Genomic DNA, 57,316 nt, shown 5'->3' with positions numbered 1-57,316 from the left:
AGCGACCTACGGCATGGAGGGACGGGTGATTATCGAGGTGATCGAATCTGAATCGATCGACTACCAGGATGAGGTTTTGCAGGTACTGCAGCGCTGCAAGCAGGCAGGCATCCGCATCGCCATCGACGACTTCGGCAGCGGTTACTCCAACTTCGACCAGATGCTGAAGATTGAGGCGGACTACTTGAAGATCGACGGCGAACTGGTGCGCCGCCTGCATTCCAGCAGCAAGGCGCAGGCACTGGTGGCGGCGGTGATCAGCTTCGCCCACGGCCTCAACATTCCGATGATCGCGGAGTTCGTCGAGGACCGGCAAACGCTGGAGAAGCTGAAGGCGTTTGGTGTTCAGTATGTCCAGGGTTACGGCGTTGGCCGACCGGCACCGGCCAATCAACTGGAGATCGAATAGCCGGTGCTTACAGCTCACTACTTGCTTTTCAGAAACTGCCGGGGGCACACTGCAGGCAGGTCAACCCCAGCTCTCGCCAGCGCGCGACCACTGCATCGCGATCGTCGATCACCAACCAGGGCTGAAAACCATCAGCGCGAATCTGCGCCAGCAGATCCTGCTTCACCGCCTCATCATCGACAGCATCATCGCCCTGAGCACGCAGATACACTCCGTCGTACGGAATCTCGTGGCGATCAAGCCAAGCCAGGGTGTGATGCCGGTGGGAATCCGGTCGACCGCTGCAGATCACAATACGCTGCTGCTGCGCCTTGAGTATCCGCACCAGAGCACGGATCGGCTCGACCACCGGCGCCTCACTCATATGGGCAAAAAACGGTTCCCAATCCTTCTCTTTCTTGAGTACCCACTGGTGCACCTCGGACGGCTCGAACTGAGCCAGGGTGCCATCCACATCGACAATTACGGTATCAGCGTTGTTCAATCCAGTTCTCCTTGATCTCATTCATCGTCCAGCCGTCAGCGACCGGCTCGATCAGTACCGGCTGGGCGTTTGCTATGCGTGGGCCATGCGGCGTGCCGGTCTGCAATGCACGGATCACCCGGTATACACCGGAGTGCGCGACAATCAGCGGCAATTCATGGCGCGCCAGTATGCGGTTCATCGCCTCTAGCACCCGCCGACAGAACGCCGGCCACGACTCACCCTCAGGCGGTGTCACTTCGTAAGGCGTCTGTTCATCCAAAGGCCTGAGCTCCAGCGCCCCCCAGTCCCTTTCGTTCAAGCCGTTAAACGGCTGAGCACTCTGGTTGGGCAGTGCCAGCTGCGCCGTGTGCTGCGCCCGACGTAGCCCACTGCAGGCCACCAGACTCCACCGCTTGCGTTGAAGCCATTCAGCGCTTTTGGCCTGGGCTTCACCTAACGCACTCAGTGGCACATCGGTAACGCCGCAGATCAGGCCCTGCGCGTTCATCGGGGTTTCCCCGTGACGCATGAACACAAAGGGGCGGCGTAACAGTGTTAAATCCGAATCGCTCATGACGATCTGTTCAGTCCAATGCAATAACCGCATCCTGCGGTCGATAGAGTCGCGGCCCGAGCACACCACGCCATGCACAGGCGTCCTCGAGCGAGGTAAATAGCGGCACCACCTGCTCGGCATTAACCGCCTCGGCCAGAGAGCAAAGATCGGACGCGCGCGGGTGCACATTCCAGCGCAGCCACTGTGCCCTGCCCGATTGCACATCGCCCCTAGCCTTGGGCGGCAGGTAGCCTGTGTAGATCAGCTGGCGATCGCCGCGGGCGATCAATGGCTCGATCACAGGCCCTATCCCTTCAGGGCTGCCCACCAGTACGACCTGCGCCGAGGCCAGATCGGTGGATACCGCCAACCGGGCAAGGCGTGATCGCGCACCGGGCTGAAAGCAGCCATCGGGCAGCGTCAGCAGGCGATCCAGCTGCTCGGCACAGCGCTGATCCATGGCCCAGCTGATGCCGAGGTCATCAAGCCAGAGCGCCATCTCCAATGCCCGCCCCGAGGCTGGAACCGGCAACAGCGTCGGCCTGATCAGACACCGCTCAAGGGCCTTGCGACACTCATCCTGTGCGCGGTCGTAGAGACCGTAGGAGGCATCGAGCAGTGCCAAGGCAGCAGGCGGTGGCGGGTCGAACCGAAACAGGGTGGACTCCAGCGAAAAATCACCGCTGTATAAAACGCCACCGCCAATCTCAAAATGCAGCCAGACGCCACCCAGCGAATGTCCTGCCTGCCCACAACGCAGTGTCACACCGGCAAGATCGATCTGCCCCTGTAGCGGCAAGCGCCGCCGGTCCAGCCGTAGGGGCAATGATGCCGCCACTGGCTCGGTCGCATAGACCGGCATTCCCGCAGTCAGCAGGTCAACGGCCCCCATATGATCCACGTGGTCGTGACTGATCACCACCGCATCAACAGGACGATCATCGGGCAGATCCCAGCCTCGCGGCAGGCCCGGTTCCAGTGGCCCGCCCAATTCGATCAGCAGGCGGGCGTCCGGCGTATCCAGCAGCATCGCCGCCGGAGCCTTGTCGCCCAGTCCACTGAGGATCTGCAGCTGGCTCACCGGCTCGCCTCCAGCGCCCAGCCGCGGGTAACCTGAATCGCTGTGCGCTGCCCCGGCTGCAGCGGCCGGTTATGGTAGGCCATCAACTGGGCACCGCTGTCCAGCAGCAGCTTCAGCTCATAACGCTCGCCACGGTAGATCGACTCCGCCACAGCAGCAGGTACGCCATGATCCACCACCTGCACATCCTGAGGGCGGATCAGCACCGGTGTGGCGGCACCGCTACCGGTCATTGATAATCCCCGCGAGAGCGACTCGCCGCCTACCTCGCATCCGGCGGACACGCCCTGCACCGGCGCGACTCCACCCTGCCCGATGAACCCTGCAACCCACTCGCTGCGCGGGTAGTCGTACAGCGCCTGCGGCGTGCTCCACTGCTCCAGCCTGCCACGGTTCATCACCGCGATACGGCTGGCCAGCGACATCGCTTCGGCCTGATCGTGCGTGACATAGATCAGCGTGGCGCCGGTACGACGGTGGAACTCGCGAAACGCGTCTTCCATGGAGGCGCGCAGATGGCGGTCCAGATTGGCCAGCGGCTCATCAAGCAGGACCACATCCGGTTCGGTGACCAGACAGCGTGCCAGCGCAACACGCTGACGCTGTCCGCCGCTGAGATCCCGCGGTGCCCGGTCAGCCAGATGGCTCAGCTGCACCGCCTCAAGCGCTTCGCCAACACGCTGTTTGCGCTGCGCTTCGCGAAGCTTCTGCATCTTCAGCGGATAGCCCACGTTTTCCGCCACGCTCATGTGCGGCCAGAGCGCATAGGACTGAAACACCATTCCCATCTGGCGCTGCTCCGGCGGCAGGTGAACAAGCTCATCGGCCAGCACCTTGTCACCCAGACGGATACAACCGGCCGAGAGGGCTTCAAAACCGGCCAGCATTCTCAGTACGGTGGTTTTGCCACAGCCACTGGGCCCAAGCAGGGCAACGAACTCGCCGGGCTCGATATTCAGGTCAAGACCTTCCACTGCCGGTTGGTCATCGAAGCGTTTACAGACATTTTCAAGAATCAGGTGCGCCAAGGTATCACTCCTTTGGGTAGCCAACGCCCGACCAGGCTGAGCAACAGCATCAGGGCCACCACCATCGTTACGATCACCACCGAAACCGCGGCGGCGAGCACGCTGTCGCCGCCCTCATCCAGGTTGAACACCAGCACGCCCAGCGTCTCGTTACCGGCACTCCAGAGCAGCGCCGAGACAGTCAATTCATTTACCGCGGTCAAGAACACCAGCAGACCGCCGGCGAACAGCGCTGGCGCCACCAGCGGCAGCACGATCTGCACCAGTCGGCGTATGGGGCCTGCGCCTGCGAGCTGCGCCGCCTCCTCCAGCGAGCGGTCCAGCTGCCCGGCACTGGCCATTACCGGCTTCAAGGCGATGCTCATGAACCTGGCCAGATACGCGATGAATATGATGCCCAGCGAGCCGTACAGGCTGACCTCGATAACCGGCAAGGGTCGCGCGAACAGCAGAATGCAGGCGATCGCCAGCACCACGCCCGGAATCGCATAGGGGATCTCAACCAGACTGTTAACCGCAGTCTGCAACGGGCCTGACATGCGTTGCAGTAGCCAGGCCAGCGGCAGGCTCAACAGCATCAGACAGAGTGCAGCGCTGCCGGCCAGCCACAGACTGTTGCTGAATGCCCGTGCGGTCACACCCTGACGGGAGAGCATCTCAACATAAGCCTCAAGCGTCAGCGTCTCGGCACTCAACGACACACCCAGCGCCGGGACCAGAGAACTCACCATCAGCGCCAGCAACGGTGCCACCAAAATCAGTGCCAGCACCGCCCACAGTGATGTTTGAAGTAACCGGCGATGCACGGGCCGCAGCACAAAGGCCTGGGCCCGGCCGGAGTGGCCGACCAGCTCGTAACGGGCCCGGCGCGAGAAGTGCTGCTGCAACAGTACACCCGCCAACGCCAGCACACCGATCAGCATCGACAGCACCGCCACCTCGCTGAGCACGCTTTGACCAAAGCCCGCCATGTGTTGATAGATCAGTGTCGGCAGCACGTAGTACGAGGCGGGGATACCCAGCATCGCCGGAATACCGAAGTTGCCCAGCGCCGAGACGAATGCGATGGCCGACGCGGCGATCAGGCCGCTGCGACACAACGGCAGTATCACCTGACACCAGACCTGACGCTGACCGGCGCCACTGATGCGCGCCGCCTCTATCAGCTCGGCGGGCAGGTTGATCAGGCTGCTGCGCAGGGTCAAAAACACCAGCGGTGCATGCTGAATCCCCATCAGCAGTGCGATCCCCTCAGCGGAGTAAAGCGGCTGCGGCGAGCCCAGCGCGGGCGCCAGCCCCAGAGAATTGAGTAACGGACTGCTCGGTCCGGAGAGCTGCAACCAGCTCAGTGCCGTCACCTGAGGCGGTATCATCATCGGCAGCATGAAGCAGAACACCAGCCACTGCCGCCCGCGTACATTGGTGAGCGACAGCGCACAGGCAAACAACGAACCCAGAAACAGCGCGATCAGTGTTGCCAGTGACGAGGTGTAAAAGCTGTTGAACAGCGCCTGCCAGGTAGCGCCATCGCGCAGCACCCTCGCCAGCGGTGATTCGCTGCCCAGTTCAAGATGGCTGATCGCCTCCAGCAGCAACCGCACACTGGGTGTCAGGCTCAGCAGAACAATCAGCGTCAGGATCAGGGTAACCAGCCATCGCGGCTGGTCCCCCGATAGTGCGCGTACACTCATTATCAACCGCCGAAGAGTTCGCTAAAGCGCGTCTTGTTGGCGTCGGCATTTTTCAGCGCATCCACAGCATCGAACGCCATCAGACGGATTTCGCTGCGCGGCGGGAAGCCTTCGGGCGGCGCAACCTGATCGCTGGCCGGCAGATAACCCTGACTGCGCACCAACTCCTGCCCCTGTTTGGAGAGCACGAAGTCGACGAACTTGTGCGCGGCATCGACATTCTTGGCGTCCTTCATGATCGCCACAGGCTCGGTCACCATGCTGCCACCCTCTTTCGGGAAGACAAACTCAATGGGTGAGCCTTTGCGCGCTTCGCGGATCGCGAGGAAATCGACAATCGCACCATAGGGCTTGTTACCGGAGGCGACCGCTTTGAGTACGCCACCGTTTCCGCCCTGCGCCTGCGTCTGGTTGTCGGCCAGCGACTGGTAATACGCCCAGCCCAGATCAGGGTTGGAGGTCAGCGTTTCGAGATGGATCAGCGCCGCACCGGAGTAAAGCGGGCTCGGCATCGCCACCTGCCCCTTGTACTGAGTACCGGCCAGATCCGCCCAGCTCTTGGGATGCTCACTGGCGTTAACGTGGCGCACAATGCCGGTGGTGATCAGCTTGGTGCCATAGTAATAGCCCTGATGCTCGTACAGTGTCTTGTCGTAATGGCTGCGCTCCGGGCTCAGGTAGGGCTGAAGCCGCCCCTCCTGCTTGAGCGATTCCATGGTGACGGTATCGGCGATCAGCAGAAGATCGGCACGGGAAACGCCGCTCTCAAGCTCGGCGCGCAAGCGCGTCATCAGCTTGGTGGTGCCATCGCGCACCCACTCCACCTCGATATCCGGGTAGGCCTGAGTGAACGCGTCGACCGTGGCTTGGGCATCGGTATTGGGCTGGCTGGTATAGAGCACCAGTTTTTCATCGGCCAGAGCCAGCATCGGCAAGGAAAGGCCGGCAACACCGGCCAGTGTCAGGAGCTTTTTCATGGGCATGTCATTACCTCCGTGATTTCGTATCTGCAAAGGTAATGTCATCTCCTTACACCAGAATGACAGTGCGCTTTCGTTTTGATGCCCTGCACTTTCGTTTGGGCGTTTCAACGGTTTCCATCGCACTTCAAGGTGTCATCGATGCATAAACGAAGACAGCAGATCACCGAGCTGGTCAACACACGCGGACGGATCGAGCTGCAACAGCTGGCGACCCATTTCAACGTATCCGTGCAGACCATCCGCACCGACGTGCGGGTATTGGCTCAACAGGGGCTGATACTGCGCAATCACGGCGAAGCTCTGCCCTTCCCTCACCGGGAGAACATCAGCTATGACCAGCGTCGCATTCGTAACGCCGGTGGCAAGCGCCGGATCGGCAGCCTCTGTGCACAGTGGCTTAACGGCTATCAGACGCTATTTCTCGGCACCGGCTCGACAGTTGCCGAGCTGTCGGCCCAACTCGGCGCACTGAAGGGACTGCAGATTCTGACCAACAACCTACATGCGGCGCGCTTGCTGTGCGGGCACCCGGATTGCGCACTGACCATCGCCGGCGGGCGGGTACGGCAACGGGATCAGGATGTGATCGGCGGTGATGCTCTGCGCTTCTTTCAGCGCTATCAGGCGGATATTGCCATCACCTCAGTCGGAGCCATGGACGACGGCGGACGGCTTTACGATTACAACGACGATGAGGTGATGGCGCGGGAGGCAATACTGGAGCAGAGCCGCTTTCACATTCTGCTGATCGACAGCAGCAAGTTCGGCACCCATGCGCCGTGCAGTGCAGGCAGGCTTGAGCAGTACGATCTGGTGGTCAGCGACACCCCACTACCGCCAAGGCTGCACGCAGGACTCAAGGCAAACGGTCGGAATACGCTGTGCTGAGCAGACTCGAAAACAGCGTCAGAAGTCGCGCACCTTGCCACGCATGGACTTGGTTTGGCCGCGCTGGTTTTTCTTGTCCATGCGCTTTTTCTGCGAACTGCGGGTGGGTTTTGTTTCGCGTCGCGCCTTTTGCACTCTGGCAACACTCTGGATCAGCTCACACAGGCGCTCAAGGGCATCGGCCCGGTTCTTCTCCTGTGTGCGGAACTGCTGCGCCTTGATCACCACTACACCCTCCAGGGTGATACGCTGATCGGACAGCGCCAGCAGCCGCTCCTTGTAGAACTCGGGCAGCGAGGAGGCTCGGATATCGAAGCGCAGGTGGATGGCACTGGAGACCTTGTTCACGTTCTGACCGCCCGCGCCCTGGGCGCGTATGGCGGTCAGCTCGATCTCGGCATCGTCCAGTACTACTGTGTTGGAGATTCTCAGCATTAGAACCGTTTCTGATAACGGTGGCAGTAAGGCGTCTTGCCGGTTTTGACGTAGTAGTCCTGGTGGTACTCCTCGGCGCGCCAAAACCGCTGCATCGGCAAGACCCGGGTGACCACGTCTAAGCCCTTGTTCTCCAGCAGTGCGATCAGCTTGTCGACGATACCGCGCTCCTCGTCATCGTTGACGAACACCGCCGAGGCATATTGTGGCCCCAGGTCCGGCCCCTGGCCATCATCCTGGGTCGGGTCATGGATCTCGAAGAACAGCTTGGTCAGCGTCTCGAAATCCACCTGCGCGGGGTCGTACAACACCTCGACGGTTTCCAGGTGGCCGGTGGTTTTGCCGCACACCTGCTGGTAGCTCGGGTTGTCTACATGGCCGCCCATATAGCCGGAGACCACCGCCACCACACCCGGTACCTGCTGCAACAGATGCTCGACACCCCAGAAGCAGCCGCCGGCAAAATAGGCTTTCTTCAGTTCACCGCCCTTTTTAGACGCCAGCTCCTCGGCGCTGACGAAATCCATCGAGATGGAGTTGACGCAGTGGCGCTGATTTTTGGCGGTCAGCATCTCGCCCTCGAACACATGACCCAGATGGCCACCGCAGTTGGCGCACAGGATCTCGGTGCGCCGCCCATCGGCATCCACCTCGCGGCGGACCGCGCCCTCTATCTCATCGTCGAAGCTGGGCCAGCCGCAGTGCGACGGGAACTTGTCTTCGGAGCGGTACAAGGGTGCGCCGCACTGTTTGCAGGTGTACACGCCGGTTTCGAAAAACTCGTTATACTTGCCGGTAAACGGGCGCTCGGTGCCCTTATTGATGATGACCCACTGCTCTTCCGGGGTCAGTTTTTTGTACGTCATGGCTAAACCTCTTAAATCGACCCGTTCAGGCCCGTTCTCCCTTTAGTCGGTCGTACGCGTCCGGCCTTACATTCTCATTGAATCTGTTCCGCTTGCACTCCGTTAGTGTTCTCCACGGCGCAGCGCTGATCTTCGTTATCCGAGCACAGTGCCAAATCAAGCGGGCCGCTCGCCCAGGCACTCTGCATCGACGGTTCGTCGTAGAGGGTTTCCAGTTTGCCTGCAATCGCCTCGCCGACAAACAGCTGGGGATTTGACGGTTTGAAGTTATCCTCCAGCTCCCGTGCCGTTACCCACTCCCTGGCCAGTGCAAAGGCTTCAATAAAGCGGGGCTCCTGCATTAGCGCCTGCTTGAAATAGGCGGTGCCGAAATAGGTGAAATCACTGGTCGAACCGCAACCAAAGGAGGTGCGATCGGCCGCGGCGGCGGTAATCACCAGTGTTTGCGGCGATTGCAGCGCCTCGACAAAGCCGCCGGAGTAGCAGCTGGATACCAGCAGCACGCGCCAGCGGATCCCCGCGTCATCCAACGCCTGACGCAGTTCGGGCGCGGTCAGGTCATCCAGCTGCAGTGGCCCCATCTCCACCGAGAAACGGTGGTCGGCACTGCCGTGGGAGGTCATGAACAGGAACAGCACGTCCTCCTCCCTGTCCATCCGCTGGCCGATAGCATCGAGGGCGCTACGCAGGTTATACCCATTGGCCAGCGGGTAATAATCGACGGTAGAGGGGTTGTTGGCCAGAATCAGCGAACGCCCCTCAGTGGCATAGCGGCGATCGAACTGCTCACGCACATACTCCACCTCATTCAGGAACACATTCTCCAGGCCGTAGCTGCCGAAGGCGAGCAGATAGAGGTCCACAACACCCGGGCGTTGAGGCTTGAGATCGGCCAACCCACTCGCCATCAGCTGCGGCTGGGCGTAGTAGATAGCCTCCACATCAAGCTGGCTGATGGGGTTTTCCTGCGCCTCCACTTGGCGGTAATCGGTGTACCAGAGATCGATCCGCGGCATCATCCACAGCGCCGCCAGTGCCCCGAGGCCATAAAGCAGCGTGGTCGCCAGCCCCCGGCGCATACGAACCCCAACCACTCCCCGCAACAAGCGCAGCAGGATAAACAGTTGCCAGCAGAAGGTAAGACCAAAATAGAGCCCGAGCCCCAGCGCCGATTGCTGCCACTGCATGATCGCCCAGAGCAACGCCTGGGCAAGCAGCATTAACGGCAGAAACGCACTGAGCATGCCGACCAGTATCTTGCCGAAACGGGCGTTATCGGCACCAGCCAGCCGCGCTGCCAGCAGCAGCAATAGCAGCTGAACCAGGTAACTGGCAGCCAGGTAGTCGACCCCGTAGCTATTGAACAGTCGTGGTGGATCAACCTGAGCAAAGGCGATGATGAACTCCAGCGCGAACAGTAGCACCGCCAGGGTAATCAGTTGCCCCGGCGAGACCTTCAGATCGCCGCTACGCACCCGCCGCCAGAACGTTAGACCCAAGCCGACCCTCAGGTTGCAACCCAGATCGTCCAGCCATTGCAGTTGCGGCCGCTTTGCCTGCCCATCACTCATCATCCTCTCCCTGTCGTAGATCACCGGTCCTCTCCCTCTCGACCTGCACACCGAATATACCCTGAGTTTAACCCGAATCGCCGTCGAACTCAGAGCGCCCGAAAATTATCGCCGCCCTATTCTCATCCTTCACTTTCTCTGAAATACTCGGGTTTATGAACATGACAGCACTGAACCGACGACAGACCGCTTTTTACGCAGACTACTGCGGGATAGCCCCTGTCCGAGCGAGACGCTGTTAACCACCTGGTCATATCCAGGCAACAGATCACGAAGGCCACCGGTATCCCCGGTGGCCTTTTTTTATGTACAGGATGTACGGTGTCCCGCGAGCGCATGGATGCGCAGGAGCGGGCACCACCCCGAAGGCACCGCATTCTGTACTCAGCGCCTTAGAAAACCGAAAGGGACGAAAAGCATGGAATCGAAATACACCGCGTTGATGCAGATCGCGGCCAAACCGGATATCTGCTTCACCGAGGGGCAGGGCAGTTACCTGTACGACCGCGACGGCAACGCCTGGCTCGACTTTGTCCAGGGCTGGGCGGTCAATACCCTGGGCCACAGCCCTGAACCTGTCGCTCAGGCGATCTGCGCACAGAGTCGGCGCCTGATCAACCCGAGCCCTGCGTTTTACAACGATCAGGCACTGCAGCTGGCCAACCGTCTCACGACCCTGAGCGGCATGGATCAGGTGTTCTTCGCCAACAGCGGCGCCGAAGCCAACGAGGGGGCGATCAAGCTGGCACGTAAATGGGGCCAGAAACATCGCAAGGGTGCCTGGAAGATCATCACCTTCCACAACGGCTTCCACGGCCGCACCCTGGCCACCATGTCGGCCACCGGCAAGCCCGCCTTCGAGCCGCTGTTCAACCCCAAGGTACCGGGCTTTACCAAGGTGCCCTATGGCGATCTGGAAGCGGTGGCCGCCGCCATCGATGAACAGACCGTGGCGATCCTGCTGGAGCCGATCCAGGGTGAGGCCGGCGTGATCCCGGCCAGCAGCGATTTCCTGCAGGGGCTGCGCGCACTGGCCGACCGGCAGGGGCTGCTGCTGATGCTGGACGAGGTGCAGACCGGGATCGGCCGTACCGGCAACCTGTTCTGCTACCAGCAGCACGCTATCGAGCCGGACGTGGTCACACTGGGCAAGGGGCTGGGCGGTGGCGTGCCAATCGCGGCACTGATGGCGAAGCAGCACGCTTGCTGTTTCGAATACGGCGACCAGGGCGGCACCTTCAACGGCAATCCACTGGTCTGCGCCGCGGCACTGGCGGTGCTCGAGCAGGTCACGACCCAGGGCTTTCTTGAGCAGGTCAACGCCGCCAGCAGTTACCTGAGCGATAGGCTGATGGCACTGTCGACGCGCTATGACATGGGCCCGGTGCGCGGGACAGGCCTGCTACTGGCACTGGAGACCGGTTCGCTGGACGCGCCGGCAATCGTCAAACAGGCACTGGAGCTGGGCCTGCTGATCAATGCACCCCGGCCCCATACCCTGAGACTGATGCCATCACTGACTGTCAGCAACGGGGAGATCGACCGTATGGCTGAGCTACTCGATGCCGCTATCCAGCGCAGTCTGGCCTGAATGCCCTGTATGCACCGCCCGGCCGGGAGTCCTTCCGGTCCGGGCGATCCTGCTCCATCCGTTATCCGGAGGAGCCACCGGCCTCCTGCTTGTAGGGATTCTTCGGCATCATTGTGGGCGGCAGCGGCGCCCGCCTTGCCCCCTCTTTCGGTCCATAGTGCTCAACCAGATAGTCGAGAATGGTATCCTCGGTTTCCGGCGGCAGTGGCCAGAGGCCCTGAGTCTCCTGCATCCAGCGGATGATATACACCCAACGGTTGCGCGATCCGGAGTTCTGGGTGACCAGCTTGGCGGAGTGACAGGCGGTACAGGTGTTTTTCACGGTTTCCCAACCTGGGCCGATCTCAAAGCCGGTTTCCGGGTCGGTCTCAGCCGAGGCCCCCAAAGGCAGCAATAGCACTAGCGGCAGCAGTAGCCGACGCAATATTCGTCCCGACATCTCAACCCCCTCACACGATCTGAACCGCGATGCGGTGACAGGCGTTATTGAGATAGCCTTTCGGGTTCCATCCGGGAACGACCATCGGTTGAGAACGGCCTTCGGAGTCCGTCGCCTTGGCCCAGATTTCGTAGTAACCGATCTCGGGGAAGTCCAGCACCGTACTCCAGTGCTGCCAGGCCAGGCGGTTGGCCGGTGCCATCAACTTCGCCTCGTGCCAGGTGGCACCAAAATCGATTGACACCTGCACCTTGTCCACCGCCAGATCCCCGGCCCAGGCGTGGCCCCGAACCACCAGTTTCTCCCCCTTGGCCTGAGTCAGCCCCGATTCGGGAAAGGTGATCAACGACTTCACTGGCATCGACTCGATGGTTACGAAATCCGACTTAGGCACCTCTGTACCGGGCGCCACCGGGTACTTAGGCATGCTGTAGGAGGGCGCGGACATCTTGGCGCCGTCATGTTTCTTGTTGCGGATCACGATTTTCTGCAGCCACTTGCCCGATACCGACCCGGGCCAACCGCCACAGACCACGCGCAGGGGATAGCCGTTGAGATAGGGGATATCCTCACCATTCATCGCCCAGGCGATCAACGACTCATCCTCCAGCGCCTTGCTCATCGGCACCCCGCGGGAGATCGGGTGTTTACTTGTATCGCCACTGACATGGGAATCGGCACCATAATAGCCGATATAGACCGCATCATCCTTGATACCGCAGGCTTCAAGCACGTCACGCAGCCGCGCGCCGGTGAAGGTCGGACAGGCCACGGCACCGGTGGTCCACTGGTTGCCGCTGGCGGAAGGCACGTACTCGGCACGACCGTTGCCGCCGCACTCGATCGTCAGTTGGTAGGTGTAGTGTTCAAACTTCTGCTTGAGCTCGGCGATGGTAAAGGTCATCGGCGTGGCGCAGGACTCGCCCTCGATACTCAGCAGCCAGGTCTCCGGATCGATAGATTTTAGTCCCGGCGGAATACCGTTATTGCGCACGAACATGCGGTTGGCGGGCGTAATCTCGTCGTCGAGCAGATGGGGCGGGGTTTCCGCATTGATCGGACGGTCATTGAGCAGGGTCAGGCCATCCTTGCCCTCGAGCATAAACGGCTCGTCACTCTGGGCGAAGGCCGCCGGGATCAAACCGCCAGGCATTTTGGCGGCATAGGGGATGGCGACGGCACCAAGGGCCGCGGTCATCGCCGCCAAGCCACTCTTTTTCAGGAAGCCGCGACGGGATTCGGGATCCACCTCTCGCCCCCAGACCAGGCGATCCGCCTTTTCCGGGTCTTGGTCGTATAGCTGATGCAGGCCTCGTGATTCGGGTGTTCTCTTTGACATAACAAAGCTCCTGGGGCCCGAATACAGATTCCAGTGTTCATCACGTCTGACCTTCGGGCATCTTGTTATCGGTATTACCCTTGAAGCCGGAGTACCAACCTTTGTGCAGGAAGCGCTGCCGGCCGCGTCGATATATCGATTTCAGCCTAGCAGCGGCAGACGATAACGCCCGCCTTATATTAAAAAAATCTAATAAAGCTTATCCTGCTATCCCGCTTGAATAACCGTTCTATTACGGCGACAGCGCAACACACTCCGCATTCGCCCTGCTCCGTCGGACTTGACCGGGTCATCAACCGGGGCCAGAGTAGCGGCTTCTTCGACGGGAGAGCCTAGATTGGAACTGGACCTGCTGCTTATTCTGACGTTTTTGGTCACCGGCCTGGTGGCGGGCACCATCGATGCCATTGCCGGCGGCGGCGGGCTGATCACGCTCCCGGTACTGCTGGCCAGTGGCCTGAGCCCAGTGCAGGCACTGGCCACCAACAAGCTACAGGGCAGCTTCGGCACCTTTGCGGCGAGTGCTTATTTCGTACGCAAGCGCCAGGTAAACCTGCGCGAAATGCGCGGCATGATTCTGTGCACCTTCGTCGGCTCCGCGGCCGGTACGCTGCTGGTGCAGCACATCGACAACTCCATCCTGGCGGGGATCATGCCGGCGCTGCTGATATTGATCGCGCTGTATTTCGCCCTCTCGCCCCGGATCAGCGACGTGGACCGCGAGCGGCGCATCGGCACCACCCTGTTTGCGGTGGGGATCTCCAGCGCCGTGGGTTTCTACGACGGTTTCTTCGGCCCCGGCACCGGCACCTTCTTTATGCTGGCATTCGTCTCTCTGGCCGGGTTCGGCCTGGCCCGTGCCACCGCACATACCAAGGTGCTCAACTTCACCTCCAATGTCGCCTCGCTGCTGTTCTTCCTGCTCAGCGGACAGATCGTCTGGCTCGCCGGACTGTCCATGGGCCTGGGCCAACTGATCGGAGGCCAGCTCGGCGCGCGCCTGGTAGTCAGCCGCGGTAACCGGCTGGTAAGGCCGCTGATCGTGACGATCACGCTGCTGATGTCGGCCAAGCTGTTGTTGGACCGATTCGACATCGCCCTCTTCTAGGGAAGCTGTAGTAGCCGGTTAATACCCGCTGAGCCCATCGAACTGCTACAACATGATGACCCTCAAAACAAAAAGGAGAGCCGTCATGAGCAAGAAGATTCTGATGATCACCGGCGATTTCACCGAAGATTACGAAACCATGGTGCCCTTCCAGGCGCTGCAGGCGGTAGGCCACCAGGTCGACGCGGTCTGCCCCGACAAGGTAGCCGGCGACAGCGTGGCAACTGCGATCCACGACTTCGAGGGTGATCAGACCTACACCGAAAAACCGGGACACCGTTTTACCCTCAACGCCGGCTTCGACCAGATCGTCCCGGCCGACTACGATGCACTGGTCATCCCCGGCGGACGCGCACCCGAATACCTGCGCCTCAACCCGAGGGTGCTGGAGCTGGTGCGCCACTTTTTCACCGCCAACAAACCGGTGGCCGCGATCTGTCACGGCGCGCAGCTGCTGGCTGCTGCCGGCGTACTCGAGGGGCGACGGTGCTCCGCCTATCCGGCCTGCTCACCCGAAGTGAAGCTATCCGGCGGCGAATATGCCGAAATTGAGGTTGATCAAGCGGTAACCGATGGTAATCTGGTAACTGCGCCCGCCTGGCCGGCCCACCCGGCCTGGCTCGCTCAGTTCATGGCACTGCTCAACGGTTGAGAATGATAGGTGCTGACCGGACCGGTCCCTGGGGCCTGTTCGGTCCTTTGAGCAGCCGACGACCACTGAATCTATAACAAGAAAGTGAGGTGTTCGCGTGTGCAAGCTATTCATCAATGCCGATCCCAGCCTCTGGGACAGTTCGACCCGTTCCCTGCGCATCAATGACATGGTCACCAGCGTGCGCCTTGAGAACTACTTCTGGTACGTGCTGACCGAGATCGCCCGGCGCGATGAGATGAACGTGCCCCAGCTGGTCACCCGGCTTTACCACGAAGCGCTGGATACCGGGCACGATATTAACAACTTCACCTCCTTCCTGCGCGTGTGTGCCATGCGTTACCTCCGGCTGCAGCTTGCCGGCGATATTCCGCGCCGAACCGACATCCCGATTCGTACACTCGATGCCGGTGCTATCCTCAAACGTGAGCGCAGTACCCTGCATCACTCTTGAATTTAAGCGGAGGAGCCGGCCATGCGTCGAGTACTTCTCACCCTTCTGGCGCCGTTGCTGATCATCGGTTGTTCCGGCGATGGCTGGCGTACGGCCAGCCGGGAATCGGCCGGAATCGCCCCGGATCCGGGCGCTACCCCTGAGCCGATCATTCAGGTCTACGCGGCTGACGCCTGGGGCTGGCGCGGCATCTTCGCCGTACACACCTGGATCGCGGTCAAACCCAGTCAGGCAGACAGCTACACGGTATTCGAAGTGGTCGGCTGGCGCGCGCGGCAAGGACTCCCGGTCCTGCGCAGAACCCAGGATCTGCCCGACCGTTACTGGTTCGGCTCACGCCCGGAACTGCTGCTGGATAAACGCGGTCCAGGGGTCGACGATTTGATCGAGAAGATCGAGCAGGCGGTAGAAAACTACCCCTGGAAAGAGGAGTACCGGCTCTTCCCTGGCCCCAACAGCAACACCTTCCCGGCCTGGGTGGCGCAGCAGGTTCCCGAACTGGGGCTTGAACTGCCCTGGCGCGCCATCGGCTCGGGCTGGGCCGACTGAGACTGGCGTTTGGAGCCGCACTGCCCTAGAGTGGCGTTTTTCGAGCATTGCCGGGACACACTATGAAAATCTGGGTCGACGCCGACGCCTGTCCGGTCGTCATTAAAGAGATCATCTTTCGCGCCGCCGAGCGTGCCGGCATCGAAACCACGCTGGTGGCCAACCAGCCGATGCGCACTCCACCGTCAAAGTTCATCCGCGCCATTCAGGTCCAACAGGGGTTCGACGTCGCCGACAACGAGATCGTCAAGCGCGCAGAAGCGGACGACCTGGTGATCACCAGCGATATCCCGCTGGCCGCCGAGGTGATCGAAAAAGGCGCCCTGGCGCTGAGTCCCCGTGGCGAACTGCTGACCGCGAACAACGTGCGGGCACGACTGAACATGCGCGACTTTCTCGATACCATGCGCTCCAGCGGCGTGCAGACCGGCGGCCCCGCCGCACTGAGCCAAAGCGACCGCCATGCCTTCGCCCAGCATCTGGACACGCTGATCGCCCGCGCCAAGCGCTGATCCCTCCCAAGCACCCTATACCCCCCAGGAGTTATGGCGCTGCCCGCGCCGGCTCCCTAGATTGGGGCGACACGTCAGCGAACCCGACCTTCGCCCTGCCCGGATAGAGTGCTTGTTATGGCCATCAGAACCCGACTCCTGCTCAGCATCATCGCCATCGCCGTCATCCCCCTCATCATCGCTTCGGCACTGATCACCTGGAGCACCGAGCAACAGGTCGACGCCGCACTGCGCCAGACACTGACCGATCGTCTGGTGGCCATACGTGAAATGAAAAAGACCCAGCTGCAGGATGAGTTCGAGACACTGCGCCAGATCACCGTCAGCATCGCCAGTCGCACGGAAACCTTGCGCGCGCTGTCCGATTTCTCCCGCTCGTTCAACGCTGCGGCACAACCGGATAGCGAACTGAACGCCAGCCTCGACCGCTTCTACCGCGGCGCTCTGCTCAAGCGTATGCGCGCGTCATCCCCGCAAACCGCAGCCCAGTCGATCGACAGGATGCTCGGTGCGCTGGACGGTGCCACGCGTGAGTATCAGGCCCGCTACATCAGTCTCAACCCCAATCCCCTGGGGGCCAAGCAGCTGCTGATGCAGGCGGACAACAGCCACCAGTTCGACGATCGCTATGACCTGTACCATGGGCTCTACCATCCGCAACTGCTCAAGCTCCAGCAGCAGTTCGGCTTCTACGATCTGATGCTGGTCGATCCCGATGGCCGGGTAATCTACTCCGTGCTCAAGGAGATCGCGTTCGCCACTTCGCTGCAGCAGGGCCCCTTCGCCGACTCATTGCTGGCCGAGTCCTGGCGCCAAAGCCGTGACACCGAGCCGGGCAACGTCAACATGACCGATATGGCCCCCTTTGCCCCCTCCTACGGCAAGCCCGCACTGTTCATGTCGACCCCGGTCGACAGTGACGGTGAACGCTTGGGTAGCCTCATCGTGCAGATCCCCGGCGACAGGATCAGCCGGGTACTGACCAGCGGCGAGCGCTGGCAGGATGTGGGCATGGGACAGAGCGGAGAGGCGCTGCTGGTCGGGCAGGACCGCCGCCTGCGCTCGCAGAGCCGGCTGCTGCAGGAGGATCCACAAGAGTACTTCGCCAAACTGGATTTGCAGGGCAATCAGGATCGGCTCGAGACGATTCGCAACCTGTCCACCGCCATCTCACTGCAGAAGGTGGACTCCGGGGCGGTGCGCAAAGCACTGGCAGGGGAGAGTGGCGTGGAGTTCGACATGGGCTACTACGGTACCCCCGTGATCTCGGCCTACACCCCGATCAACCTGATGGGCCGAAGCTGGGTGCTGTTGTCCGAGATCAGCCAGCGCGAGGCGTTTGCCGAAAAGGAGCTGATGATCAGGTCGCTGACCCACACCAGTGCCGTCACGGTGCTGGTGACGCTGGTCATCGCCATCGTCGCAGGCCTTGCCATCGCCCGCGTGTTGACTCATCCACTGCGTATTCTGGTTGACCGGCTGCGCGAGATCGCCCGGGGTGATGGCGACCTCAGCGTTCAACTGCAGTCCGCCAACCGTAAAGATGAGATCGGCGAGCTGTCGCGCGCCTTCAATGATTTTGTCGGCAAGATTCGCGCTCTGGTGGTCGCCGTCAGCGGCACCGGCCAGCAGCTAACCGCACTGGCCAGCGATCTGCACCTGACCACCGACGCCACCGACCGGCATATGGCGAGCCAGCGTGAACAGAGTCGCAGCATCGCCAGCGCCATGACCGAGTTTGCCGCCTCGATCAACGAAGTCGCCAGCAGCAGCCGGGAAACGCTCGATACCATGGGCCGTGCCGATGAGGCCAGCCTTCTGGGCGCTGAGTGTGCCCACAGCTCGGCGGCCGAAATTGCTGACCTGGTCAAGCAAACCCAAGCCTCGGCCGCATCAATTACGCAGCTGAGCGATGATATTGGACAGATCAGCAAGGTGCTCGAGGTGATCGACGGCATCGCCGAGCAGACCAGCCTGCTATCGCTCAACGCCGCCATCGAAGCGGCCCGGGCCGGCGAGCAGGGGCGTGGCTTTGCCGTGGTCGCCGATGAGGTCAGGGCGCTGTCGTCGCGGACTCAGGATGCCACCATCGATATCCAGCAGATGATTGAGCGGCTTCGCCGGTCGGCTCAGGACGCCGTGATGCGCTCCGCCGATACAGTGGAGCGGGCAAACCGCAGTATTGCCAACACCACGCGTACCGCTGATGAGCTGGCGCAGATTCGTGAACTGGTAACCGAGATCAAGGGGATGCATAGCCAGATTACGGCGGCCGTCACCCAGCAACAGAGTACGGTCGGGATGATGGAAACCAGTATCGTTGCCATCGACAGTCTGTCCGATGTCACACTGCAGGGGGCTCGCGACGCATCTGAGCGCGCCGAGCACCTGCGCACGCTGGCCAACCAGCTGGGCGAGCTGGTCGGCCGCTTCCGTACCGGTTGATCATTGCGGAGGGGAGGCCTGGGCTTTCAACTCCGCCATCATTCTGTTGATGTCCTCTTCCGTCGTGTCGCGGTAGTACTGCCAATCCAGGTAATACTCACTGAGCAACGGATACCATTCAGGCTCCTGCTTGTGTGGTGTCGTTGTCTGGCGCTCATGCAATTCGATATGCATGGGTGAGATCTCGAGCACCCGGTCCTCCTCCTGCCAGAGGATGTCCTGCAGATCGTAAAGCGCATTCATAATCAGAAAATGTTTGCGGTATAGCGGCAGCATCGCGCCGTCCGTCCTGTTCTGTTCCTCGAACAGGTGTTCTTCGTCCAGCGTCTTCATTAAGCGATATTCGCTGATCCCGTCCGGATGCTGGCGCAACACATGTAATACTTGCGGCAGTACTGGATTGATCATCTCTGTTACCTTTTGCCCTCGGTCACCCCGATCCGCGGCCAAACCTCAGGTCGATCTTGATAGATAGAGAACCACTGAAAGCGGCTCGACGCTTTCAGTATAGACAGTGCTCAGCGACCAGGAAGCGGTTCCACGAACGGGATATCGAAGTGTACCGCCAGGCTCTCGACCAGCGCCTCGAAACGCTGGTTCTCCATCACTTCCAACTGGTTACCGGCGTCGGCGGTGGGTGGATATTCAAGGTGTACACCATAGCGGTCATCAGCCTGTCCCAGGGTATAGATATAGGCGCGGATGCCGCGGTCCTGTCGGTGGTGCAAAAAGATCGCCCGCTCATCACAGGGGGTGGTGTCGTCGACGACGAAGCTGCCCTCCCCCAGCTGGGCAACCAGCAGTAGCAGCAGATGACGGATCGACTGATCCTTTTTCAGTGCCCAAATATTGATTCCTGCCACACCGCCTCCCTCGCCCGGTTCTGCCACTGGCCACTTGGTAAGCCTTTACCCTCTCGATTATGCTTCAGCCAAACCGGACAAGGAAATCGCCGCATGGAAGTTTTGCTGTCGCTGTTTTCGTTACTGGTGCTGGCGCTGATTGCCGGCGCACTGCTCGGTATCGTCAGTTTCGTACGACAAAGCCGTATCGACGAACGGCTGCGCCAGGCCGAGATCGAGATTGCCTGGCTGCGCGAAGCGCTAAAGGCACAGTCGCCCCAACACCCCGCTCCCCCCCCTGCCGTCGAGTCCGACAAGGTTGATAAGGTTGACCAGGTCGAGGAGGCGAAGCCGACAACCGCCGACGAAGCCCCGTCCACTACCCTGAGCACTGCGCGCGATCCCTGGGGTGCCGGGACGAATCAAGCTTTGCACCGGTCGCAGGTGTCCGAACCCAACACGCCCCCGAAAACTACAGGGTTCATCCAGCACCTGCGACAGCACTGGATGATCTGGCTCGGCGGGGCCTGCGTCGGCCTGGCCGGCGTGTTCATGGTGCGCTACTCGATCGAGCAGGGCCTGCTCGGCCCGGGCGCACGCATAATACTCTCATTACTGACCGGCATCGGCCTGCATGTAGCGGCAAACTGGATGCGGCTTCGCCGTGGCCACAGCGATGTCTTTGCCGCCCTGGCCGGCGGTGCCAGCATCATCCTGTATGCCGCGCTGCTCGCCAGCCTGCACCAGCTCGACTATGTGCCCGCGGGCTGGGTGTTCGCCGGTATGGCATTGGTCTCCTTCGCCACGTTGGGTCTGGCACTTGTGCATGGTCCGCTACTGGCGGCCCTTGGCATGCTCGGCGGCTACCTGGTACCGATCCTGGTCAGTACCGGCAGTCAACAGATCGAAGCTGCACTGGTTTACGCCTTCATCCTCAGCCTGTCGGTGCTGCTGTTGCTGCGTTATGTCTGGCGTCTCTGGCTCTGGTGCGGTGTCCTGGTCGGCGCCCTGGCCTGGTGGGGGCTGACCTTCCACACCCCGCCCACAGCCGAGCTCAGCCGAACCCTGTATCTGCTTGGCATCGCCTGGGCTCTGTTGGCCGTGCCGACGCTGGACTGGTTGATTTCACTCAGGTATCGGGTCGACAGCACACAACATTACTCAGATCTGTTGCGCGCCGCGGGCGCCAATGAGTATGCGACGCTCCTGGCCGTACTGCTGGTGATCGCCGCCCAGAGCTACACCCTGTTTCATCAAACCCTGGGGCTGACCGCAGTCTGGAGCCAGCCACTGCTGCCGCTGGTGCTGCTGCACGCCGCCAGCAAGCGTCCACTGCTGACACCACTGCCGGGACTGGCGTTTATCGCACTGGCGGGTGCGCTGCTGGTGCAATTTGCCTCCTGGCAGCAGTTCGAAGTTGTCATTCGCACGCCATCGCCCATTGAGCGGGACAGCCTGATCGCACTGCTCGCCCTGTTTTCTCTACTGGCGACCGGTTATGCCGCCTGGAACCTTAGAGCACGCGCACCGCTACCGGGGATCTGGGCCAGCATCGGCTGCCTGACACCGCTACTGATGCTGGCAATCGCCTATCTGGTATTGGCTGAACTGGATGATGAATGGCGCTGGGGCGGCGCCGCATTGGCTGCCGGCATCGCCTATCTCGCGCTCGCCAGACAGGCTGCCAACAGGGTAGCCACGGCTTTGACGCTGACCTTGATCGCCTCCTCCCATCTGGCCTACTCACTGGCGGTGGTGATCTGGTTTCAGGAAGCCACGCTGACCCTGGCCCTGGCCCTGCAGCTGATCTCACTGGCCGCGATCCATCAGCGCCTCCCGCAACCGCTGCTGCCCTGGCTGATCCGGCTGGTGATCCTGGTGGTGGGCTGTCGGCTGATACTGAACCCCTGGGTGATCAGCTATCCCAGCGAGGTGCACTGGTCGCTGTGGACCTATGGCGGCTCAACCCTGAGCTGTTTTATTGCGGCCCGGATCAGTCGCCGCTCCCCCTCACTGCAGGCCTGGTTGCAGGGCGCGGCCGCCACGCTGCTGGTGCTGACCCTGGGTACCGAACTGCGTTACTGGTTGTATGACGGTCAGATATTCAACCGCCACTACGGCTTTACCGAAGCTGCGATCAATACCCTGGTCTGGGGCGCGGCCGCCCTGGTCTACCACTGGCGGGCCTCCCTGAGCCAATACGTTGCCGGACTCTACCGCCGCCTGGCCGCCCTGCTGCTGAGCATGAGCCTGGCCAACCATATCCTCGTCGTGGTGCTGGTCGACAACCCGCTTTGGGGGCACACAGCTATCGCGTCGACCCCGGTATGGAACCTGCTATTACTGGCCTATGGCGCACCGACACTGCTACTGTTCGCCATCGGTCGCTACTATCGCGCAGGCGTTCGCTCCTGGGCGATGCTGGGCTGTGGTCTCAACCTGCTGCTGTTTGTATCGCTGGAGATCCGCCATCTGTGGCAGGGCGCGCTGGATATCGCACTGCCCACCGGCAATCCGGAGCTCTATACCTACTCGGCGATCTGGTTGCTGTTGGCGGCCAGCGGCATGGGATGGGCCATTCATCGCGAGCAACACCGGCTGTACCAGGGTGCCATGAGCCTGCTGGTAGTGGTAATCGTGAAGATTTTTCTGGTTGATATGGAGGGTCTGGACGGGCTGCTGCGCGTCGCCTCTTTCATGGGACTGGGGCTGGTACTGCTGCTACTGGCCTGGCTGCATCAACACCTGCGACCGCAACGGCCGGCAGGCAGTTAACAAGCGCCCCAACAAAGAAAAAGGCCTGCGAGCAGCAGGCCTTTTCTACGAGGGACAACAACGGTAATTCAAACCGATTATTTGTGCTTGGGCTCTTCGTTCATCAGGTGACGGACTTTGACGAACGCCCAGACCATAACGCCGGCCATCGCAACGACGCCGACCAGGCTGGGTACCAGAACCTCGAGGCTGTAAGCATCAACACCGAACATAGCATTCACCCTTTCTATCTCATTTAACGTTGAGACAAGAGTAACGCCCTTCCCTTTTTCGATTATTGATTCAGCTCAAGCGAGCGAGGGAAAGCCCGGCTTGCAAAAATCGATACCCTGACCCATTACTGAATCAGGGAAGAGGAAGTAGACCTTGCATATCCCCGACCTGCCCCTGGCTCCCAAGTCGGTCCAAGAGGAGAAGACGATGCCAACCAAAATGAAAATCTGGAGCGCTGATCAGCTCAAACAGATGAACGAGGAGCGTTTCCTGGTGGAGATGCTCGACATGTTCAAATTCACCCCGGAATTCAGCGACAGTGATGACTCCGTCAAGGCGATGCGCGAGTGCCTGAACCGGGTCGAAGAGGCACTTCGCACCCGCCTCGAAGTCGCGAAAGAGGATTAATCCAGGCCGCAGGCACGGGCGCCACAACAGGGGGCTCCCATCTGACAGGGAGCCTGTTTATCACCCAGGCTACTGCGGCTCACAATCTGTCCTCCATTGGCCAGCCTTTCTATCGGCGCCTCCGCTGCAGTATCACCGGGATCGATCTCCGCTAACTTGCACAGCTCCGCCCAAGTAGTCAAACGCTCACTCATCGAGTGGCGCACCTCCAATACCCGGCCGTTGCTCGGGCAAAGATAGTCGTATGTCGGCATAACCACCTCGCATTACCTGATTCGCGCTAATCATAGCGCGCTATAAACGCCCGACAAGCCCCTTCCCAGCGCCGCTCCTATCCGCCATCTGGCCGCCGCTCGCCTGCTGCCGACTGACCGAACGGCATAAGTACGTAAAGAGTACTCATAAATTGTTATTGATAATTCAGAATTTATATTAAAAATATCAAAAGCATAAAAAAATAATCTTTAATTGCTTTTTGATATAAAAACACTCACCAAATAATGCTTTTAATTCAATGACTTAGAGAGCCAAGAAGAGGATAGCAAAAAAACTTGCCCAAGCCTTAAAACTTCTTACATTTCAACAACTTAAACATTGAGATTTAGCGCAATCTGCTTGCGATATATCGTTATTAATTATAGAATTATCAATAGGCAGTTAACGATAACTCGTAAAGGAATTTCAAAATGCAGGAACGTGAAATCAAGCTACTGTTCAAGGCGGGAGTGTTTGAATCTTGTCAGGCGATACCGATCTCAATGTCGCGTGGATGGACATTGAAATTCGTCACCAGGGATAACGACGTGGTGGTACTGAATCTTCAGCGTTCAAAAGGAGAGCGGGAGTTCAAGAGCCTCGATGGCGCCGCCGCCGTGGCGAAACGGATCGGGTTTGAATGGTTGAATGTTCAGATCGGCGATCTGAAATGGCGTGAGAAGGTATCCTGAAAAACGCTGGCCTTATTTCAGGATACCTTGTGGGGAGAGAACGGCCCGACCAGATTGCGGGCGGATCAGCTGTAGCTGCTCTTGATCACTCCGTCACTCGACCGTCGGCGAGCTCCTGATCAGTGGCTGCGCGCACGGAAACCACTTCGACACTGAATACCAGCGTCAAACCGGCGTAGGGGTGGTTGAGGTCCAACTCGACCTCGCGGTTATCAAGCCTGATCACACGCGCCAATGCAGGCTTGCCCGACTCATCGTTAATCTGCACCAGTAGGCCGGCGCGAAGATCCTTCATTCCTGCGAAGGCTTCGCGTTCGACCTTCTCGATCCGGCTCTCATCGCGCTCGCCATAGGCCTGTTCGGGAGACAGCTCCACTTCGAACCGCTCGCCGGCCGCATGCCCCTCCAGCGCCTGCTCAAGCCCGGCGATGATCTGCTGATGGCCATGCAGATAGCTCAACAACGGCTCGTCGCTGTCGGGGAGGGTCAACGGCTCACCCGCCGGCGCCAGGTTGTAACGAAACTGAACCGCGCAATCGCGAATGATCTTCATCTGTCTCAACGTTTCCACGTGGGTGAAGAGCCCTGCTCCATAAGGCGGGCCTATGCGTAATCTACCTATTTCGTAAATTCGGCAATCAGGGTTGTAGGCGGTTAATCTGCCACTGACCATCCTTCAGCTCGTAGCTGAAACGGTCATGCAGACGGTTTTCACGCCCCTGCCAGAACTCAAAGCGTTCGGGGATCAGTCGATAACCGCCCCAGGTTTCCGGGCAGGGGATATTGCCATCGGCGTACTGTTCTCGCATCTGCGCCACTGCGCTTTCCAGCGTAGCACGGTTATCTACCGGCGCACTCTGATGGGAGATGGCGGCGCTTATCCGGCTGCCCAGCGGACGTTCGTTGAAGTAGTGTTCGCCAAAGCTGTAATCAAGCTGCTCGACCGGACCGCGGATACGTACCTGACGCTCCAGCCCGTACCAGTAGAACAGCACTTCAGCGTATGGATTCTGCGCCAGATGCAGCCCCTTCTCGCTACGGAAGTCGGTAAACCAACAAAAGCCGTGATGGTCGAAGTGTTTAAGCAACACAATACGCGCCGCCGGCCGCCCCTGGTCATCGGCGGTTGCCAGGGTCATCGAGGTGGCATCGTCCGGATGAGCTTCCAGCGCGTTGTCAAACCAACGCTGGAACTGCTCGAACGGGTCTGCACTCAGCTCGGCCTTGTGCAGACCGCTGGCCACATATTCACGCCGCAGTGCGCTAACATCGCTATTCGGATTTGCCATTGTGCTCTCCTGTGTGACACTTCAAAGGCGACCACTATATACGATATGAAAGAACGAGTTCTGCGCTTGATCAGTTCAGCCACAGTTTCTCAGTTACGACATACCAGCATAGACCGGGATATGAGCAATGAATGCACTGCAACCCGATAACCGTATCGCCTGTCATGAGTGCGACCTGCTGATGCAGCGCCCGCAGATACAGGGCGATCAGGTGGTGAACTGCCCACGCTGTGGATCTCGCCTGATCTCCAGCCACCCCAACAGCGCAGAGCGCTCCCTGGCGTTGGCACTGGCGGGACTCATTTTGCTGCTGCCGGCCAACCTGTTCCCGGTGCTGACGCTGGAGGTACTGGGCCGGCAGCAGGAGCAAACCATTTTTTCCAGCGCCATGGTGCTGTATCGGGACGGGCTGGCCCTCGTGGCACTGGCGGTGTTGCTGTTCGCGATACTGGTTCCACTGTGCAAACTGCTGCTGCTCACCTATCTGTCCGGCGCCCTGCATCTGCGCCGTCGCTGGCCGCTGCTGCCACTTGCGATGCGCAGTTACCAGCACCTGGATCAGTGGGGCATGCTGGAGGTGTACCTGATCGCGGTGCTGGTATCTGTGGTCAAACTGGTGGATATCGCCGACGTCCATCCGGGGCTGGGACTCTACAGTCTGGGTGCGTTGATCGCGGTCACCGCCCTAAGTTCTTCTCAGCTGGACCCCGATCTGTTCTGGCACCAGATCGCGGACCTTGGCGACCCTGTGGAGAGGGTGGAGACCGGGCATGAATAGCTGGCGGCACGGCGCACTGGCGCAGGGACTGTTGCGCTGTCACGACTGCAGCGCACTCTGGCCGGTGTCGCTGGAGGGGCACCATTGTCCGCGTTGTGGTGCGCCTTTGCACAGCCGTACGCCCCACTCCCTGACCCGTACCTGGGCACTGTTGCTCACCTCCGCACTGCTGATGCTGCCGGCCAACCTGCTGCCGATCATGCGGGTCACGATGCTGAGCAGCCAGGGGGACGCGTCGACGATTCTGGGTGGCGTTATCGAACTGACCAAGCACGGACTCTGGGGAATTGCCATTGTGGTGCTGGCGGCCAGTATCCTGATCCCGGTGGGCAAGATCCTGGCGCTTGCGTCGCTACTGATCGCGATTCAGTTCGGCAAGGCCACCAATCTGCGGCAGAAGATGGTAATGTTCCGCATCGTGCACTGGATCGGACGCTGGTCGATGTTGGATATCTTCGTAGTCGGCATACTGGTGGCGCTGGTACAGTTTGGTAACCTCGCCTATATCGTTGGCCAGACCGGCGCTCTGGCGTTCGCCGGCGTCGTCGTCTTTACCATGCTGGCCGCCAACACGCTGGATACTCGTTTGATCTGGGATCGTCACCTGCAGGAGGCAAGCATTGGATCCGAAACCTGAACACACGCCCACAGATCAGATCAGGCCGCTGGTCCGTCGACACCGGGGCCCGTCGGCGGTGTGGATACTGCCGCTGCTGGCCGCGCTGATCGCCGGATGGCTGGTGTACAAGAGCTACTCCCAGGCGGGAGTGATGATCGAGGTAGTGTTCAACTCCGCCGAGGGCCTGGAGGTCAACAAGACCCGCGTGATCTATCGAGGCCTGCCCAGCGGTACGGTACGCTCGCTGACACTGAACGAGGATCTGCAGACGGTCACCGCCGAGATCGAGATCAACGCCAATGCCCAGGCACTGCTGCATGAAGGTACGCTGTTCTGGTTGGTCAAACCCCAAATCTCACTCTCTGGGGTACGCGGCCTCGAGACCCTGGTGTCCGGCCACTATATCGGCGTGCGCCCCGGCGAGGGTGAGATCGCCTACCGCTATACCGCTGCAGAGGAACCACCTCCTGCCACCCGTGATCGAGACGGACTCTACCTGACGCTGTATGCCGATTCCGTGGCGTCGATCCATCGCGGCTCCCCTGTCTATTACCGGGATATCGACGTCGGCCAGGTACTGGACTACCGCTTGAGCAGCGGCAGTGACCAGATTCTGGTCGACCTGTTCATTGAGCCCATATACGCCCATCTGGTACGCAAGCACTCCCGCTTCTGGAACGCCAACAGCCTGGAGATCAAGGGCAAGCTGCCCGATATCGACATCCGTGTCGGTTCGCTGGCCACGATCATCGCCGGTGGGGTGCATTTCTATACGCCAGAGCCCCGCGATAATCCGGCGGCCGAGGATGGTGACCAGTTCCCGCTGTTCGCCGACTATGAAGCCGCCGAAGATGGCGTACCAGTACAACTGGTTTTTCCCGGCAACACCCGGCTCAACGTCGGCACCGAAGTACATAGCCAGGGCGTCAGGATTGGCCGTGTACGGGATCTGTCGCTGACCGAAGATTTCAGCGAACTGCATGCCGAGTTGCTGATCGACCCTCGCGCCCGCAGCATGTTAAGAGCCGGGACCCGGTTCTGGCTGGCGCAGCCAAGCCTGCCCGCCAGCGAATTCAGCCTGCAGGATCTACTCAGCGGCCAACATATCGAACTGGCACCGGGACAGGGCGCGGAGACCTTCAGCTTTCATGCCCTGGACGAGCCCCCGGCACGACCGCCGGTTAGCGACGGACTGCCGATCCGTCTGTCGGCGGACGCTCTGGGCTCGATCAGCCGCGGCTCTCCCGTACTCTATCGACAACTGCCGATCGGTACCGTCATTGGCTATGAGCTGAGTCCCAGCGGCGACAAGGTGCTGATCCATGCGGTAATCAAGGAGCGCTACCGCCACTTGGTCGGCAGCCGCAGTCGCTTCTGGAACAGCAGCGGCATCGAATTCAAGGCCGATATCGATGAAGGGATATCGGTGCATACCGGCAGTGTGCAGACGCTGCTGCGCGGCGGTATCAGCCTGTTCAATCCGGGCGGCAAACAGGGCTCGCTGCAGCAGGCGGAACCCGATTTCACCCTCTTTGCCGACTTTGACGCAGCCACCGATGAGGGGCGACTGTTGACCGACAACGGCGACGAGCTCAGTGTCCGCCTCTACGCCGAGGAGCGAGGCGCCATCGCTGTCGGCGCCCCGGTTCTCTACCGGGGCGTGGAGGTTGGCGAGGTGCGCCACTACCAGTTGGCGAAGGATGGCCGCGCAGTGGAGATCCGTCTCTCGATCCCGGCCCCCTATCGCCATCTGCTCAGCACTGCCAGCCGCTTCTGGATCGCGTCGGGTGTGACCGCCAGGGCCAATCTGCGTGAAGGGGTCAGCGTGCAGTCCGGTTCACTGACCCAGATGATCAAAGGCGGCATCGCCTTCGAAACCGATACCGGCGGCGGCAAGCTCAGCAAAAACACCCGCTTTCAACTCTACCCCAGCGAACAGGCGAGCCGGGAACAGGTACACAACATACTGATCCACTTCGCGCCCGGTGCCGACCTCGCGGTCGGTGCGCCGATCCGCTACCGCGGTGCCCAGGTGGGCCGCATCGACAGTATCACCATCGCCGACAGCACGGGAGGCCGGATCGTCCGTGCCAGTCTGTTCCGTGAAGCCGAGTTTCTCGCCCGCGAAGGCGCCCGTTTCTGGATCAGTGAGCCAACCATTCGCCTGAGCGGAATCGAGAACCCCTCCAACCTGCTGTTCGGCAACCATGTCGAGGTGCTGCCCGGCGACGGCCCGCCCGGCGATACCTTCATCGCCCTGCGTCGCGCCCCTGCGTATAGACCGCAACCGGGACTGACGGTAGAGCTGCATGCCAAACAGCTCGGCTCTATCGCGATCGGCAGCCCCGTGCTCTATCGCGAGGTCCCGGTGGGCCGGGTAACCGGCTACGAGATCAACCTACGCGGCGACGGCGTGCTGGTCTATGCCCACATCCAGCCCTCTCACGCGACCCTGGTGCGCAGCTCCAGCCGCTTTTTCAACCACAGCGGAATCAAGGCGAGGGGCGGCCTGTTCAGCGGCGTTGACGTGAATGTGGCCAGTCTGGAAACGCTGGTCGGTGGCGGCGTATCCTTCATCACCGATAACCTGGATGCGCCGGGGGTCGACGAGCGTGCCGTATTCGTGCTGCACGATGAGCCGAAAGCGGAAACGCCGATCATTCAGGCGGTGCATGGAGAAGTCACGCCATGATGAGACTGCTACTGATCAGCCTGACCCTGCTGCTACTGCAGGGTTGCGCCAGTAACGAGCGCGCAAGACCGTTCGAGTTCAAAAGCCTGGCCAAGTCCGATATCGATATGGTTACCGACCAGCACATTCTGGCGGTCAACGCGCTGGTACGCGAACTGACGATCAAGCTGTACAAACGCAACCCACGCGAGCTGAAGAAGGCGCCGGCCGGCATGACACTGAATCGCCGGCTGCACCAGCTACTGGATTCACCGCGTCAGATCAACCATGCCGAGCTGGGGTCACGTTATGGCATCGACGCAATGCCGCTGGTGTTCGATCCTGAATTCAAGGGTGACCGGGTATTCGCACTGATGATCGGGATCAGCGGTATGCTGCACGCCTCCTACAGCTACCGCAACGAGTTCTTCCTGCTCGACGAGATCGACCAGCAGAAGCTGTATAACAGTGCACGTAACCTCGAAGCGGTGGCCTGGCGCCTGAACAACCTGCGCACGCCTCAGAATGAGCTGTTCCTGCTCACCAACGGCATTGCGGACTCGGGCGTCACCAACCTCAGCTTTGAACGGATCTTCGGCAAACTGATCGCCTATCAGGACATGATGGCGAAAATCGTCGCCAACAAGACCAATCGTGCGATCAAGAACGTGGTGGTCGGATTCGCCTCGACGGCGTTACTGCCGATTTGACGCGGGGCTCACGCCCTCACCGCATGGGGTGGCGAGCTCAAGGGATTGACGGTGATCTCGCGGATCTTGTGATTTTCATTGAGGTGGAAGCAGACATCGGCCCGCTCCGGCAGCTCCTCCAGCATCGCCCGCGTCAGCCGCTCGTAGTGGGCGATGAAGCGCTTGATCTCGGAGGGGTTCATGATGCGCAGGTGCGCCGTCGGCTGTTGGGTGTCGTAGATGTACTGCACCCGTTCGGCCAGCTTCTGCTCCTGCAGTGCGCGCCACTCATACACCGCCTGCATGCTCGGCACCTTCAGCATCAACAGCAGGTCGAGCCGGCTGAACAGCTGCTGATAGGGGCCAGCCAGCTGCTGATTGACGTGACGCCGCCAGACTGCATCCGCGTCCTCTTCCGCTTCCAGCGCATTGACCGGTACCTGCAACGCCTGCTCTGGCTGTGGCAGCGCACCGACACACCAGCCCTCGAACACGATGACATCCACAGGGCCAAGCCACTCCTGCCACACCGTCGGCGGACAGCGGTCGTCGATCGATTTGTCGAACACCGGAATCTTGGTCAGTGTATCGGGACCTGCATTGATCAGCGAATCGAGCAGCTCGATACCCAGCTCCACATCATGGGTACCGGGTACGCCTCGGGTGCTCATCAGCGGGTGGATCTCCCGTGCCAGGCGTTCGCGCTCGGCCCGGGTCTTGTACAGGTCGTCGATGGAGAAACCGATCACCCTCAGCCCGAACCCCTCCTCCAGGATCACTTCGAGCAGGTTGAACAGGGTGGACTTGCCCGCCCCCTGCGCGCCGTTGATGCCGACCACCAGTGGCCGCACCTGTCCCCGCTGCCGTTCCACCAGCCAGGCGGCCAGCGGCACGTAGATCTGTTCAAACAACTCTTTCAGGCCAATATCGACCTGCAGCGACTCCAGCGTGGATGCAAACGCCTGCTCCACCGCCTGCACAGCTCTACGCCGCTCCGTTTCGGTTAAGCACAGGTGTTCATGGGGCCATCGGGTCAGCAGGCTCATAGGGCTCCTGTTCGGCGGGTTAATAGGTTTGCGTGGTTCTGAGCCAGTCCACGACCAGCGCGATCTGGTCGCTCTCCATCAGCGACGGCGCATGCCCGATACCCGGCAGCGTGTGCACGGCCATGTCGGGACTGGTTTGGAGCATCTGCTCGACCACCTCGGACACCAGCACGTCGGAGGTGGCACCGTGCAACAGCAGTCGCGGGCAACGCACCTGGTGCCAGATCGGCCAGATATCCAGATCGGCCTCGGCACTCTTGTGAGCATTATGCGCAATTGCCGGATCGTAGTGCAGCCCCCACTGGTCATTTTCGCATATCCGCTTGCCATGGCTGGCCAGATGCTTCCACTGCTGATCGCTAAGCCCGGCCAGCGCGGTATAGGTCTGGCGCAGCCAGCCCTCAAGCTCCGCCTCGGAGTTGAAGCGGTGATCACCCAGATAGTCGCAGATCCGAGCCAGCGCTGTGCGCGGTACGTAGGGGCCGATGTCGTTCAGTACCAGCCGTCGGATCGGGGTACCCTTTTGCGCTGCCAGAACCATACCGATCAGACCACCAAGCGAGGTGCCGACCCAATCCACCTGACGTACCCCCAGACGGGCGATCAACGCCACCATATCCTGCAGATACTGCGGTAAGGCGTAATCCTCCGGATTCTCGAGCCATTCACTCTCACCACGGCCGGGCAGATCGGGGCAGATCACCCGGTAGTTGCGGCTGAGTGCCAGCGCTAACTCATCGAAGTCCCGGCTGTTGCGGGCCAGGCCATGGACACATACCAGCACTCTTTCGTTGTCTGCATTGCCCCACTCCTGATAATGCAGGCGATGAAAGCCGCGCGAATCCAGTACTGCGATATCTCCTCGACGCATGCATATCCCCCTGTTGTCTCTCTTATGGTGTAGCCAAGCTAACGACGGCTTTGTAAAGCTTTGCAAATTTCGCGACATCCATTGTCCCTGACCGTTAGAATCTAGCCAGATATAGAAGTTTCTAATATAGACGCTGTGGATAGGGAAGCCCCCGACGGGAAACAAACATGTCTGCAAAACGATTCACGCTCCGCTACCTAAAACGCTTGGCACCGCTGCTGATTCTGGTGTTGGCGGTGATGGCGTTCCGCACGCTGCAGGCCACGCGACCGCAGCCACCGGCGCAAGCGATCGAGGAGCGCAGCTGGAGTGTACACGCCGAGACCATCGCACCGGCCCCCCTGCAACCTGAAGTGGAGCTCTACGGCGCCATCGAAACGCCGAAGATGGCGACACTGAGTGCGGCACTGGAAGCGGACCTGATCGAGCTGCATGCCCGGGAGGGCGACAGGGTGAACGCGGGGCAACTGCTGGCCCGGCTGGACAGCCGCGACGTGGAGATCGATATCCGCCAACAGAAGGCGCAACTGGCCAGCGTCGACGCCCAGATCAATGCCGAGCTGGTGCGCTACCGAGCCGACAACGAGGACCTCAAGCTGCAGCAGGAGCTGGTGGCGCTGAAGGAGAAGGACCTGGCGCGCTATCAAAACCTGGCTGAGCGCAACATGGCCAGCCAGCAACAGATCGACAGCGCCCGTACCGCGTTGCAACAGCAGCGGCTGAACCTGAACGCATTAAACGAAGCGATCAACGACCACCCCAACCGTCTGGCCCAACTGGAGGCCGAGCGGCAACGCATCGACGCGCTGCTGGAGAGCCTAAGCCTGGACCTGGAGCGCACCGAGATTCGCGCTCCCTATACGGCACGCATCGCCGCCGTGCAGGTGGCCGGCGGTGACCGTGTCCGCGCCGGAGATGCCCTGTTCGACCTCTACGGTCTGGAGCAACTGGAGGTCCGCGCCCAGGTGCCGGAGCGGTTGCTCAGCCAACTGCGACCGGCGATGCGGCAAGGCGCGGATAACATTCAAGCCTCGGCCAGCCTGGACGGCCTTCCGCTCCGGCTTGAGCTCGACCGGCTAGGCGCCACCGTGAGCAGCGGCAAGGCGGGCGTCGATGCGCTGTTCCGGCTGATCGATCCGCCGCTTGCCCCGGAACCCGGCCGCTCGTTGCGCCTGCAGCTGCGTTTGCCGGTGCAGCCAGAGCTGGTCGCCCTGCCGCCCACGGCACTCTACGGCACCGACCGCATCTACCGCGTCACCGACTCCCGGCTCGAACCGGTCACCGTCAGCCGGGTCGGCCAGCTGACCACGGCCGAAGGAGAGTCGAGGGTGCTGGTGCGCAGCGAAACCCTGGCCGCGGGACAGCAGGTGATCACCACCCAGCTACCCAACGCCATCGCCGGCCTACGGGTCGACATCACGGGAGCCACGGAGTAGGCCATGCAGCCAAGGGATCAAGGTCAGCTCAGCGGGCTGATCACACTGTTCACCACCCACCGGGTCGCCGCCAACCTGCTGATGGTACTGATGCTGCTGGGCGGGTTTTACGCCCTGAAGAAGCTCAATGTGCAGTTCTTCCCCACCTTCGAGCTGGATGTCGTCACCGTCAGTGTTACCTGGCGCGGATCCACCGCCGAGGATGTGGAACGCTCTATCCTGCTGCCGCTGGAGGAGGAGCTGCGCTCTCTCGATGGCATCAAAGAGATGATCTCCACCGCCCGCGACGGCTCCGCCTCCATCCGCATCGAGCTGACCGAATCCACCGATGTGGACTACGCGCTGTCCGAGGCGAAGCAGAAGGTGGACTCGGTGCGCGGCGAGCTGCCCGATGACGTCGATGAACCGCTGGTGCAGCGGGTCACCCGCTACGAGGAGATTGCCGGCCTGATCGTCAGCAGCGACCGCGCCTCGCGTGAAGAGCTGCGCGTCATGGCCCGTCAGTTCGAGCAGGAGCTGCTGAAACAGGGGATCCGCAAGATCGATTTTGTCGGCATGCCGGAGCAGGAGCTGGCGATTCAGCTTACCCCTGCGCAACTGACCCAGCTGGGCATGACCTTCAACGACGTGGTTAGCCGGATCCAGCAGCGCAGTGTCGACCTGCCCGCCGGCACCGCCGCGCAGAGCGAAGGTTCCCGCCAATTGCGCAGCCTGGGGCAGCAGCGCGACGTGCAGGGGTTCGAACAGCTGCCGCTGCTGACCGCAGCGGATGGCCAGTTACTGCGTCTTGGCGATATTGCGCTGATCGAGCGGCGCGACGCCGACGATCAGGTGCTGCTCAGCTACCAGGGGCAACCGGCAATCATGCTTATGCTCAAACGCACGGAAAACGACGACAGTCTGGTCGGCGCCGCCATCTTCAACCGCTGGCTGCAGGAGACCCGTCCCAAGCTGCCGGCGGGGCTGCAACTGATCCCTTACCAAGAGCGCTGGCAACTGATTCAGGACCGTATCGAGCTGCTGCTGAAAAACGGCCTCAGCGGCCTTGCCCTGGTGGTCGCGGTGCTGTTCCTGTTCCTCAACGGCCGGGTCGCGCTCTGGGTCACAGTCGGCATTCCGGTATCGTTCATGGCCACCCTGGCGGTGCTCTACGCCATCGGCGGTACCATCAACATGATCTCGCTGTTCGGCCTGATCATGGCGCTGGGGATCATCGTCGACGACGCCATCGTGGTCGGTGAAGACACCCTGACCCACGCCCAGATGGGTGAGGCCTCGCGCCACGCAGCCATCGGCGGCGCCCTGCGCATGAAGGCACCGGTGATCGCGTCATCGCTGACCACCATCGCGGCCTTCCTGCCGCTGCTGATCATCGGCGGTATCATCGGCAACATCATGGCTGATATCCCCACCGTGGTGATCTGCGTGATCATCGCCTCCCTGGTGGAGTGTTTCCTGGTCCTGCCCGGACACCTGTTCCACTCCCTACGCAACACCGATGCGGTCCATCCGAGCCGCCTGCGCCAGCGCCTGGACGGCGGCTTCAACCACTTCCGCGACCGCATTTTCCGTCCCTTTATCGAGCGGGCGATCCGCCTGCGCTGGACGGTCATAGCCCTGGCCCTGGGCCTGCTGATCGTCAGCATCGGACTGATCGCGGGCGGGCGGATGAAGTTCACCTTTTTCCCGTCGGTGGAACAAGACACCCTGGACGCCAGCGTGCAGTTCGTCGCCGGCACCGATGCCGATACCGTGGCCCGCTTTATCGACCACCTGAACACCAGTCTCTATGCCACCGACACCGCACTGGGCGGCGACCAGGTCAAGATGAGTCTGGCCAGGCTGCGTACCGCGCTGTTCGATATCAGACGCAACTCCAGCGGTGACGAGTTCGGTGTGCTGTCGGTGGAGCTCAATCCCGCCGATGACCGCGGCATGACCACCTCCGAGTTCATCCGCCAGTGGCGCCAGCGTATCCAGCTTCCGGCCGGGATCGAGCGTTTCTCCATCGACGTGGCCCAGGGCGGACCACCGGGCAAGCCGATCGAGGTCAAGCTGACCGGCAACGATCTAAGCGCGTTGAAAGCCGCCTCGCTGCACCTGCAGCGGGAGTTGAAAGCCTATAATGGCCTGTCCAACGTCGATGACGACCTGCCGTTCGGCACCTCGCAGCTGATCTACAGCCTGACTCCGGCCGGGGATGCGGCGGCGCTGAGTCTGCAGCAGGTGGGCCGGCAACTGCGGGCGGCCTTCGATGGCGTCGAGGTGCAGTCGTTCTACGAGGGTCAGGACCAGATCAAGGTACGGGTGATCCTGCCCGAGCGCGAACGCAACCTGATGAGCACACTGGAACACCTGCCGATCGTGCTGCCCGACGGCAGCGTCACGCCGGTGACCAACGTGGTCCAGTTCCAGGCCCGCCAGGGGTTCGACTCGCTGCAGCGGATCGACGGCGAACTGGCGATCAACGTCTCCGCCGACCTGAACGAGAACCTGACCAACGCCAACGAAGTGATCGCCGCGCTGCAACGCGAGGTGATCCCCGACCTCAGTGCCCGCTACGGCGTCGCCGCCAGCTTCGAGGGCAAGAACCGCGACCAGCGCGAAACCCTGGCCGACATGAAGCTGGGACTGGTCATCGCCCTGGCGCTGATCTATATCATCCTGGCCTGGGTGTTCGCCTCCTACAGCTGGCCGCTGACGGTGATGCTGGCGATCCCGCTGGGCATCACCGGCGCCTTGCTCGGCCACTTCGTTACCGGGCAGACGCTGACCGTGCTGTCGCTGTTCGGCGTGTTCGGCCTGTCCGGCATCGTCATCAACGACTCCATCGTGCTGGTCACCTTCTACAAGCAACTGCGCCATCAGGGCATGAACGTGCATGACGCGGTGGTCGAAGCCGCCTGCCAGCGCCTGCGCGCGGTGCTGCTGACCTCGCTGACCACTATCGGCGGGCTGACCCCGATCCTGTTCGAAACCTCGTTGCAGGCGCAGTTCCTGATCCCCATGGCCACTTCCATCGTGTTCGGTCTGGCCTATGGCACCCTGCTGATCCTGGTTGTGGTTCCGTCGATGTTGACCATACTGGAAGGTGCACGTGAACGACTGGGCCTGAAGCCCCATATCGAGCATCAGGCGGTCACTGCACCCGAATAGGGGGAATAGGTGAGAGCATGAAACGCACCGAACACGACAGCCTCGGCCCGGTCGACGTACCGGCCGAGGCACTCTACGGCGCCCAGACCCAGCGCGCCGTCGACAACTTCAAGATCAGTGAGCGCCACCTGCAACCGGCGTTCATCCACGCCCTGGCCCAGATCAAGACAGCCTGCGCCAAGACCAATGCCGAGCTGGGCCTGCTCGACACCGAGCATGCCAAGGCGATCGCCGCCGCCGCGAAGCGGATCATCGATGGCGAGTTCTACGACCAGTTCCCGGTGGATGTTTTTCAGACCGGCTCCGGCACCAGCACCAACATGAACATGAACGAGGTGCTCTCGCATCTGGTCGAGCGCGATTCCGGGCTGAAGCTGCACCCGAACGATCATATCAATATGAGCCAGAGCTCCAACGATGTAATCCCCACCGCCCTGCACCTGAGCGTACTGAATGAGCTGCACCTGACGCTGTTGCCGGCGCTGCGCCACCTGGATGATCGCATCCGGCGCAAGGCCTCCACCCTGCACGAGGTGGTCAAGACCGGGCGCACCCACCTGATGGATGCGATGCCGCTGACCATGGAGCAGGAGTTGACCGGCTGGCACCACCAACTGGCCGCGTCGATCGCGCGCCTGGATCAGACCACATCACGGCTGACGCAGCTGGCCCAGGGCGGCACCGCGGTCGGCACCGGCATCAATGCCCCTGTGGCGTTTGCGCGCCTGTTCTGTCGCCAGCTCAGCGCGCAGGTGGGGATGACGCTGACCCCGGCCGAGAGCTTCTTCACCGCCCTGTCCAATCAGGACACGGCGCTGGAACTCTCCGCCGCCATGCGCACCGCCGCCACCACGCTGATCAAGATCGCCGACGATCTGCGCTGGATGAACTCAGGCCCCCTGGCCGGCATCGGCGAGATCGAGCTGCAGGCGCTGCAGCCCGGCTCCTCGATCATGCCGGGCAAGGTCAATCCGGTGATCCCGGAGGCGGTGCTGATGACCTGCATGCAGGTGTGCGGCAACGACACCACTGTGGCACTCAGTGCCCAGCGCTCCAACTTCCAGCTCAACGTGATGCTGCCGGTGATCGCCTACAACCTGCTCGACAGCCTGTCGCTGCTGGCCAACGCCGCGACGGCCCTGGCCGACAAGGCGATCGATACGTTTACCGTGCGCCAGGAGCATATCGAGCAGGCGCTGTCGCGCAACCCGATCCTGGTCACCGCGCTGAACCGGGTAATCGGCTACGAAAAAGCGGCGGCACTGGCCAAGCAGGCCTATGCCGAGGGCCGACCGATCATTGATGTGGTGGAGCAGGAAACGGAGCTCAGCCGCGAAGAGCTGGAGCAGATGCTCGATCCGCATCTGCTGACCCGGCCGGGAGGATAAGAGACCTCATGTATCGGGTAACTCTACGGCTTTAGCCCTGCGCTAAGGACGGGGTGGATGCAAAAAAGCTGACACAGCCCCTACGAGGAGCAGGCTGCGTCAACTGAAAAGAGGCCCCGACATAAACGGTTCGGCCGATATTTCAATAGCAGCGTTAGCGCTGAGCCCTCAGCGCGATAAGCCCCCCATGCAGAGATATTTTGTCTCCAGATACTCCTCCAGCCCGTAGCGTGAGCCTTCGCGTCCCAGCCCGCTCTCCTTGATCCCGCCAAAGGGCGCAACTTCATTGGAGATGATCCCTTCATTAATGCCCACCATGCCGCTTTCGAGCGCCTCGGCCACACGCCAAATGCGCCCGATATCGCGGCTGTAGAAATATGAGGCTAAGCCGAATTCGGTGTCATTTGCCAGCGCTATGGCTTCATCTTCGGTGTGGAATCGGTACAGTGGCGCCACGGGACCGAAGGTTTCCTCACGGGTTACCAGCATCTCGGGAGTCACATCCGCTAGGATGGTCGGTTCGAAAAAGGTGCCGCCCAAGGCATGTGGCTTGCCACCCAGTACAATCCGTGCACCCTTGGCAACGGCATCATCGACATGGCGCTGCACCTTCGCCAGCGCCGCCTCGTTGATCAGCGGCCCCTGCTGCACGTCCCCTTCCAGCCCGGCACCAACAGTTAGTGCAGAGACCGCGGCACTCAGCTTTTGCGCGAACGCATCGTAGACGCCATCCTGGACCAGGATACGGTTGGCACAGACGCAGGTCTGTCCGGTATTGCGGTATTTGGATGCCAGCACACCTGCGACGGCGGCATCCAGGTCTGCATCGTCAAACACAATGAAGGGCGCGTTGCCACCGAGTTCGAGGCTCACTTTCTTGACGGTGTCGCTGGACTGGCGCATCAGCAGCTTGCCCACCGGCGTTGATCCGGTAAAAGACAGCTTGCGGACAATCGGGTTGGAGGTCATCTCGCCACCAACCAGGCTGGCGTTCTCCTTGGAGCAGGTGATGATGTTGAGCAACCCGTCCGGCAGCCCCGCACGCTTGGCCAGCAGCGCCAGCGCGAGCGCACACAGCGGCGTTTCGGGCGCGGGTTTCACCACCACCGGACAGCCGGCAGCCAGTGCTGGCGCCACCTTGCGGGTAATCATCGCAATCGGGAAGTTCCACGGCGTAATCGCCGCCACCACACCCACCGACTGTTTGGTGACCACGAGACGCTTGTCCGCGGTCGGTGACGGAATAACATCGCCATAGGCACGTTTGGCTTCCTCGGCAAACCACTCTATAAAGCTGGCGCCGTAGGCCACCTCCCCTTTTGCCTCCGCCAGCGGTTTGCCCTGCTCTGCCGTCATCAGGCGCGCCAGATCATCCTGGGCCGACATCACCAGCTCATACCAGCGCTGCAGAATCTGCGCCCTTGCCTTAGCTGGCCGCGACCGCCAATCGAACCAGGCGGCCTGTGCAGCTTCAATCGCCCTGCGCGTTTCACTGGCTCCCATATCCGGTACGCTGGTCAGCAGCTCAGCGTTTGCCGGATTGGTCACGGCCAGCGTTTTACCATCTTCAGCCTCGCTCCAGACGCCATTTATAAACGCCTGGGAGCGCAGCAACTCAGGATCATTCAAAGTCAAATACATTACGCTTCTTCCTGTAGATTCGGAACGACTTGCACGGCTATCGCCATCGGGCCCCTAGCCCAGCGAATCACCATGCCTGCTCGTATATTGCCAACGCAGAGGCTTGATCCACCTCGCGAGGATTGTTGACCAGCAGCCGTGTTTGTTTCATCGCATCGACTGCCATTCTCGGCAGATCGGATTGTGCGATCCCGAGCTCACGCAGACGGGTCTGCAGCCCAAGCGTTCTGCACAGACCGGCCAAATGCTCGATCAGTAGCTGTGCACGCCCCGCACTGGATGCGCTGGCCGCTTGCGGCAGCAGGTCGACGGCAAGTTCGGCATAGGCCGATTCACAGGCCGCGGCGTTGAACCGCATTACATGCGGCAGCACCAGCGCATTGGACAACCCATGCGGAACATGGAAGATGCCCCCTATCGGGTAGGCCAACGCGTGAACGGCAGCGACCGGGGAGTTGGCAAATGCCTGTCCCGCCAACATGGCACCGAGCAACATCGCCGACCGCGCCGCAATATCCCCACCCTGGTGTACGGCCTTTTCGATATTGGCGTTGAGCAGTTGCAGCGCCTGGCGCGCGAGTATGCTGGAGATCGGATTATTATTCGGTGACTTAGAGGTATAAGCCTCGATCGCGTGGACCATGGCATCGATACCCGTAGCCGCTGTTACATGGGGTGGCAGGCCCAGTGTCAGCTCGGCGTCCAACAGGGTCAGATCGGGGAGCAGCTGAGGTGCGACAACACCCTTCTTTTCCGACTCGCCCACGGTGATGATCGAAACCGCCGTGACCTCCGAGCCGGTGCCGGCCGTAGTCGGTATCTGGATCAACGGCAAACGTTTCCCCCTGGCGATACCGACCCCGTAGATGTCGTCCAGCGACTCTCCGCCACCGACAAGCAACGCCACCAGCTTGGCCACATCCATGGATGAGCCCCCGCCAAGGCCAATAATGCCGTCCACCCGCGCGTTACGCGCCTGCTCACAGGCACATTGGACGACCTCCGCCGGTGGGTCGGCCACTACCGCGTCGAAGACCACCAGATCAAGACCCGCCTCTGACAGTGCACGCTTCACGGGTTCGAGCAGCCCAGCGGCGACCACGCCCGCATCGGTGACGATCTGTATCCGCTGACCTATCTGCTCCCTGGCAATCGCGCCCAGTCGCGCAACGGCACCGGCTTCACAGAGAATGCTTTTCGCCGTATTGAAGGTAAAACCTGACATCACTCATCCTCCTTTAGTGCTGCTCAATTGGCGTGACACTGCCACGCTCTATCCGGTAGCCGGCATCGAGCAGGTCAGCGGAATGGGTGTAATCGGACTCGGACAGCAAAACCGTGAGTCCTTCATCCTTCAGTGTGTGCAGCACGCTTGCCAGACGACGCGACAGTGCCGGCGCCACCCCCTCGAAGGGCTCATCGAGCAGCAGCAGATGACTTCCGCTCATCAGCGCTCGGGCCAGTGCTACCAGTTTCTGCTGCCCGCCGGACAGCTGCAGTGCGCGGCGTGACGAGAACGCCTCCACCTCCGGCATCAGCTCATATATCCAGGCCAGACGCGAGGTCAGGTTAGGAATTTCGTTCGCCCAGGCCGGAACCAGAATGTTCTCCTCCACGGTCAGGTCCGGCACCAACCGGCGGTCTTCAGGCATATAACCGACATGCAGGGCGGCCCGCTCATAGGCGCCTTCCACCGTCATATCCTGACCATCGATAATGACCTGTCCCGACGTCGGCTTGAGTAACCCCATTACGGTACGCAGCGATGTGGTCTTACCGGCACCGTTTCGGCCAATCAGGCCGACCATGGTGCCCTTTTCCACATTCAGATTGACGTCCCGTAGAATGGGCGTACCCGCGATACTGGCGTTGATATTTTCGAATTTAAGCATTGCGAACCTCCATAGGGACAACGGTCGATTCGTATGCGTCGGCGCTGTCCACCTCGATATCCAGATGGTGACCCACCACCAGCTCCTGCACCTTCGGGTCCGACAACACCTTGGCTGTTGTACCGTCCGCCAGGATACGGCCGTCGTAAAAGGCCAATACCCGGTCGGCGTAGCGCTGCACCACATCCATGTCGTGCTCCACGAACAGTGTCGCGGCATTACTTTTGCGCACCCTATTCATTACCGTTTCCATCAGCGCGAACTTATCCTCTATCGCGACTCCCGACGTCGGCTCGTCGAGCAGCATCAGGCGGGGCGATGACAGCATCGCCATGGCGATATCCAAAAGCTTCCTGACCCCCTGCGGCAGCGTCGCCACCACCTCATCGGCGTGACCGGCGATCTCATATTCAGCCAGTATCTCCAGCGCTTTACGTCGACGTTTCTGGGAGTGCAACGGGCGCAGCAACGTCAGTTTTCGATCGACCGACAGCCCCAGGGCCACCAGCACGTTGTCGAGTACGCTCAGCTCCGGGAAGAGCTGTGCGACCTGGAAGGAACGCCCCACACCGGCGCGGACGACAGCACGGGGCTGCAAGCCGACGATGCTGCGGCCATCGACCAGGATTTCACCGGCGGAGGGTTTCAGATAGCCCGTCACCATATTGATAAAGGTAGTTTTGCCCGCGCCATTGGAGCCGATCACACCCACGACTTCGCCGGCGTTTATCGACACATTGATATCGACAGCGGCGGTTACGGCACCAAAGCTACGTTCTAAGTTTCTGGTTTCCAGCAGTGCACTCATCGACTTATCCTCGGGCTTGACGGCTGAAGCGGCTGACCAGCGACCACAGGCCGGAGGGCAGGAAGATGATGATCAACAGCAGCGTGCTGCCCAGGATCATCTGCCAGGTGTAAGGAGCGATGGCGAACGCGTAGGTGCGCAACAGTTCGAACAGCCCGGCACCGACCATAGGTGCCGCCACATGGGATGTGCCCCCCATCAGCGCGATAAAGACAAACTCACCGGACGTTGTCCAATACGCCATCTCCGGGTCGACATGGCCACTGACCAACGCGGTAACAGTGCCACCGATGCCAGCCAGTGCTGCCGCGATCAGATACTTTGTGTAGATGATGCGAAACACCGATGTGCCCAGGTACTCGACGCGGATCTCGTTCTCCCGCACCGCTTCCCCGGCGTAGCCGGAAAGTGAGCGGAGATAGAGCCACATAAGTGATCCAAGTATCATGACCATGACCACCGCGACGGCCAGCACCAGATCGCTCGAGGCGTCGTCGGTCGGTACCCAGCCAAGCAGACTCGGACGCAGAACGTTGAAGCCGTCGGTCGAACCCAAGACAGAGCTGCGTACCAGCAGGCCGTACAGGATCATCGAAAATGCCATCGAAAACATGGCAAAGAAGATGCCGCGATAACGGCACAACAAAAGCCCCACCAGAGCCGCTACCAGCACCGAGGCGGCGATGGAGGCCAGCAGAATCAGCAGCACGTCACTGATACCGGCAAACTGCGTCAACGTGCCGGCGACGTATGCACCGATGCAGTAGTAGAGCCCCTGGCCAAACGAGACCAGTCCCGCACGCATCAGTAATACGACACCCAGTACTACGATCCCCTTGCCCATTGCGATGATCATCAGGTAGGAGAGCCATTCGGGCACCAGCAGGCCAAGCACAAACAGGCCCAGCGCACCGCCTATCAACAAAAAAATACTCTTAGTCTGCATCAGATTTTCCTCGCACTGGCCACGGCAAAGAGCCCTTGAGGACGGATCGCAAGCACCAGACCCATCACCGCGTAGATGACGAACAGTTCGACCTCGGGGTAGAGATGCACGGCGGCGGCGCGTGCAAGACCAACAATTAACGCGCCGACTAACGCACCGGAAACGCTACCCAGTCCGCCGATAACGACAACGGCAAAGGCCAGCACAATCACCTCGATACCGATGCCCGGGACAACGGAAAGCCCCGGCGCCGTCAACGCGCCAGCCAGGGCCCCCAGTCCAGCACCAATCAGGAAGGTGATGGTAAAGATGCGGGACACGTTGATACCCAGCGCCTGCGCGATTTCGCGGTCATGAATCACCACCCGCAGCAGCTTGCCGTTGCGGGTGCGGTTCAGGCCGTACCAGAGCGCCAGGCCAATCAGGGTGCTGACAACGATGAGCATGAAGTCGTAATTGGCAAAGGAGAGTCCGGCCAGTTTGGTTCGGCCGAGCAGCGAATAGGGCTGGTAAGCGAAGTAGGGTTCCACCCCCCAGATCAACTTGATCGCATCCTCCAGGATCAGCAGGATCGCATAGGTGACCAGAATCATGACCACCTCATTACGTCCATACATGAAGCGCAGGAGCCCACGCTCGATCAACAGGCCGATGAACAGCCCGGCAATCAGGGCGGCGCCGATCAGCACGGCAAAACTGAGCCAGGGCACGGAGCCGGTCGAAAAATACCAGCCGACCATTCCGGCACCGGCATAAGCGCCGATAGCGTAAAAACTGCCATGCGCCATATTCAGTATGCGCATGACGCCATAGATCAGCGTCAATCCAGCCGCGATAATGAACAGCCAGGAGGCGTAGACGACGCCATCGATAATAATTGCGAGTAGTTGTGTCATTACTACATCCCATACCTTCGCGCCAAAGGCGCGCAGCAGACTGCACAGAGAAAGTTCGGCTCTCCCTGCGTGTCGAGTCATTGCGGATAGTTGCGGGTAACTCCAAGGCATGGCACTCGGCCCGTTCAGCCAAGCGCCGGCCTCGGTTTGCGGATCAGTCGCACTTGGCTCCTGGCATGCCGGCCTTGATCCACTCTTCGGTGATGGCACCTTCCGGCGGGTTTACGCAGTCCGCCGCATAACGGCGCACATCGGTAAAGCCGATCTCGCCATTGCTACGGGTCAGTCGGCCATAAACCATCTCGGTGGCCGCTTGATGGCCCTTGCCACGATTCATGCTGACCTTTCCGCCCGGGCCCTCGAACTCCATGTATTCGAAGGCGTCGATCACCTGCTCGGTGGTGGCGTCTGCGCCAGCCTTGTCGTACGCCAGCTTCAGACCGATGACCGCTTGCGCCATGTGATAAGCCGGGTAGGTCGGCGGGGTGCCGAAACGCTTGGTGAACTCGCTCTGGAACCAGGTATTGAGTTCACTTTCGGGGGCGAAGGGCCCAAACGGGCCGCGGGCGCCGATAATAACGCCATCGGGAAGATGTTCGCCGAGGCTGTTCAATGCGGTCTCCCCGGCGGTGAATATCATCTGGTTATCTTCAAGCAGTCCACGCGCCGCCGCCTGAAGCACCAATGCATCGGTATCGCCGCCCCAGAACGAGGTGTGTACCACATCCGCCGGCTTGACCATCAGGGCGGATATTTCAGCGCCATACTGGCCAGCGAAAAGTTTCGGGAACTGTTCGGTGGTTATTTCGATATCGCCACTGCGCAGTACCTTCAGCGTTTCGGTGAAGTCTCTCCAGCTGTCGTGGCCCCAGGAATAGTTCTGATTTATGCCGGAGATGCTTTTCAGGCTATCGACGGTTTCGTTGATATACCGTGCCGCTGCGATGTTATCCATGCTGGCGGTAGAATGGCTGCGAAACACATACTTGTAATCACCCTCCTCGAACACGCGCGGCGTGCCGCAGTCAAACAGCACCGTCAGCGTCTTCAGCTCTTCCGCCACCGGCGGAATCGCCAGGCAGTCGCCTGAGGAGATATAGCCGACAATGCTGTCCACACCTTCACGGTCCACGAGGTTGCGATACTCCGCGGTCTGCTTGGTTGCCCCCCCCGCCTCATCGACATAGATGGGTTTGATCTGACGACCGTCGATCCCCTTGCCGCTGATCGGCGCCGGCAGCGTACCGTCATTGATCGCATCGATAACCAGATCAGCCGCATTCTTGGCGGGGATGCCAAAGGGTCCGGATGCGGCGCCGGAGAGGAAGGTGACCAGGCCGAGCTTATACTCCTCGGCGGCCTGCACGCTGGTGACCAAGGTACCGGCAGCAACTGCACAGGCAAGGGACAGGGGTTTTAGTGAATCCAATCGCATAATGGCTCCTGAGTGTTGTTGTTATCTGTTCAGGTGATGTCAGCGCAGCGAACCGACGGCTAATGCCTGATCGATCCGAAACGGCTGGGGATAATGCAACGATGCATCGCTGCGACCTGTATACAGCAACCCTCATGCCACTCAGGAAATACGATATATCAAGTTGTTTTTATTGATATTATTTTATTAATCCGGTCATTCACGAAAAAGATGAGCGGTAACCGCTCGGGTTATGAGCGCACCATGAGCGTTTTCCGCTCAACCTGTTGGGTCAACGCTCAAGGTCGCGCGGGTAGTAGACACGCCAATTACCCAGCATCACCCGTGCCGGCGGATAGGCCCGGTTTTCCACCGTCTCGCCAACGGCCATCACCTGCTGGATCTGGTGGGTGACCGGATCGATGGTCGATGTAAACCCGTCCGGATCTTCCGGCAGCTTTATTTTCATCCCCTCAAGCGCGGCAATCAGTGCCTCACGGTCGTTGTAGGGCGGACCGACCGCTCGACCTGCCTGTGCAATCGCCAGGATACCGGCAAACGCGCCTTCCGCACCGGAGGAGGGGAAATAGCCAGTTTCGTTGTGAAATTGATTGACAAACCAGCGGTTTAACTCGGTATCTGGCCAGTTCACGTGGTGCCTAGAGGAGAGCAGCAGTCCTTGTGGCATCTTGGCGCCCAGTTGCGAGAAGATCTCATAGTCGCCACCTTTCTCGAAATTGGCGAAAGTGGTCGTTTTGAACAGCGGCGTCTCAATCGCCTGATTGACGAATGCAACGATATCGCCCCCCCAGAGGCTGTTCACCACTAAATCCGGTTTGGCCGAGATCAACTCGCTGATATAGCGGCTGTAGTCCGGCTCGTTGAGATTGGGCCAGAGTACTCGGACCACCTCGTAGGGCACGCCGAAGCGGTCCAGTGCCGAACGAAAGTCGCTCCACACCTGATAGCCATACTCGTAGTCGGGCCCCAGGTACGCCAGCGAGAGCGGACGCCTGGCAAGGGTGTCGGCAAAGCGCTCCTTTACATAGAGCGCGCCCGCCGCCATCGACTGCCAGGAGTCGTTGGTCACCCGGAAGTATCCCTTGTGCAACAGCTCCCCGGTCAGACGCGAGGATGCATGGTCCGTCCCGATCATAATCACGCCGCGCTCACGCGACAGTTCCGACACCTCCACCGCCACCGAGGAGTTGACGACACCGCAGAGAAAGCCCGCCGAGTAGTCGTTGATAAACCGTTCCGCCACACCAACCGCAGTGGCGCGCTTGGACTTGGTATCACCCAGTACCACCCTGAGTTTCGGCCAGTTGCCCGGCTCGCGCGCAAGGTACTCCAGGCCCAGCTTGATCCCTACCACCGAATCCCGCCCCAGCACACCTGCGCGGCCCGACATCGGGAACAGGCAACCGACCACGATATCGGCATCATCGGCCGTCGCCCCCATCTCGTCGTAAGCCGCCGCTCTGAACGCATAAAGAGAGCAAAGCAGCGTCAGCAGGAGCGTTATTCCGGCCCGCAAAACGGGTACTGCCGGCCTCAGGTTATTCATAGTCGCCCAACTTTAGCTTCTGCATACGCCGCTTCAGCGCGTGCCGCGATATGCCCAGCCATTCGGCTGCCATCCCTTTGCGGCCGTTGGCCCGATTAAGCGCTTCAAGTATGTACTCCCGCTCACGCTGCATGATCTCCTCGGCCAGCATGCCGTCGGGAGTCATCTCGGCGCCGTCATCTCTCGCCACATTCTGCGCCGATGCGCCACTGTCCAGGCTTCTCTCCGCCGGAAGTGCGGAGTGCTGAATCTCCACTGGCAGCTCCGCAACACCAATTTCACTGCCGGAATAGAGAATTGTCAGCCGCTCGATCATGTTGCGCAGCTCGCGCACGTTCCCCGGCCAGTGGTAGGCGCGCAAACGCGCCGCCGCCTCTGCCGACAGCCAGATCGGCTGACACCCCTCCTGGCGGGCAAACTCGTCGACGAAATAGGCCAGCAGGGCCGGGAGATCCTCACACCGCTCCACCAGGGCGGGGACGCTCAGCGGCATCACATTCAAGCGGTAGTAGAGATCCTCGCGAAAACGTCCTGCCGCTGACTCCGCCTGTAGATCTCGATTGGTCGCGGCGATGATTCTGATATCCGCACTGCGCTCGACGGTCCCCCCCACGGCACGAAAGCGATGCGTCTCGAGAAAGGTCAGCAGTTTCGCCTGCAGTGCCAGGGGCAGCTCGCCGATCTCATCCAAAAACAGCGTCCCGCCGTCCGCCAGTTCAACCAGCCCGCTACGCTTTTTGTCGGCACCGGTATACGCCCCACGTTCAGCGCCAAACAGCTCAGCCTCGAGCAGACTCTCCGGCAGCGAGGCACAGTTAACGGATACGAATGCGGCATCCGGATTTCTGACATTGTGCAGCGCCTTTGCAACCAGGGTTTTGCCGCCACCCGAAGGGCCTAGCAGCAGGATGGTCTTAACCGAGCTGGCACCGATACGCGAGACCTGGCGGCGCAGCTCCTGCATAGCCGGACCGTCACCGATCAACCCGCTGTGATCCGCCATCTGGGTGCGGTAATACTGCACTTCATCGCTCAGCCGTTTCTGCTCGTAACAGCGCCTGATCAGCAGTACCAGCTCATCCAGATCAAAGGGTTTGGTGATGTAGTCTTGAGCGCCTCGCTTGACCGCCTCCACCGCTGTACGCGTATCGCCATGAGCCGAAATCATAATCACCATCGGCGCGCCGGGGCCGTCATGGATTGCCTCCAGCACCTCAAGCCCCGACAGGTCGGGCAAGTTCAGATCAAGTAACAGGATATCCGGCTGCGCTGAGCGGACCGCTTCGATTCCGTCCTTGCCGGTGTAGGCGGACTCGACATGCATCTGCTCCTCCTGCAGCGAGAAGCTTAGGCTGCGTACCAGATTCCGCTCATCATCGACGATCAATACACGTGGACTACTCATGTCTTTCTAATTTCTCTCTGTCCGTGGTGTACAGCGGCAAGCGCAGGCTCACGCGCATCCCCTGCCCGGAAACACTGCGAAACGTCAGTTTGCCATCGTTCGAATGAGCCAGTTGGCTGCAGATGGATAGCCCCAACCCCGTGCCGCTGGATTTGGTGGTGTAAAACGGTTCGGTAAGATAGGCCAGTTGCTCCTGACTGACGCCGGGCCCGTTATCCTTGACGAAGAGGTATGCCGACAGCCCCTGGCGGCGCGCCTGCAGGCGCACCGTGCCGCCCATCGTTTCCATCGCCTGAATAGAGTTCATCACCAGGTTCATGATGATCTGTCGCACCTGTGCAGGATCGGCCCAGGCATAGACCGCCTTGTCATGCGCGACGGTTTCGATCTGAATGCCATGGCTGTGGGCGATGCCATCCGCCAGCACTTTCACCGAGTCGATCAGCTCCTGCAGGTTGATACGGTTCGCCTCAGCCTGCCTCGGCCGGGCGTAATCGAGCAGCAGCTGCACCACATCGTTGGTGCGATCAATCTCATGGCTGACCATCTGCATCAGCTCCAGCCGGTGCGGCTCCGTTTCCTTGCGCGACAGTGCCTGAACGCTGGTTTTGATGGTCGCCAATGGATTGCGGATCTCATGGGCCACACCTGCCGCGAACTGTCCAAGCACAGCGCGACGCTCAACCTCCACCATCCCCCGAATCAGGCGTTTGAGCCGCAGCCGCATACGCTCCTGTGCGAGCGCCAGCACCCCTATCTCAGCAGTGCCGCGGATATTGAGCGGCGTGTCGAAATCACCTCCGGCTACCCGCTCTGCCCCTTCTATCAGAGGGGTAATCTGGTCACTGAGACGTCGTGACAGGTGCCGTGCCAGCCAGACAATGCCGATGGCGGAGGCGAAGACCAGCAGTAACAGTCCGAAACGGGCCAACTCCAGCGGAGAGTAAAGAGGATCCCCCAACCACAACAGTCGAATATTCCATCCGGGCAGAAACTCCGCGCCCACATCATCCCGTTCACTTAGTGCCGCATGGGGATCTACCTGTGTACCCAGCTGGCTCAAATAGACACCGTTCGGCGCTCGAAGCAGAGGCTGCTGCAGCCCCTGCAGCTCGAGGTCCCGCATGCGGTCGGTGAAACTGGTCAAACGCAATACCAGGCCGAGCCAAGCCGCCTGCTCCGGGTTATCGCTCTGATTCAATCCCAGTTTGAGCACCAGCCAACCCGGTCGATCGACATTCGGGGAAACCGGGCCAAGAAGTTCGGCGTCACGCAGTGGCGTAATCGGCAGAGTGCCAAGATCGATGCCGACCCTGAGCGATTGGGGAAGATACCACTCCGGCGCGGAGGTGAACCGCCGCTTGAGAATGACACCGTATACATAGGGGCTATCCAGTTGTCGACGAAGCGTGCGATCGACCGCATCTGGAAGTAGAGCTCCGGTTCGCGTGGATCCGAGGTAGTCGGACAGCACCGGGTCATCGATCAACTCCTGCAGCTCGAACAAACGCTCCTGCAGGAAACTGGCCAGCAGATTCTCTGTCGCCGCCATGCGTGCGTTGGTTCGACTCTCGGCCACCTTATTCAGGGCTCTGACATATAGCGCATCATAAACCCCGGCCAACAGCAGCAGCGGAATCAACGCAATGAGCAGTGAGCTGAGCAGGTAACGGCGCGCAAGGCTGCTCCGCCTGAATAGATGCGGTTGGCTTTTCCGCCTCCCGGTTGAACGCTTGGCCACGAGCGAACGACTCTTATTTATTATAGGGTTCGAATCTCGGCAGGATCCGATATCTTGGAAGTATCTTATTACACTTAACATGGACGCAAGCACTCGACATTGTCGGCTTATCGCTCGATAGCGTGAATACAGGTGCTTGAAACGCTTCCCCGAGCGTCTAAACGAGAGCAACGAACGAGTAATGGAGGGGGATAACCCTGAAACAACTCAGAGCAGCCGTTGAAACGGTTGTGGATCATCTGTAATCAGCGCGGTCCGCCCCTGCATCAACAGCCGCACCCCCGCGATCAGATCGTTGACGGTCCAGTAGATCAGTGGGTAGCCGCTGGCAACGCACGCAGCAGTTTCAGATTGTGTTCATCCAGCGCTTGCCGCTCGTAGTGAACGCTGAAGATCCCAAGGCGTTCCAATAGAGCCGATCAGTTTGGCCGTAGGGCCGAGCCCTCGCGGAGCCGTTACGGTAGCAGTAGTTAGCCCTGGCGCACTACTCTGCCCCCAACAGCGAGGTCAGCACCTGGCGGAATCGGCGTGCACTGGCCTCGGCCTGTGGATGCTGGCGATCGCGTACCACCCATTGCCCAGCGACCATCACATCCCTGACCTGACTGTTGCGACCGGCAAACACCCAGCGATTGAGGATCTCATCGCCGCACGCCGCGGCGAGGTAGGGATCCTCGCCATCAAGCACCAGCAGATCGGCACGCAAGCCCTCCGCCAGCGCGCCAATTGGCTGACCCAGGGCCTGGGCACCACCGCTGAGGGCCGCGTCGTACAGCGTGCGCCCGATCATCGGCTGATCGTCACGATACAGACGGTTGCGCTTCTGGTCGCGCAGGCGCTGGCCATACTCCAGCCAGCGCAACTCCTCGACCACACTCAGCGAGACGTGGCTGTCGGAGCCAATACCGAAGCGCCCGCCCTGGGCCAGATAATCGGTGGCGGGAAAGATGCCGTCGCCCAGATTGGCCTCGGTGGTCAGGCAGAGGCCCGCCACCGCCTGGCTGTTCGCCATCGATGCCACCTCCTCCGCAGTGACATGGGTGGCATGCACCAGACACCAGCGCTCATCCACCGGCATGGTGTCGTACAGTCGCTGCAGCGGTCGTCTGCCGCACCAGGCCAGGCAGTCATCGACCTCCTTCTGCTGTTCGGCAATATGGATATGGACAGGGTCTGAGCCGCCAACGGTCCCGAGCACCTCGGACATCTGCTCCTGAGTCACAGCGCGCAGCGAGTGGAAGCAGAGCCCCAGCGTTTGCTGCGACTGACGCTCCAGATGTGCCCCGATCGATCCGTACAGCCGCAGATAGCTGTCCACATCGTTGATGAAGCGCGCCTGTCCCGCACTGGGCGGCAGGCCGCCGAAGCCGGAGTGGCTGTACAGCACCGGCAACAGGGTCAGACCGATACCGCTGGTCTGGGCGGCACGGCTGATACGCAGTGCCAGCTCCTCCGGCTGAGCATAACGCTGACCACCGGCCCCGTGGTGTACGTAGTGAAACTCCGCCACACTGGTGTAACCGGCCAGCAGCATCTCGATATACAGCTGCTGGGCGATCACCTCCAGCTGCTCCGGCGTCATCCGGCCGACCATCCGGTACATCAGCTCACGCCAGGTCCAGAAACTGTCGTTGGGATCGCCGGCCACCTCCGCCAGCCCCGCCATGGCGCGCTGGAAGGCGTGGGAGTGCAGATTGGGCATACCGGGAAGCACCGGACCGCGCAGCACCTCCGCGCCTTCGGATGCGGCATGGGTACTGATGGTCTGCAACACACCATCATTGGATACGTCAAAGCGCACGTTCTGCGCCCAGCCCTGAGACAGCAGCGCACGTTCAGCGAAGTAAGCCGGCATGACAGGCCCCTCTTTTCGAAGTACGATTTATTGTATATACATATATAGATATTAGAGACGTCTGTAAATTCACATCGCTACGAATCAGCCGTAGCGTATCGCTCAACCCCTGCAGGAGGTTTGCAATGAAGCATCTTTGGTACAACTGCCATGCCGCCACCCTGCAGGGCGGGCACTATTCCATTATCGAGGACGTGGCGATCCTGACCGAAGCGGGCAAGATCGCCTGGATCGGCCCGCGCGCCGAGCTGGAGGAGTCCTGCCCGAGCAGTACCGATCTCGGCGGGGCCTGGGTCACGCCGGGGCTCATCGACTGCCACACCCACCTGGTATTCGGCGGTGACCGTAGCGCCGAGTTCGAGCAGCGCCTGCAGGGCGTCAGCTATGCCGAAATCGCGGCTCAGGGCGGCGGCATCGCCAGCACCGTGCGCGCCACACGCGAGGCGAGCGAGACGGAGCTGCTGACCAAGGCGGAAAGATACGCCCGCGCCTTCCTGCGAGAGGGGGTTACCACACTGGAGATCAAATCCGGCTACGGCCTGGATCTGGCCAACGAACGCAAGATGCTGCGCGTGGCGCGGCAACTGGCGCAGAGACTGCCGCTGAGCGTACGCACCAGCTGCCTGTCGGCCCACGCCCTGCCGCCGGAGTATGCCGGGCGTAGCGACGACTATATTGCACTGGTGTGCGAGCAGATTCTGCCGGCACTGGCACAGGAACAGCTGGTCGATGCGGTGGACGCCTTCTGCGAACACCTGGGGTTCTCACCGGAGCAGGTGGAGCGGGTGTTCATCGCCGCCCGCCAGCTGGGGCTGCCGGTGAAGCTGCACGCCGAGCAGCTGTCGTCGCTGCACGGTTCCAGTCTGGCGGCGCGCTACCAGGCGCTGTCGGCCGATCATCTGGAGTACATGACCGAAGAAGACGCCATCGCCATGGCCGAGGCCGGCACCGTTGCCGTACTGCTTCCCGGCGCCTTCGTCACCCTTCGCGAAACCCAACTGCCACCGATCGAGCTGCTACGCAAGCACAGTGTGGCGATGGCGGTGGCCAGCGACTTCAACCCCGGCACCTCGCCGGCACTGTCGCTGCGGCTGATGCTGAATCTGGCCTGCACGGCGTTTCGCCTGACGCCGGAGGAGGCGCTGGCCGGCGTCACCCTGCACGCCGCTCGCGCGCTTGGACTCGAGCAGAGTCACGGCAGCCTGGAGGTGGGCAAGCAGGCTGATTTCATTGCCTGGGATATCACCCGCCCCGCCGAACTGGCCTACTGGCTCGGCGGCGATCTGCCGAAACGTGTATTCCGCAATGCAGAGGAGATTTTCCTTGGATAAGGTCCTGAACTTCAGCCGTGGCGAGCTGCCGCTGCTGATCAGCATGCCCCACCCCGGTATCGAGCTGACACCGGCGGTCGCGGAGGGGCTGGTCGACGAGGCGCGCAACCTGGCCGATACCGACTGGCATATTCCACAACTGTACGACTTCGCCGTCGACCTGGGTGCCAGCGTGCTGAGCGCTCGCTATTCACGCTTCGTCATCGACCTGAACCGTCCGGCCGACGACAAGCCGCTGTACACCACCGCCACCACCGGCCTCTACCCGGAGACGCTGTTCGATGGTCGGCCGCTCTATCGCCCCGATCAAACACCAAGCGCCGGGGAGCGTGCCCGCTATCTGGCCGAGATCTGGACCCCATACCACCAGCAGTTGCAGGCAGAGCTGGAGCGACTGCGCACCGAGTTCGGCTATGCCCTGCTCTGGGATGCCCACTCCATACGCTCGCGGGTGCCGCGCCTGTTCGAGGGCCGGCTGCCGGACCTGAACCTGGGTACCAACGACGGCGCCAGCTGCGATCCGGCGCTGACCCGACGTCTGGTTGCCGTCTGCGAACGGCACCCGGAGTACAGCCACGTACTCAACGGACGTTTCAAGGGCGGCCACATCACCCGCCAATATGGCGATCCGGCCCGTAACATCCACGCGGTGCAGCTGGAACTGGCCCAGTGCAATTACATGGAGGAGCGGGAGCCCTTCGCCTACGATCCAACATTGGCCAAACCGACAGCACGACTGCTGAAGGCGCTGCTGTCGGAAACGCTCGAGTGGGGACGGAGTACCTATGCCGGAGCCTAGAGCGCTCCCGCATTCAGACAGGCGACAGTTAGAGATAGCGCGCAAACGGCCCTGGATCGTCGGTGATCAGTGCCGTAACCCCCTGCTCCAGAAGACGCGTACCCGCCTTACGGTGGTTGACGGTCCAGCAGATCACGGGATAACCGCTCGCTTTGAGCAGACTCAGCGTGCTCTCTTTCAGCGCCTGCCAACGATAATGAATGCTGTAAATGCCCAACCGTTCCAGCAGCAGCGGCCAATCCGGTGGCAGCCCGGCGGTCAGGAAACCGCGTCTCAGATCCGGTACCAGTAGATGGCACTGACGTAACTGTTCGGCACTGAAACTTGAAACGATCAGTCGTTCGGGGTCGAAACGCTCGAGCACCGGCGCGATTCTCTGAATCACATAGCGCGGGTCGTCGCCGTGATCTTTCACCTCCAGATTCAGCCCCATATCCAGCTCGTCGAGCAGCGTCAGCATCTCCGCCAGTGTCGGCAGCGGTTCCGGCGGCGAATCGCGATAATGACTGCCGATATCGATCCGCGGCAGATCCGCCAGGCTCAGGTTGCGTAGCGGCTGAGGTCGGCCACACAGCCGGGCCAGATCGTCGTCGTGGTGGATCACCGGCGTGCCGTCGCCGAGCAGAGTGACATCCAGCTCGACCCAGCGTACCCCTTGCCGCGCCGCCTCGCGCACGCCGCTGAGCGAGTTTTCCGGCGCCAGCTTGCGCACGCCGCGGTGACCGATGATGCGTGGAATGCCGCTCGCCAGCATGATCCCTCTTCCCTTTCGATGCCTTAGACAGAGTATAAGCCAGTGTTTTCGACTGTGGATTCCGCTCGCCAGCTACTGCGCCAATTGGCCCAACGTCCGCCATCCGGTATACTTTGCGGCCCTATTTATTGCCGAACCGCTGCCAAATCCGCACGCCTGGTACGGGTTAGAAGGAAACTCTTATGAGCCGTATGAATCCAGATCTCGATCGCCTGCAGCCCTACCCGTTCGAAAAGCTCGCGCTGCTCAAGCAGGGCGTCACACCGCCGGCCGGTCTCGAACACATCTCATTGGGGATAGGTGAGCCGAAACATCCGGCGCCGCCGTTCGTGCTCGACGTGTTGCGCGAGAATCTGGACAAGGTATCGGTCTATCCCACGACGGTGGGAATGCTCGAACTGCGTCAGAGCATGGCGGACTGGTGTACCCGCCGCTTCAAGCTACAAGACGGCAGCCTCAGCGCGGAGCGGCACATGCTCCCGGTCAACGGTACCCGCGAGGCGATCTTCGCCTTCGCCCAAGCCGCTATCCAGCGCAGTCCCGACGCGCTTTTGATGCTGCCGGACCCCTTCTACCAGATTTACGAGGGCGCGGCCTACCTGTCCGGTGCCGAGCCCTACTATCTGCCATGCCTGCCAGAGCACGGGTTTATCCCGGACTATGACGCGATTCCGGCCGATATTTGGAAGCGCACTCAGCTGCTGTTCGTCTGTTCCCCCGGCAATCCGACCGGGGCGGTACACAATATGGAGCAGTTGAAGAAACTGATCGCACTGGCCGACGAGTATGATTTCATCATCGCCTCTGACGAGTGCTACTCGGAACTATACTTCGACGAGGAGAAACCTCCGGTAGGACTGCTGCAGGCGTGCGCCGAACTGGGTCGCCACGACTACCGCAACTGCGTGGTGTTCCACAGTCTGTCCAAGCGCTCCAACCTGCCCGGTCTGCGCTCCGGTTTTATCGCCGGTGATGCCGAGCTGATCGAGCCGTTCCTGCTCTACCGCACTTACCACGGCGGGGCGATGCAGATTCAGCACCAGCTGGCCTCTATCGCCGCCTGGAACGATGAAGCCCATGTGCTGGAGAACCGCAGCCAATACCGGCACAAGTTCGACGCCGCCATCAAGGTATTGTCGCCGGTACTGGACGTGAAGACACCGGACGCCAGCTTCTACCTGTGGACGCCGACCCCGATCGATGACGACCAGTTCACCCGCGGCCTGTTCGAGCAACAGAACCTGACCGTGCTGCCCGGCCGCTACCTGTCCCGGCCGATGGCCGACGGCCGCCTGCCCGGCGCCGGCTTCGTGCGCATGGCGCTGGTCGCCACCGTGTCAGAGGTCATCGAAGCGGCCGAGCGTATCCGCCGCTACGTGGAAACGCTGTAAGGAATAGCGCCCATGACGACCCTGTACGGAATCAGTAACTGCGACACGGTACGCAAGACACGCAAATGGCTGGAAGCCAATACCGTGGCGTTCGAGTTTCACGATTTGCGCAAGGATGGCCTGCAGCGGGCCCAGGTGGATCGCTGGTGCGATGCGCTGGGTCTGGAGACCGTCCTGAACAAGCGCGGCACCACCTGGCGAGCACTGCCGGCGGAGCAGCGCGACAACCTGGATGAAGAGGGGCTGCGCGCCTTGCTCGTGGAGCAGCCCACACTGATCAAACGACCGGTTTTGGAGCACAACGGCGAGATCCGTATCGGCTTCAAGGCTGACGACTACGCCGCCCTGCTCGGCGTGGCATAACAGTTAAACGAAATACGAGGATATCAAGATGGCAAACTTCGCATTCGGCCTGGGTGTCGGAACCAAATCCAGCGCCGGTGACTGGCTCGAGGTCTACTACAACGCACCGCTGCTCGCTGCCGACGCCAAGCTGATCGAAGCCGTGTCCAAGGTGGTGGACTACAGCGGCGGCAACGCCGCGCTCGAGATCAACGCGGCGACGCTGAAAAAGCTCGAAGAGGCGTTCCTCTCCGTCGATGCCGAAGATCAGGCCGTGATCACCGAAGTGCTGGAAGGCAGCAAGCAGCCGATCGTACTCTGCATCCTGGAGCAGGACGATGCT

The 57,316-nt window shown here is 60.9% G+C and carries 55 protein-coding genes (2 of these 55 running past the window's edge); 24 read left to right on the top strand and 31 right to left on the bottom strand.

Going from position 1 to position 57,316, the window contains the following annotated elements; genetic code table 11:
• Positions 1-409, top strand: partial view of a bifunctional diguanylate cyclase/phosphodiesterase gene (locus IEX40_RS17635; protein WP_188750655.1) — the 3' portion only. Its footprint begins 1,514 nt before the window's first position; the window shows 409 of its 1,923 coding nt (coding positions 1,515-1,923); its start codon lies beyond the left edge, outside the window; the stop codon is at positions 407-409.
• A 28-nt stretch (positions 410-437) separates the two neighbouring features.
• Here the strand turns inward: IEX40_RS17635 and IEX40_RS17630 are convergent, their stop codons facing one another.
• The 6 genes from IEX40_RS17630 to IEX40_RS17605 are packed head-to-tail and all read right to left on the bottom strand — an operon-like array spanning position 438 to position 6,214.
• The gene (locus IEX40_RS17630; RefSeq protein WP_188750653.1) at positions 438-914 is read right to left on the bottom strand and encodes a phosphatase domain-containing protein; all 477 of its coding nucleotides are present in this window, start codon (positions 912-914) and stop codon (positions 438-440) included.
• Complete coding sequence (locus IEX40_RS17625; protein ID WP_188750651.1) at positions 880-1,449, bottom strand: histidine phosphatase family protein; 570 nt, start codon at positions 1,447-1,449, stop codon at positions 880-882. The genes IEX40_RS17630 and IEX40_RS17625 overlap by 35 nt, the downstream gene beginning before the upstream one ends.
• Before the next feature lie 10 nt (positions 1,450-1,459).
• Positions 1,460-2,512, bottom strand: coding sequence for an MBL fold metallo-hydrolase (locus IEX40_RS17620; RefSeq protein ID WP_229680820.1), 1,053 nt, complete (start codon positions 2,510-2,512; stop codon positions 1,460-1,462).
• On the bottom strand, positions 2,509-3,540 hold the full coding sequence (locus IEX40_RS17615) for an ABC transporter ATP-binding protein (protein ID WP_188750650.1): 1,032 nt from the start codon (positions 3,538-3,540) through the stop codon (positions 2,509-2,511). The genes IEX40_RS17620 and IEX40_RS17615 overlap by 4 nt, the downstream gene beginning before the upstream one ends.
• Positions 3,528-5,231 carry an ABC transporter permease gene (locus IEX40_RS17610; protein WP_188750649.1) on the bottom strand — a complete coding sequence of 568 codons (1,704 nt, stop codon included), beginning with the start codon at positions 5,229-5,231 and terminating at the stop codon, positions 3,528-3,530. The genes IEX40_RS17615 and IEX40_RS17610 overlap by 13 nt, the downstream gene beginning before the upstream one ends.
• Before the next feature lie 2 nt (positions 5,232-5,233).
• Complete coding sequence (locus IEX40_RS17605) at positions 5,234-6,214, bottom strand: ABC transporter substrate-binding protein (protein WP_188750648.1); 981 nt, start codon at positions 6,212-6,214, stop codon at positions 5,234-5,236.
• A gap of 138 nt (positions 6,215-6,352) precedes the next feature.
• On the opposite strand from IEX40_RS17605, the gene IEX40_RS17600 reads away from it, so the two are divergent.
• On the top strand, positions 6,353-7,102 hold the full coding sequence (locus IEX40_RS17600; protein ID WP_188750647.1) for a DeoR/GlpR family DNA-binding transcription regulator: 750 nt from the start codon (positions 6,353-6,355) through the stop codon (positions 7,100-7,102).
• Positions 7,103-7,120: 18 nt separating this feature from the next.
• On the opposite strand, the gene arfB is transcribed toward IEX40_RS17600, so the two are convergent.
• The 3 genes from arfB to IEX40_RS17585 form a co-directional block, all read right to left on the bottom strand.
• Positions 7,121-7,537, bottom strand: coding sequence for an alternative ribosome rescue aminoacyl-tRNA hydrolase ArfB (gene arfB, locus IEX40_RS17595; protein ID WP_188750646.1), 417 nt, complete (start codon positions 7,535-7,537; stop codon positions 7,121-7,123).
• Positions 7,537-8,403, bottom strand: a complete 867-nt coding sequence (locus IEX40_RS17590; protein ID WP_188750645.1) for a bifunctional methionine sulfoxide reductase B/A protein — start codon at positions 8,401-8,403, stop codon at positions 7,537-7,539. Before IEX40_RS17590 ends, arfB begins: the two co-directional genes overlap by 1 nt.
• A 74-nt stretch (positions 8,404-8,477) precedes the next feature.
• Complete coding sequence (locus IEX40_RS17585; RefSeq protein WP_229680818.1) at positions 8,478-9,998, bottom strand: C13 family peptidase; 1,521 nt, start codon at positions 9,996-9,998, stop codon at positions 8,478-8,480.
• 394 nt (positions 9,999-10,392) lie between these two features.
• Between IEX40_RS17585 and IEX40_RS17580 the strand changes: the two genes are divergently transcribed.
• Positions 10,393-11,565 (top strand): acetylornithine transaminase, encoded by a 1,173-nt coding sequence (locus tag IEX40_RS17580; protein WP_188750643.1) that lies wholly within the window; start codon positions 10,393-10,395, stop codon positions 11,563-11,565.
• A gap of 61 nt (positions 11,566-11,626) precedes the next feature.
• On the opposite strand, the gene IEX40_RS17575 is transcribed toward IEX40_RS17580, so the two are convergent.
• Both IEX40_RS17575 and IEX40_RS17570 read right to left on the bottom strand, forming a co-directional pair.
• Positions 11,627-12,004: a hypothetical protein gene (locus IEX40_RS17575; protein ID WP_229680817.1), complete on the bottom strand. Its 378-nt coding sequence runs from the start codon at positions 12,002-12,004 to the stop codon at positions 11,627-11,629.
• A 10-nt stretch (positions 12,005-12,014) separates the two neighbouring features.
• Positions 12,015-13,343, bottom strand: a complete 1,329-nt coding sequence (locus IEX40_RS17570) for a molybdopterin-dependent oxidoreductase (protein ID WP_188750642.1) — start codon at positions 13,341-13,343, stop codon at positions 12,015-12,017.
• A gap of 337 nt (positions 13,344-13,680) precedes the next feature.
• Here IEX40_RS17570 and IEX40_RS17565 point away from each other — a divergent pair, with 337 nt between their 5' ends.
• The 6 genes from IEX40_RS17565 to IEX40_RS17540 all read left to right on the top strand — a co-directional run bounded on the left by IEX40_RS17565 (position 13,681) and on the right by IEX40_RS17540 (position 19,063).
• Complete coding sequence (locus IEX40_RS17565) at positions 13,681-14,451, top strand: TSUP family transporter (protein ID WP_188750640.1); 771 nt, start codon at positions 13,681-13,683, stop codon at positions 14,449-14,451.
• Positions 14,452-14,536: 85 nt separating this feature from the next.
• The gene (locus IEX40_RS17560) at positions 14,537-15,103 is read left to right on the top strand and encodes a DJ-1/PfpI family protein (RefSeq protein WP_188750639.1); all 567 of its coding nucleotides are present in this window, start codon (positions 14,537-14,539) and stop codon (positions 15,101-15,103) included.
• 97 nt (positions 15,104-15,200) lie between these two features.
• On the top strand, positions 15,201-15,557 hold the full coding sequence (locus IEX40_RS17555) for a ribbon-helix-helix domain-containing protein (RefSeq protein ID WP_188750637.1): 357 nt from the start codon (positions 15,201-15,203) through the stop codon (positions 15,555-15,557).
• Between the two features lie 21 nt (positions 15,558-15,578).
• Positions 15,579-16,106, top strand: coding sequence for a DUF3750 domain-containing protein (locus IEX40_RS17550; protein ID WP_188750635.1), 528 nt, complete (start codon positions 15,579-15,581; stop codon positions 16,104-16,106).
• Positions 16,107-16,168: 62 nt separating this feature from the next.
• Positions 16,169-16,618 (top strand): YaiI/YqxD family protein, encoded by a 450-nt coding sequence (locus IEX40_RS17545; protein ID WP_188750634.1) that lies wholly within the window; start codon positions 16,169-16,171, stop codon positions 16,616-16,618.
• 117 nt (positions 16,619-16,735) lie between these two features.
• Complete coding sequence (locus IEX40_RS17540; protein ID WP_188750632.1) at positions 16,736-19,063, top strand: methyl-accepting chemotaxis protein; 2,328 nt, start codon at positions 16,736-16,738, stop codon at positions 19,061-19,063.
• Here IEX40_RS17540 and IEX40_RS17535 read toward each other — a convergent pair whose 3' ends face one another.
• Positions 19,064-19,471 (bottom strand): DNA-J related domain-containing protein, encoded by a 408-nt coding sequence (locus IEX40_RS17535; protein WP_188750630.1) that lies wholly within the window; start codon positions 19,469-19,471, stop codon positions 19,064-19,066.
• A 110-nt stretch (positions 19,472-19,581) separates the two neighbouring features.
• Positions 19,582-19,926, bottom strand: a complete 345-nt coding sequence (locus IEX40_RS17530) for a hypothetical protein (RefSeq protein WP_229680816.1) — start codon at positions 19,924-19,926, stop codon at positions 19,582-19,584.
• A gap of 93 nt (positions 19,927-20,019) precedes the next feature.
• On the opposite strand from IEX40_RS17530, the gene IEX40_RS17525 reads away from it, so the two are divergent.
• On the top strand, positions 20,020-22,680 hold the full coding sequence (locus tag IEX40_RS17525) for a DUF2339 domain-containing protein (protein ID WP_188750628.1): 2,661 nt from the start codon (positions 20,020-20,022) through the stop codon (positions 22,678-22,680).
• A 77-nt stretch (positions 22,681-22,757) separates the two neighbouring features.
• Here the strand turns inward: IEX40_RS17525 and IEX40_RS22180 are convergent, their stop codons facing one another.
• Positions 22,758-22,892, bottom strand: a complete 135-nt coding sequence (locus tag IEX40_RS22180; protein ID WP_268235812.1) for a hypothetical protein — start codon at positions 22,890-22,892, stop codon at positions 22,758-22,760.
• Positions 22,893-23,100: 208 nt separating this feature from the next.
• On the opposite strand from IEX40_RS22180, the gene IEX40_RS17520 reads away from it, so the two are divergent.
• Positions 23,101-23,301, top strand: coding sequence for a hypothetical protein (locus IEX40_RS17520; protein ID WP_188750626.1), 201 nt, complete (start codon positions 23,101-23,103; stop codon positions 23,299-23,301).
• On the opposite strand, the gene IEX40_RS17515 is transcribed toward IEX40_RS17520, so the two are convergent.
• Positions 23,298-23,555 carry an FmdB family zinc ribbon protein gene (locus IEX40_RS17515; RefSeq protein ID WP_188750625.1) on the bottom strand — a complete coding sequence of 86 codons (258 nt, stop codon included), beginning with the start codon at positions 23,553-23,555 and terminating at the stop codon, positions 23,298-23,300. The two genes, IEX40_RS17520 and IEX40_RS17515, sit on opposite strands and share 4 nt — an antisense overlap.
• 432 nt (positions 23,556-23,987) lie before the next feature.
• Between IEX40_RS17515 and IEX40_RS17510 the strand changes: the two genes are divergently transcribed.
• The gene (locus tag IEX40_RS17510) at positions 23,988-24,248 is read left to right on the top strand and encodes a hypothetical protein (RefSeq protein WP_188750623.1); all 261 of its coding nucleotides are present in this window, start codon (positions 23,988-23,990) and stop codon (positions 24,246-24,248) included.
• A gap of 85 nt (positions 24,249-24,333) precedes the next feature.
• Here IEX40_RS17510 and IEX40_RS17505 read toward each other — a convergent pair whose 3' ends face one another.
• Together IEX40_RS17505 and pdxH are read right to left on the bottom strand one after the other, a co-directional pair.
• A complete protein-coding gene (locus IEX40_RS17505) occupies positions 24,334-24,801 on the bottom strand; it encodes an FKBP-type peptidyl-prolyl cis-trans isomerase (RefSeq protein ID WP_188750622.1) in 468 nt (155 codons plus the stop codon).
• Positions 24,802-24,886: 85 nt separating this feature from the next.
• Positions 24,887-25,537, bottom strand: coding sequence for a pyridoxamine 5'-phosphate oxidase (gene pdxH, locus IEX40_RS17500; RefSeq protein WP_188750620.1), 651 nt, complete (start codon positions 25,535-25,537; stop codon positions 24,887-24,889).
• A gap of 127 nt (positions 25,538-25,664) precedes the next feature.
• Between pdxH and IEX40_RS17495 the strand changes: the two genes are divergently transcribed.
• From IEX40_RS17495 to IEX40_RS17480, 4 genes are read left to right on the top strand one after another with little or no spacing between them, the layout of a single operon-like run.
• On the top strand, positions 25,665-26,315 hold the full coding sequence (locus IEX40_RS17495) for a paraquat-inducible protein A (protein ID WP_188750618.1): 651 nt from the start codon (positions 25,665-25,667) through the stop codon (positions 26,313-26,315).
• Positions 26,308-26,952, top strand: coding sequence for a paraquat-inducible protein A (locus IEX40_RS17490; protein WP_188750616.1), 645 nt, complete (start codon positions 26,308-26,310; stop codon positions 26,950-26,952). Before IEX40_RS17495 ends, IEX40_RS17490 begins: the two co-directional genes overlap by 8 nt.
• A complete protein-coding gene (locus IEX40_RS17485) occupies positions 26,936-29,626 on the top strand; it encodes a PqiB family protein (RefSeq protein ID WP_188750614.1) in 2,691 nt (896 codons plus the stop codon). The genes IEX40_RS17490 and IEX40_RS17485 overlap by 17 nt, the downstream gene beginning before the upstream one ends.
• Positions 29,623-30,315: a hypothetical protein gene (locus tag IEX40_RS17480; protein WP_188750613.1), complete on the top strand. Its 693-nt coding sequence runs from the start codon at positions 29,623-29,625 to the stop codon at positions 30,313-30,315. The genes IEX40_RS17485 and IEX40_RS17480 overlap by 4 nt, the downstream gene beginning before the upstream one ends.
• Before the next feature lie 8 nt (positions 30,316-30,323).
• Here IEX40_RS17480 and IEX40_RS17475 read toward each other — a convergent pair whose 3' ends face one another.
• Both IEX40_RS17475 and IEX40_RS17470 read right to left on the bottom strand, forming a co-directional pair.
• A complete protein-coding gene (locus IEX40_RS17475; RefSeq protein ID WP_188750611.1) occupies positions 30,324-31,340 on the bottom strand; it encodes a hypothetical protein in 1,017 nt (338 codons plus the stop codon).
• A gap of 19 nt (positions 31,341-31,359) precedes the next feature.
• A complete protein-coding gene (locus IEX40_RS17470) occupies positions 31,360-32,211 on the bottom strand; it encodes an alpha/beta fold hydrolase (protein WP_188750609.1) in 852 nt (283 codons plus the stop codon).
• A 167-nt stretch (positions 32,212-32,378) separates the two neighbouring features.
• Here IEX40_RS17470 and IEX40_RS17465 point away from each other — a divergent pair, with 167 nt between their 5' ends.
• Genes IEX40_RS17465 through IEX40_RS17455 form a run of 3 tightly spaced genes read left to right on the top strand, consistent with a single transcriptional unit; the run spans position 32,379 to position 38,191 of the window.
• Positions 32,379-33,647: an efflux RND transporter periplasmic adaptor subunit gene (locus IEX40_RS17465; RefSeq protein ID WP_188750607.1), complete on the top strand. Its 1,269-nt coding sequence runs from the start codon at positions 32,379-32,381 to the stop codon at positions 33,645-33,647.
• A gap of 3 nt (positions 33,648-33,650) precedes the next feature.
• Positions 33,651-36,803 (top strand): efflux RND transporter permease subunit, encoded by a 3,153-nt coding sequence (locus tag IEX40_RS17460; RefSeq protein ID WP_188750605.1) that lies wholly within the window; start codon positions 33,651-33,653, stop codon positions 36,801-36,803.
• A 17-nt stretch (positions 36,804-36,820) separates the two neighbouring features.
• On the top strand, positions 36,821-38,191 hold the full coding sequence (locus IEX40_RS17455) for a class II fumarate hydratase (protein ID WP_188750602.1): 1,371 nt from the start codon (positions 36,821-36,823) through the stop codon (positions 38,189-38,191).
• A gap of 168 nt (positions 38,192-38,359) precedes the next feature.
• Here IEX40_RS17455 and IEX40_RS17450 read toward each other — a convergent pair whose 3' ends face one another.
• The 11 genes from IEX40_RS17450 to IEX40_RS17400 all read right to left on the bottom strand — a co-directional run bounded on the left by IEX40_RS17450 (position 38,360) and on the right by IEX40_RS17400 (position 52,356).
• A complete protein-coding gene (locus tag IEX40_RS17450; RefSeq protein WP_188750600.1) occupies positions 38,360-39,832 on the bottom strand; it encodes an NAD-dependent succinate-semialdehyde dehydrogenase in 1,473 nt (490 codons plus the stop codon).
• A 67-nt stretch (positions 39,833-39,899) separates the two neighbouring features.
• Entirely contained in the window at positions 39,900-41,057 is a 1,158-nt protein-coding gene (locus IEX40_RS17445; RefSeq protein WP_188750598.1) for an iron-containing alcohol dehydrogenase, read from the bottom strand.
• Positions 41,058-41,070: 13 nt separating this feature from the next.
• Positions 41,071-41,724, bottom strand: coding sequence for an ATP-binding cassette domain-containing protein (locus IEX40_RS17440; protein ID WP_036184938.1), 654 nt, complete (start codon positions 41,722-41,724; stop codon positions 41,071-41,073).
• On the bottom strand, positions 41,717-42,532 hold the full coding sequence (locus IEX40_RS17435) for an ABC transporter ATP-binding protein (protein WP_036184936.1): 816 nt from the start codon (positions 42,530-42,532) through the stop codon (positions 41,717-41,719). The genes IEX40_RS17440 and IEX40_RS17435 overlap by 8 nt, the downstream gene beginning before the upstream one ends.
• A 4-nt stretch (positions 42,533-42,536) precedes the next feature.
• Positions 42,537-43,478, bottom strand: coding sequence for a branched-chain amino acid ABC transporter permease (locus tag IEX40_RS17430; RefSeq protein WP_188750596.1), 942 nt, complete (start codon positions 43,476-43,478; stop codon positions 42,537-42,539).
• Positions 43,478-44,374 (bottom strand): branched-chain amino acid ABC transporter permease, encoded by an 897-nt coding sequence (locus tag IEX40_RS17425; RefSeq protein ID WP_036184931.1) that lies wholly within the window; start codon positions 44,372-44,374, stop codon positions 43,478-43,480. Before IEX40_RS17425 ends, IEX40_RS17430 begins: the two co-directional genes overlap by 1 nt.
• A gap of 154 nt (positions 44,375-44,528) precedes the next feature.
• A complete protein-coding gene (locus IEX40_RS17420) occupies positions 44,529-45,809 on the bottom strand; it encodes an ABC transporter substrate-binding protein (protein WP_036184929.1) in 1,281 nt (426 codons plus the stop codon).
• A gap of 271 nt (positions 45,810-46,080) precedes the next feature.
• Positions 46,081-47,355, bottom strand: coding sequence for an ABC transporter substrate-binding protein (locus IEX40_RS17415; protein ID WP_188750595.1), 1,275 nt, complete (start codon positions 47,353-47,355; stop codon positions 46,081-46,083).
• Positions 47,348-48,760 (bottom strand): sigma-54-dependent transcriptional regulator, encoded by a 1,413-nt coding sequence (locus IEX40_RS17410; RefSeq protein WP_188750593.1) that lies wholly within the window; start codon positions 48,758-48,760, stop codon positions 47,348-47,350. Before IEX40_RS17410 ends, IEX40_RS17415 begins: the two co-directional genes overlap by 8 nt.
• Positions 48,753-50,501 carry a sensor histidine kinase gene (locus tag IEX40_RS17405; RefSeq protein ID WP_229680815.1) on the bottom strand — a complete coding sequence of 583 codons (1,749 nt, stop codon included), beginning with the start codon at positions 50,499-50,501 and terminating at the stop codon, positions 48,753-48,755. The genes IEX40_RS17410 and IEX40_RS17405 overlap by 8 nt, the downstream gene beginning before the upstream one ends.
• 484 nt (positions 50,502-50,985) lie before the next feature.
• Entirely contained in the window at positions 50,986-52,356 is a 1,371-nt protein-coding gene (locus tag IEX40_RS17400) for a formimidoylglutamate deiminase (protein ID WP_188750589.1), read from the bottom strand.
• Positions 52,357-52,481: 125 nt separating this feature from the next.
• On the opposite strand from IEX40_RS17400, the gene hutI reads away from it, so the two are divergent.
• Complete coding sequence (hutI, locus tag IEX40_RS17395) at positions 52,482-53,687, top strand: imidazolonepropionase (RefSeq protein WP_188750587.1); 1,206 nt, start codon at positions 52,482-52,484, stop codon at positions 53,685-53,687.
• Entirely contained in the window at positions 53,680-54,486 is an 807-nt protein-coding gene (gene hutG / locus IEX40_RS17390; RefSeq protein WP_188750585.1) for an N-formylglutamate deformylase, read from the top strand. Before hutI ends, hutG begins: the two co-directional genes overlap by 8 nt.
• A 28-nt stretch (positions 54,487-54,514) precedes the next feature.
• On the opposite strand, the gene IEX40_RS17385 is transcribed toward hutG, so the two are convergent.
• Positions 54,515-55,240, bottom strand: coding sequence for a glycerophosphodiester phosphodiesterase (locus tag IEX40_RS17385; protein WP_188750583.1), 726 nt, complete (start codon positions 55,238-55,240; stop codon positions 54,515-54,517).
• A gap of 191 nt (positions 55,241-55,431) precedes the next feature.
• Between IEX40_RS17385 and dapC the strand changes: the two genes are divergently transcribed.
• The 3 genes in view from dapC to dapD are tightly spaced (at most 28 nt apart) and all read left to right on the top strand, a layout consistent with a single transcriptional unit that may run on beyond the window.
• Positions 55,432-56,631, top strand: a complete 1,200-nt coding sequence (gene dapC / locus IEX40_RS17380) for a succinyldiaminopimelate transaminase (protein ID WP_188750810.1) — start codon at positions 55,432-55,434, stop codon at positions 56,629-56,631.
• Positions 56,632-56,643: 12 nt separating this feature from the next.
• Positions 56,644-56,994, top strand: a complete 351-nt coding sequence (locus IEX40_RS17375; protein ID WP_188750581.1) for an ArsC family reductase — start codon at positions 56,644-56,646, stop codon at positions 56,992-56,994.
• A 28-nt stretch (positions 56,995-57,022) separates the two neighbouring features.
• Positions 57,023-57,316: the 5' portion of a 2,3,4,5-tetrahydropyridine-2,6-dicarboxylate N-succinyltransferase gene (gene dapD / locus IEX40_RS17370; protein ID WP_188750579.1), read on the top strand. It continues 738 nt past the right edge of the window; the window shows 294 of its 1,032 coding nt (coding positions 1-294); its start codon is at positions 57,023-57,025; the stop codon falls past the right edge of the window.

Source organism: Marinobacterium zhoushanense (assembly GCF_014641945.1).
Taxonomy (GTDB): Bacteria; Pseudomonadota; Gammaproteobacteria; order Pseudomonadales; family Balneatricaceae; genus Marinobacterium_D; species Marinobacterium_D zhoushanense.
This window is presented reverse-complemented; position numbering and strand designations above follow the sequence as displayed.

Bases quoted from the DNA above. Each gene is read 5' to 3' on its own strand.
- IEX40_RS17630 (WP_188750653.1), bottom strand. From the start codon at position 914: ATGAGATCAAGGAGAACTGGATTGAACAACGCTGATACCGTAATTGTC.
- IEX40_RS17625 (WP_188750651.1), bottom strand. From the start codon at position 1,449: ATGAGCGATTCGGATTTAACACTGTTACGCCGCCCCTTTGTGTTCATG.
- IEX40_RS17610 (WP_188750649.1), bottom strand. From the start codon at position 5,231: ATGAGTGTACGCGCACTATCGGGGGACCAGCCGCGATGGCTGGTTACC.
- IEX40_RS17605 (WP_188750648.1), bottom strand. From the start codon at position 6,214: ATGCCCATGAAAAAGCTCCTGACACTGGCCGGTGTTGCCGGCCTTTCC.
- IEX40_RS17600 (WP_188750647.1), top strand. From the start codon at position 6,353: ATGCATAAACGAAGACAGCAGATCACCGAGCTGGTCAACACACGCGGA.
- arfB (WP_188750646.1), bottom strand. From the start codon at position 7,537: ATGCTGAGAATCTCCAACACAGTAGTACTGGACGATGCCGAGATCGAG.
- IEX40_RS17590 (WP_188750645.1), bottom strand. From the start codon at position 8,403: ATGACGTACAAAAAACTGACCCCGGAAGAGCAGTGGGTCATCATCAAT.
- IEX40_RS17580 (WP_188750643.1), top strand. From the start codon at position 10,393: ATGGAATCGAAATACACCGCGTTGATGCAGATCGCGGCCAAACCGGAT.
- IEX40_RS17575 (WP_229680817.1), bottom strand. From the start codon at position 12,004: ATGTCGGGACGAATATTGCGTCGGCTACTGCTGCCGCTAGTGCTATTG.
- IEX40_RS17570 (WP_188750642.1), bottom strand. From the start codon at position 13,343: ATGTCAAAGAGAACACCCGAATCACGAGGCCTGCATCAGCTATACGAC.
- IEX40_RS17560 (WP_188750639.1), top strand. From the start codon at position 14,537: ATGAGCAAGAAGATTCTGATGATCACCGGCGATTTCACCGAAGATTAC.
- IEX40_RS17550 (WP_188750635.1), top strand. From the start codon at position 15,579: ATGCGTCGAGTACTTCTCACCCTTCTGGCGCCGTTGCTGATCATCGGT.
- IEX40_RS17545 (WP_188750634.1), top strand. From the start codon at position 16,169: ATGAAAATCTGGGTCGACGCCGACGCCTGTCCGGTCGTCATTAAAGAG.
- IEX40_RS17540 (WP_188750632.1), top strand. From the start codon at position 16,736: ATGGCCATCAGAACCCGACTCCTGCTCAGCATCATCGCCATCGCCGTC.
- IEX40_RS17535 (WP_188750630.1), bottom strand. From the start codon at position 19,471: ATGATCAATCCAGTACTGCCGCAAGTATTACATGTGTTGCGCCAGCAT.
- IEX40_RS17525 (WP_188750628.1), top strand. From the start codon at position 20,020: ATGGAAGTTTTGCTGTCGCTGTTTTCGTTACTGGTGCTGGCGCTGATT.
- IEX40_RS22180 (WP_268235812.1), bottom strand. From the start codon at position 22,892: ATGTTCGGTGTTGATGCTTACAGCCTCGAGGTTCTGGTACCCAGCCTG.
- IEX40_RS17520 (WP_188750626.1), top strand. From the start codon at position 23,101: ATGCCAACCAAAATGAAAATCTGGAGCGCTGATCAGCTCAAACAGATG.
- IEX40_RS17515 (WP_188750625.1), bottom strand. From the start codon at position 23,555: ATGCCGACATACGACTATCTTTGCCCGAGCAACGGCCGGGTATTGGAG.
- IEX40_RS17510 (WP_188750623.1), top strand. From the start codon at position 23,988: ATGCAGGAACGTGAAATCAAGCTACTGTTCAAGGCGGGAGTGTTTGAA.
- IEX40_RS17505 (WP_188750622.1), bottom strand. From the start codon at position 24,801: ATGAAGATCATTCGCGATTGCGCGGTTCAGTTTCGTTACAACCTGGCG.
- pdxH (WP_188750620.1), bottom strand. From the start codon at position 25,537: ATGGCAAATCCGAATAGCGATGTTAGCGCACTGCGGCGTGAATATGTG.
- IEX40_RS17495 (WP_188750618.1), top strand. From the start codon at position 25,665: ATGAATGCACTGCAACCCGATAACCGTATCGCCTGTCATGAGTGCGAC.
- IEX40_RS17490 (WP_188750616.1), top strand. From the start codon at position 26,308: ATGAATAGCTGGCGGCACGGCGCACTGGCGCAGGGACTGTTGCGCTGT.
- IEX40_RS17480 (WP_188750613.1), top strand. From the start codon at position 29,623: ATGATGAGACTGCTACTGATCAGCCTGACCCTGCTGCTACTGCAGGGT.
- IEX40_RS17475 (WP_188750611.1), bottom strand. From the start codon at position 31,340: ATGAGCCTGCTGACCCGATGGCCCCATGAACACCTGTGCTTAACCGAA.
- IEX40_RS17470 (WP_188750609.1), bottom strand. From the start codon at position 32,211: ATGCGTCGAGGAGATATCGCAGTACTGGATTCGCGCGGCTTTCATCGC.
- IEX40_RS17465 (WP_188750607.1), top strand. From the start codon at position 32,379: ATGTCTGCAAAACGATTCACGCTCCGCTACCTAAAACGCTTGGCACCG.
- IEX40_RS17460 (WP_188750605.1), top strand. From the start codon at position 33,651: ATGCAGCCAAGGGATCAAGGTCAGCTCAGCGGGCTGATCACACTGTTC.
- IEX40_RS17455 (WP_188750602.1), top strand. From the start codon at position 36,821: ATGAAACGCACCGAACACGACAGCCTCGGCCCGGTCGACGTACCGGCC.
- IEX40_RS17450 (WP_188750600.1), bottom strand. From the start codon at position 39,832: ATGTATTTGACTTTGAATGATCCTGAGTTGCTGCGCTCCCAGGCGTTT.
- IEX40_RS17445 (WP_188750598.1), bottom strand. From the start codon at position 41,057: ATGTCAGGTTTTACCTTCAATACGGCGAAAAGCATTCTCTGTGAAGCC.
- IEX40_RS17440 (WP_036184938.1), bottom strand. From the start codon at position 41,724: ATGCTTAAATTCGAAAATATCAACGCCAGTATCGCGGGTACGCCCATT.
- IEX40_RS17435 (WP_036184936.1), bottom strand. From the start codon at position 42,532: ATGAGTGCACTGCTGGAAACCAGAAACTTAGAACGTAGCTTTGGTGCC.
- IEX40_RS17430 (WP_188750596.1), bottom strand. From the start codon at position 43,478: ATGCAGACTAAGAGTATTTTTTTGTTGATAGGCGGTGCGCTGGGCCTG.
- IEX40_RS17425 (WP_036184931.1), bottom strand. From the start codon at position 44,374: ATGACACAACTACTCGCAATTATTATCGATGGCGTCGTCTACGCCTCC.
- IEX40_RS17420 (WP_036184929.1), bottom strand. From the start codon at position 45,809: ATGCGATTGGATTCACTAAAACCCCTGTCCCTTGCCTGTGCAGTTGCT.
- IEX40_RS17415 (WP_188750595.1), bottom strand. From the start codon at position 47,355: ATGAATAACCTGAGGCCGGCAGTACCCGTTTTGCGGGCCGGAATAACG.
- IEX40_RS17410 (WP_188750593.1), bottom strand. From the start codon at position 48,760: ATGAGTAGTCCACGTGTATTGATCGTCGATGATGAGCGGAATCTGGTA.
- IEX40_RS17400 (WP_188750589.1), bottom strand. From the start codon at position 52,356: ATGCCGGCTTACTTCGCTGAACGTGCGCTGCTGTCTCAGGGCTGGGCG.
- hutI (WP_188750587.1), top strand. From the start codon at position 52,482: ATGAAGCATCTTTGGTACAACTGCCATGCCGCCACCCTGCAGGGCGGG.
- IEX40_RS17385 (WP_188750583.1), bottom strand. From the start codon at position 55,240: ATGCTGGCGAGCGGCATTCCACGCATCATCGGTCACCGCGGCGTGCGC.
- dapC (WP_188750810.1), top strand. From the start codon at position 55,432: ATGAATCCAGATCTCGATCGCCTGCAGCCCTACCCGTTCGAAAAGCTC.
- IEX40_RS17375 (WP_188750581.1), top strand. From the start codon at position 56,644: ATGACGACCCTGTACGGAATCAGTAACTGCGACACGGTACGCAAGACA.